At 64.4% G+C, this 42,935-nt stretch carries 31 protein-coding genes and 3 pseudogenes; 19 read left to right on the top strand and 15 right to left on the bottom strand.

Translation table 11 applies throughout. The annotated features are described in order from the left end of the window. Positions 1-545, bottom strand: a pseudogene (locus tag MLGJGCBP_RS45830) (hypothetical protein); the annotation flags it as partial. A gap of 1,447 nt (positions 546-1,992) precedes the next feature. Here MLGJGCBP_RS45830 and MLGJGCBP_RS45825 point away from each other — a divergent pair. Then, positions 1,993-2,487: a helix-turn-helix domain-containing protein gene (locus MLGJGCBP_RS45825; protein ID WP_160098357.1), complete on the top strand. Its 495-nt coding sequence runs from the start codon at positions 1,993-1,995 to the stop codon at positions 2,485-2,487. Between the two features lie 2,539 nt (positions 2,488-5,026). Further along, positions 5,027-5,581 carry a hypothetical protein gene (locus MLGJGCBP_RS45820; RefSeq protein WP_160098359.1) on the top strand — a complete coding sequence of 185 codons (555 nt, stop codon included), beginning with the start codon at positions 5,027-5,029 and terminating at the stop codon, positions 5,579-5,581. Between the two features lie 296 nt (positions 5,582-5,877). Here MLGJGCBP_RS45820 and MLGJGCBP_RS45815 read toward each other — a convergent pair whose 3' ends face one another. From MLGJGCBP_RS45815 to MLGJGCBP_RS45795, 4 genes are all read right to left on the bottom strand, one after another. After that, entirely contained in the window at positions 5,878-6,897 is a 1,020-nt protein-coding gene (locus MLGJGCBP_RS45815; protein ID WP_160098361.1) for a GAF domain-containing protein, read from the bottom strand. Between the two features lie 76 nt (positions 6,898-6,973). After that, a complete protein-coding gene (locus tag MLGJGCBP_RS45810; protein ID WP_160098363.1) occupies positions 6,974-7,792 on the bottom strand; it encodes an SDR family NAD(P)-dependent oxidoreductase in 819 nt (272 codons plus the stop codon). Positions 7,793-8,212: 420 nt separating this feature from the next. Next, complete coding sequence (locus tag MLGJGCBP_RS52655; RefSeq protein ID WP_236581308.1) at positions 8,213-9,196, bottom strand: DUF3024 domain-containing protein; 984 nt, start codon at positions 9,194-9,196, stop codon at positions 8,213-8,215. Between the two features lie 517 nt (positions 9,197-9,713). Continuing rightward, positions 9,714-10,928: an IS110 family transposase gene (locus tag MLGJGCBP_RS45795; RefSeq protein ID WP_160098365.1), complete on the bottom strand. Its 1,215-nt coding sequence runs from the start codon at positions 10,926-10,928 to the stop codon at positions 9,714-9,716. A 611-nt stretch (positions 10,929-11,539) separates the two neighbouring features. On the opposite strand from MLGJGCBP_RS45795, the pseudogene MLGJGCBP_RS45790 reads away from it, so the two are divergent. The 11 genes and pseudogenes from MLGJGCBP_RS45790 (at position 11,540) to MLGJGCBP_RS45740 (ending at position 25,636) form a co-directional block, all read left to right on the top strand. Beyond that, positions 11,540-12,068 (top strand): annotated as a pseudogene (locus MLGJGCBP_RS45790) (pyridoxamine 5'-phosphate oxidase family protein). 241 nt (positions 12,069-12,309) lie between these two features. Continuing rightward, positions 12,310-13,773, top strand: a complete 1,464-nt coding sequence (locus tag MLGJGCBP_RS45785) for a site-specific integrase (RefSeq protein ID WP_160098367.1) — start codon at positions 12,310-12,312, stop codon at positions 13,771-13,773. Next, positions 13,773-15,695: a hypothetical protein gene (locus MLGJGCBP_RS45780; protein WP_160098369.1), complete on the top strand. Its 1,923-nt coding sequence runs from the start codon at positions 13,773-13,775 to the stop codon at positions 15,693-15,695. Before MLGJGCBP_RS45785 ends, MLGJGCBP_RS45780 begins: the two co-directional genes overlap by 1 nt. Then, a complete protein-coding gene (locus MLGJGCBP_RS45775; protein WP_201453173.1) occupies positions 15,692-17,788 on the top strand; it encodes a hypothetical protein in 2,097 nt (698 codons plus the stop codon). Before MLGJGCBP_RS45780 ends, MLGJGCBP_RS45775 begins: the two co-directional genes overlap by 4 nt. Then, on the top strand, positions 17,785-18,234 hold the full coding sequence (locus tag MLGJGCBP_RS45770) for a hypothetical protein (protein WP_201453174.1): 450 nt from the start codon (positions 17,785-17,787) through the stop codon (positions 18,232-18,234). The genes MLGJGCBP_RS45775 and MLGJGCBP_RS45770 overlap by 4 nt, the downstream gene beginning before the upstream one ends. Before the next feature lie 476 nt (positions 18,235-18,710). Continuing rightward, positions 18,711-19,895, top strand: a complete 1,185-nt coding sequence (locus tag MLGJGCBP_RS45765; RefSeq protein WP_160098371.1) for an integrase — start codon at positions 18,711-18,713, stop codon at positions 19,893-19,895. Between the two features lie 130 nt (positions 19,896-20,025). Beyond that, positions 20,026-21,147, top strand: a complete 1,122-nt coding sequence (locus MLGJGCBP_RS45760; RefSeq protein WP_236581309.1) for a hypothetical protein — start codon at positions 20,026-20,028, stop codon at positions 21,145-21,147. Positions 21,148-21,948: 801 nt separating this feature from the next. After that, entirely contained in the window at positions 21,949-22,275 is a 327-nt protein-coding gene (locus MLGJGCBP_RS45755; protein WP_160098373.1) for a hypothetical protein, read from the top strand. 21 nt (positions 22,276-22,296) lie between these two features. Then, on the top strand, positions 22,297-22,452 hold the full coding sequence (locus MLGJGCBP_RS45750; RefSeq protein WP_160098375.1) for a hypothetical protein: 156 nt from the start codon (positions 22,297-22,299) through the stop codon (positions 22,450-22,452). A 1,625-nt stretch (positions 22,453-24,077) separates the two neighbouring features. Then, positions 24,078-25,172, top strand: a complete 1,095-nt coding sequence (locus MLGJGCBP_RS45745; RefSeq protein ID WP_160098377.1) for a ParA family protein — start codon at positions 24,078-24,080, stop codon at positions 25,170-25,172. Beyond that, positions 25,172-25,636 (top strand): hypothetical protein, encoded by a 465-nt coding sequence (locus MLGJGCBP_RS45740; RefSeq protein WP_160098379.1) that lies wholly within the window; start codon positions 25,172-25,174, stop codon positions 25,634-25,636. Before MLGJGCBP_RS45745 ends, MLGJGCBP_RS45740 begins: the two co-directional genes overlap by 1 nt. A 15-nt stretch (positions 25,637-25,651) precedes the next feature. Here MLGJGCBP_RS45740 and MLGJGCBP_RS45735 read toward each other — a convergent pair whose 3' ends face one another. The 5 genes and pseudogenes from MLGJGCBP_RS45735 to MLGJGCBP_RS45715 all read right to left on the bottom strand — a co-directional run bounded on the left by MLGJGCBP_RS45735 (position 25,652) and on the right by MLGJGCBP_RS45715 (position 32,704). Beyond that, a complete protein-coding gene (locus MLGJGCBP_RS45735) occupies positions 25,652-26,734 on the bottom strand; it encodes an IS630 family transposase (protein WP_160098381.1) in 1,083 nt (360 codons plus the stop codon). 517 nt (positions 26,735-27,251) lie between these two features. After that, positions 27,252-27,862, bottom strand: a pseudogene (locus MLGJGCBP_RS54545) (ParB/RepB/Spo0J family partition protein); the annotation flags it as partial. A 63-nt stretch (positions 27,863-27,925) separates the two neighbouring features. Continuing rightward, complete coding sequence (locus MLGJGCBP_RS45725; protein WP_160098383.1) at positions 27,926-28,072, bottom strand: hypothetical protein; 147 nt, start codon at positions 28,070-28,072, stop codon at positions 27,926-27,928. Positions 28,073-28,232: 160 nt separating this feature from the next. Further along, positions 28,233-31,931: a HEAT repeat domain-containing protein gene (locus tag MLGJGCBP_RS45720; protein WP_160098385.1), complete on the bottom strand. Its 3,699-nt coding sequence runs from the start codon at positions 31,929-31,931 to the stop codon at positions 28,233-28,235. 407 nt (positions 31,932-32,338) lie between these two features. Further along, positions 32,339-32,704, bottom strand: a complete 366-nt coding sequence (locus MLGJGCBP_RS45715) for a hypothetical protein (RefSeq protein WP_160098387.1) — start codon at positions 32,702-32,704, stop codon at positions 32,339-32,341. 414 nt (positions 32,705-33,118) lie between these two features. Here MLGJGCBP_RS45715 and MLGJGCBP_RS45710 point away from each other — a divergent pair, with 414 nt between their 5' ends. Beyond that, complete coding sequence (locus MLGJGCBP_RS45710) at positions 33,119-33,697, top strand: helix-turn-helix domain-containing protein (RefSeq protein WP_201453179.1); 579 nt, start codon at positions 33,119-33,121, stop codon at positions 33,695-33,697. 154 nt (positions 33,698-33,851) lie between these two features. On the opposite strand, the gene MLGJGCBP_RS45705 is transcribed toward MLGJGCBP_RS45710, so the two are convergent. Next, a complete protein-coding gene (locus tag MLGJGCBP_RS45705; RefSeq protein WP_160098389.1) occupies positions 33,852-34,559 on the bottom strand; it encodes a competence protein CoiA family protein in 708 nt (235 codons plus the stop codon). A 156-nt stretch (positions 34,560-34,715) separates the two neighbouring features. On the opposite strand from MLGJGCBP_RS45705, the gene MLGJGCBP_RS45700 reads away from it, so the two are divergent. The 3 genes from MLGJGCBP_RS45700 (at position 34,716) to MLGJGCBP_RS45690 (ending at position 36,504) form a co-directional block, all read left to right on the top strand. Next, positions 34,716-35,348 (top strand): hypothetical protein, encoded by a 633-nt coding sequence (locus tag MLGJGCBP_RS45700; protein ID WP_160098391.1) that lies wholly within the window; start codon positions 34,716-34,718, stop codon positions 35,346-35,348. A gap of 6 nt (positions 35,349-35,354) precedes the next feature. Continuing rightward, positions 35,355-35,825, top strand: coding sequence for a hypothetical protein (locus MLGJGCBP_RS45695; RefSeq protein ID WP_160098393.1), 471 nt, complete (start codon positions 35,355-35,357; stop codon positions 35,823-35,825). A 103-nt stretch (positions 35,826-35,928) separates the two neighbouring features. Then, positions 35,929-36,504 (top strand): hypothetical protein, encoded by a 576-nt coding sequence (locus tag MLGJGCBP_RS45690; protein ID WP_160098395.1) that lies wholly within the window; start codon positions 35,929-35,931, stop codon positions 36,502-36,504. On the opposite strand, the gene MLGJGCBP_RS45685 is transcribed toward MLGJGCBP_RS45690, so the two are convergent. Then, positions 36,477-36,797 (bottom strand): GmrSD restriction endonuclease domain-containing protein, encoded by a 321-nt coding sequence (locus MLGJGCBP_RS45685; protein WP_160098397.1) that lies wholly within the window; start codon positions 36,795-36,797, stop codon positions 36,477-36,479. The genes MLGJGCBP_RS45690 and MLGJGCBP_RS45685 overlap by 28 nt on opposite strands. A gap of 275 nt (positions 36,798-37,072) precedes the next feature. Here MLGJGCBP_RS45685 and MLGJGCBP_RS45680 point away from each other — a divergent pair, with 275 nt between their 5' ends. Beyond that, positions 37,073-37,351, top strand: coding sequence for a hypothetical protein (locus tag MLGJGCBP_RS45680; protein ID WP_160098399.1), 279 nt, complete (start codon positions 37,073-37,075; stop codon positions 37,349-37,351). Between the two features lie 72 nt (positions 37,352-37,423). Here the strand turns inward: MLGJGCBP_RS45680 and MLGJGCBP_RS45675 are convergent, their stop codons facing one another. Continuing rightward, positions 37,424-37,741 (bottom strand): hypothetical protein, encoded by a 318-nt coding sequence (locus MLGJGCBP_RS45675; protein ID WP_160098401.1) that lies wholly within the window; start codon positions 37,739-37,741, stop codon positions 37,424-37,426. Between the two features lie 633 nt (positions 37,742-38,374). Then, positions 38,375-39,439, bottom strand: coding sequence for an ATP-dependent DNA ligase (locus MLGJGCBP_RS45670; RefSeq protein WP_160098403.1), 1,065 nt, complete (start codon positions 39,437-39,439; stop codon positions 38,375-38,377). Positions 39,440-39,648: 209 nt separating this feature from the next. On the opposite strand from MLGJGCBP_RS45670, the gene MLGJGCBP_RS45665 reads away from it, so the two are divergent. Continuing rightward, complete coding sequence (locus tag MLGJGCBP_RS45665) at positions 39,649-40,608, top strand: hypothetical protein (RefSeq protein ID WP_236581311.1); 960 nt, start codon at positions 39,649-39,651, stop codon at positions 40,606-40,608. A 933-nt stretch (positions 40,609-41,541) separates the two neighbouring features. Here MLGJGCBP_RS45665 and MLGJGCBP_RS45660 read toward each other — a convergent pair. Beyond that, on the bottom strand, positions 41,542-42,162 hold the full coding sequence (locus MLGJGCBP_RS45660; RefSeq protein ID WP_160098405.1) for an FHA domain-containing protein: 621 nt from the start codon (positions 42,160-42,162) through the stop codon (positions 41,542-41,544). Positions 42,163-42,935: the final 773 nt, after the last annotated feature.

The following is a 42,935-nucleotide window of genomic DNA, read 5'->3' as shown; positions in this document are numbered from 1 at the left end:
AGGCCGACACCCGGGATGAACACCGTCGCCAGCGTCGTGCCGACCCCGATACCGACGACGGTGCCGATGACTGCACCACCCGCCGCACCGAGGACGGCGGCCGGTGCGCCGACCGCCAGCGCGCCGGCTGCACCACCAACCACGACTCCGGTCACCGTGCCCGCCGCGAGCCGGTCGGCCTGCTTCGTCGGCACACCGAGAGAAGTGACGAGGTTTCCGCCATCGGCCTGCAACGCGGACAGTGTGTTGTTGACCTGCTGGGCTTCCCGCTCCGGAATGACATCAGGCCGGGGCAGGAGCGCAGAACCGAGCAGGAGTGTGTTCGGCGGGGCCTGGATCGGAGCGATACCCGGTCGCTGCACCATCGGCGGGCGAGGCGGCGCAGCCGGGGCAGGCGCGGGCACAGTTTGCTCCGGCTGCGCATAGGCCGGCCCGGTGTACTGCGGCTCCACATACACCGGCTGGGTGTACTGCGGCTCCACATACGTCGGCTGCGAGTACCCCTGCTCGAAGTCCTCGTACGAACGCCACTCCGCGTTCTGCACCTGAGGGGAAGGGATGTAACCAGGCAGGTATTCACGCTCAGGAGCAGGTGCGGACGTCCCCGACTGGCTCCCACCACCGGTACCCGGCTGAATCCCACCACCAGTACCCGGCTGCGACGGGGCTGCCTGCGCCACACCCGCACATGCCACGCACAGCGCCACAGGAACCGCGCACCACACCGCTGCCCGCTCCGCCCGCCGACGATGCCGGCCCCCACCTGATCTACTCATCACTACTCGCTTTCTCTCGAAGGAAACGCCGTTGCGGTGCACCTCTGTGCAACCGCAGGTGCCGAAGACGAATCGGAAATATCTGAATAACAACAACTTTGGAAGCTGGGCAGGAGGCTGACTGGCCCTCGACCGGCCGTGAGGCGAACGGTCAGGCTGGCCAGCCAGGGAAGGCCCCGCCGAGACCGAAGAGCAAGGTGATCAGAAGGACGAGTAACATCGCGAAATCCTTAATGGAGAATTGAATTGGGAATCTGTCAGCGAGTTAGACGACGGGCTGAACGCCGACCCAGGGTGACGAATACGGCACCAAGGAGTGGCCCGCGGGACAGGTCGAAAACCCAGGAAGACCGATGCTGTAGCACCTGTAACCAGGCGCCCGACCAGCGCAATGTGCGATGACGCCGAGCGGCCGCCCGCCCTCATTCCACGAGATCGGAACGTGAGGAGCGGACTCGGTGGAATCGGCCTGTAACGAAAACGGGGCAGCAGTACGATTAGTGGTCGGGTGGATGTGGGCACCCAAAGACATCGGAGCCTCCAACTGGGTACAGAAATGGCCCGCGGGGATCCGAGATCCTGCGGCGTGGACGTTTACGCGTTGAAACGCTGTTGGGAGTAGAACCCCAGGTGCGGGCGAGGACGCCAATCATCACCGCATCTGGGGTTTTCTGCGCAGCACTAGTTGGCCCGCGTGCGAGCCACGAGCTGCGAAGTGAGACCACTGAGCGGTGACTTGGGCAGAAGTTCAACCGCACAGTGGAAGTCTTGGGAATTCGGAATTCTGTCCGGAGCGAATAAGTCTGAGCCCGTTCGACTTCAGAAACTCGACGAGCCGAACCGCTGGTCGCGGTGGTGGTGACCTGGTGATTGTGGGCGTCAGAAGCACGCGAAGGTGCGACTCTGCACGAGCCACACCTTGTCTTAGTTGTTTCCGACACGATCGCCCCCGGGAGTCCAAAGGGCACACCAAATAGACGGTGTGCATCACCTTTTGCGCTACAAGCAGACCCGACGTGTACAAGGCCGCAGGACTCCCCGGTGGGGCGCGCGGAAGGATCATAAACCGCGGCAGCTTCTGCGCGCAACCTATTCACGCTTTTCATTCCCGCCCCTACCCCTGAGCTCGGCCGCTCGAAGCGGCGACGATCGTCGCAACAATAACACGCAACTATAGGGCTTGTCAGCGCGTTACTTCACTCCGGGAAGGGCAACAATGGTCGGATACAGAAGTGGCCGGACCCCGGGAGTTGATGAAGTGCCTCGCAGCGGAGTCAGAGGATTCCGGGGTGACAAGCTCCGCGAACAACGTGTGAAGGCACGACTCACACCGGACGATCTCGCGGCCCGAATCGGTACAACCCGTCAGGCCGTCTCGACCTGGGAAACTGGACGGTCAAGGCCGGCACCGGAAATGCTCGGTCTTCTTGCCGAAGCCCTAGACACGTCAATCTCTGTGCTCGTGCCGATTCCGGCTGGCAAACTCAGAATGAGCGACCTTCGAGTGCGGGCAGCGCTGAATCAACGAAACGCAGCCGCCCAGCTCGGAATCGGGGCCACTACGTTGGCCGAGATCGAGAACGGGGCAAAGCCGGTCCGCGATGACCTTGTGCCCAAGATCGCCGAGCTCTATGGGGTCGACAAGCGAATCGTTGCAGAAGCGTGGAAGCGCGGATGTGAACAGCGCGAGACACGCGCGAAGAACCTATAAGTAATCACGCAACTAAAGCACGGATTCGCGCATCTCTGAGATCGTTCGACGGCGTGTCTTCATCGTTATCTGCCCAACTTGTGACAGGTTTGGTGCGGATCCTGATTGGGGTCCGAAGTTGGACGGTCAGGGAAGGAGAAGGGAATGGGAAACCCATACAAGGGAGGCCGGACTCGCGTAACCAGCAGAGTCCCTGACGTGGTGTTCGAGGAGCTCGAACGTAGGCGGATGGCAGCGGGTGTGAATATGAGCCAGTACCTGGCAGATCTTCTCGCAGCCGCTACCGGCCATACCCAGCTCGTTCAGGAGACCAACCAGGAGGTGCTGAAACTTTCCGCGTAAACGCGATGGCGGCCTTAACGCCGCACAACCGAACACACACCACGTAGTGCATCACACCAACTAGCCAAAAAACCCCCGACCGGGCAGGGCCGAGGGCATTGGGTCTTTGAAGTTGGTCGAGAAACGAGTTTGCCGCTCGATTCTCTGTACTGCTTTTCCCCGGAGGGACTGTCTTGCTGGACAGAGCCCAGGGTAGCGCACACCCTGATGCAGGTCTAATAACTCATGCGCGTGTCACCCCGCTAAGTGGTGACACTGACAGCACACAACTGCTCTACGACACTTGCACCCGCATGTGGTCGCCGCGGCGGCGTGTCCGCGTCGACCCGAAACGAGAACATAGCTACGACACCACCATCTCCATTCCCCCGCAGCAGCTGGAATTTCCTTGGGCGATCTATCTCGCCGACTCGGGCCAGCGCTTTCGGCTTCTGGCGTTCGACTTCGATTCGTCCCGTTTTGGCGCCGATCAGGCTCGTAGCGATTCGGACCGCCTCGCCGGACACCTCGACGACCTGGGCGTCCACTACTTGCGTGCGCACTCCGGGCCCCGGGGGGGCCAACACATCTGGCTCCGACTTGGCGAGGACGGGGCTGACCTGGCCGCTGTCGGGAAACTCAACCACGTGCTCGGACGGCACTATGCCACCTTCGACACATCACCCCTGAGCAAACCTCATATGGGAGTTGTGCGGCCTCCAGGCGCACCACACCGCGACGGTGGACGGTCCGTGCCCCACCTGGCCGGTGCAGAGTTGCAGCAGACTCTCGATCGTGTCAGCCGCGGGACGACGCCGGAAGTCGTCAACTGGCTCCTCGCGCAGCATCCCCATGTCGCGCGCGCTACACCACCCGAGGAACAACGACGGCGGCCGCAGCGGATCATTGAGGATGCTGCGGGTCCGAGACTCGACCGACCCCGGCGGCCGCTACCCCACCGAACCGTGGCTTTGCTCGCGACGGTGCCGTCTAAAGGGGCGGACCGCAGTGCCCTCGCTCACACCATCCTTCTTTCTATGGCTCGCGCCGGACACACACTCGACGACGCCCGCGCCGCCGTTGCCACTGCTCCGGGTCTGATTCGGCTTCGTGAGGACGCTGCCCGCGGCCGCGACGACACCGAACGCCAATGGTCCCGCGCCCTTGCCCGGGCCGCTACCTTCACCGTTAGCTTCAGCCAGGCGCCACGGGAACCGATCGACGACGAACTCGACGACATCGAGTATGCCCTTGCATCGGCAACGGCGCACTGGGGGCGACGAGGAGGAGCAAGTGACGAACGGATCCTGCACGCACTGACCGCGCTAGCGCGCGCTGCCCGGACTCGGGTCCTCGACATCGACTGCCGCCGCCTGGGACAGACGTGCGCTCTCGATGCCTCCACGGTCTCGCGCAGGCTTCGTGTGCTGGCACGGGAAGGCTGGGTCACGCTAACCACTCCAAGCGCCGGGACGCGAGCTGCACGGTGGACCCTCAACCAGCCGCCTGATGTGGGCGTAGAGACTACTTCTCATGCAACACAAGGGGAACCCGCCCCCGCTCCTGGGCCCGGACTCACACTCCTCCCCCATCACACCCACGATCTATGGAGTCCGTCGAGGTGCGGTGGGCTCGGTGGGGCAACCGCACGTGTCCACTGGTACTACCGGTCCGGGGTCGAGAGCCTGGACGGATTGGCGGAGAAGACTGGCTACGGCACAGATTTCATCCAGCGGGCACTCACCCGCCTGCACTCGGCGGGGCTGCTCATTGAGAATGCCACCGGTGAGGAGTTGCTGCGGGTGTTCGAGATGGCCGCGCAGACCCTTGGGGTTGCGGGCTTCAACGCGCGACGTGCCTCCCGACATCTGGTAGACCGCGAGCTGTTTACCTGGTGGAACGAAGAGCAAGAGTGGAGAACCACGCGGGGTAAGAAGCGGGGGACGCGTCGGAATACTTCGACCGGAGCGCTTGCGCTCCCCATTTCGGCGCCGGCGAGGGTCCGCTACGGCAGGTTCCCCACCAGATCGAACGGAGGGGCGGACTACTCCAGGGCCCGGGCCATTGTGGCTCAGATCAATTCCACCGGTCGGTCCGCGGCATGACAGCACGATCGACGGCATCGACGAATGTCGCCGCGATAGCTCACATGTGCCGAACTCGTCGCCTCCCGCGCGGCACCCGCTCTCGCGCGGCGATCGCGGCTAGGTTGTCGAGCATGAGGCGCCCAACCACCTCGACACGTACACGCAAGCAACAGTGCCGCGCACCTCGGACTCCGTGCCGCACCGCCACGGACGTCGTCGCCCGATTTGCCCAGGGCGCGAAGACCGTCGTCATCGACGCCCCGCCCGAGCAGATCCTCGAACTCCACGACCTCGAGGGCACCGGCACCCTGCGGATCACCGGCAGTACACCGCACCACCAGACGAAGTCGCGGGCCATCGTCGTCACCGACGCGGCGCAGGTGCAGCTCAAGGGACACACCCGCTGCTTCGCGTACACCATCGCTATCATCGAAGCCTTCGACGACACCGAGGTCGAAGCCCGCAACAAATCCATCGTCTACGCCGTCGACCGAGCCAAAGTCCGCGCCACCGACGAATCCACTATCCACGCCTACGACCAGGTCACCGTCCACGCCGAGGGACACACCACCGTCCACGCCACCGACAACAGCCGAATACTTCTTCACGACAATGCCCACGCCATAGCGCAACGCGGTGTCACCATCCACGGCCCAGCGCGCACCAACACTCGTATCCGCCAATAGTGACTGATAAATCCTTTCCAGTTCCACGCGAACAATGAGACTCGATGGGCTCCGCAGCCGTGTTAGCCCCGCCCGGGCGAGCCGGAAATGACCGGCTCCATCCGAGAACTGATGCCCGTTGCGCCGATGATCGGTACGCATTCTTCTCATCGTGGCACCAGCCGTATGTGCCGCCGCCCCAAACGGGCGATGAAACCGTTGTCGGGCTAGCTAAGCTACCCGAGCGCAGCCTAGCCGCAGGTACGTCGAGAACTCGGCGCCGTGCCGGCAGGTGATCGAGAGCTAGCGAGGAAGAGTCACAGATGTCCCGGCGGCGGCGCCGCCGACACGGTGACGAGTCCACCAGTCGTGTGCTGGTCAAAGACCATCAACGAGACCTCAAGGTGCAATGGCTTCCACTCACCATCGAGCCCGCGAAAGCGAACAACACCAGAGGTGCTACCACGCGCAAGTTCTGCAGATAGACGCCGCGCAACCGCGACGTCATCCGGGTGCATCGCCGGCGTCGGCTCCCCTACCCCACCTTCCCAAGCAATCCCGGGCATCGGGTTGCCTCGCCATTTGATCAGGCTCAGCTTCTTGATATCCACGTAGGCCAGATACTCACCAGGCTTCAACTTGGCCTCCAAGACGCGATGTTCCAGAATGACCGGCGGCGGTGCAGTCGGCACATCGTCCGCCGGACCTATGTCATGTGTAACACCCCTCAGAATCACCACCTTCCGATCGCGGTTCGGATCGGGCCGTTCCTCAACAGCGCGGCACGAGAAATGCGCAGCACGGCGGTCGCCGTCGTCGCGTTTGACCGTCCACACCGCCTGGTGTTCCATCCCCGGGGTCGACTGAACGATCTTGGCTAGTGCTTGCCCCTCGTCGACGCCGGTATCCAACCGATCGAACGCCCCAGCCATTGCAGCCTCAGATCGACGATTCTCGGGTGCTACCCCATACAAGTCGAAAAGATCCTCGCTACCACTGACTTTGAGGTCGGTGAGATTGAAGTACCAGGCTCCAGCCGGATCGCGTTGTGCAACCTTCTCTTCAGCCAATCCGGCCCACAGATAGATGGCGTGAAGTCGGCCCTCGAATGTGCACAAGGGGTCCGCGATAACCCGGCGACGGCCGTCACTGGAAAGCCTGTCAACCTTTGTCGGGTTGGCCATGACCTCAGTGATCGCCGAAGTCGCATCTGCAAATGACCGCCTGCTCTTGATCACTTGCTCCAACGGCACGAAGGGCTTGGGTGTGCGGCCCTGTCCCACAATCGACGGCACCGCGCCCCCGAACGTACTTACCAGTAACCACTTTGTCGCCATCCAAAACCTCCCCGACCGAATGAACGAGGAGATCCTAGCCTGTCCGGATTGAACGCTGTTCAGGTCGAACGTCCAGCTACGCACCAAGCTTCTTCAGGGCGGGCAGGATGGACAGATAGCGCGATCCGAGTGTTCGCGTAACCATGTCGACCGCTCTGGCGTCTGCGCCGATCAAGACGCGCGCAGACCCGCGTTGAACGCCCCGGAGGATCGTCCGAGCGGCGGCACTCGGATCTGTTCTCGCTATACGCCGCTCGAATGAATCAGCGAGTTCGGTCCCGTCTACTCCTGCCGCGTGCCTAGCAGTGCGCGCGATGGTGGTCCGAATTCCACCCGGGTGAACGCATGTCACCTTTACGCGATGTCCCTCGAGGGCCATCTCCTGGCGGAGCGACTCAGTGAAACCCCGTACAGCAAACTTGGCCGCGTTATAGGCGGAATACGACGGAGCGGCCATCAACCCAAAGGCCGAGGAGATGTTGACGATGTGCCCTCGATCTGAACGCATCACGTGTGGAAGGAAGGCCTTCGTTCCGTTGACGACTCCCCAGAAGTCAACGTCGACCACTCGCTCGTAGTCCTCGAAGGTAGTGTCCAGGACGTCGCCGGCAAAAAGTACGCCAGCATTGTTGATCAGAGCGTCAACTCGGTCGAATCGAGAAGCGACATCTGCTGAATGGGCAAGTACCGCAGCTCGATCCGTCACATCGACAACCGACGTATAGATGTCTCCGGGACCGTCTGCGCACAGGTCAGCGGTAGCGAGCAGTAGAGACTCCGACGAGTCTGACAACGCCAGATGTGCGCCAGATTGAACCAGCTGTAGAGCTAGCTCGCGTCCAATTCCCGCCCCGGCTCCTGTTATTGCGACGACACGACCCTCGAAGTAGCCCATCTGTTCCCCTCGTTTCGGGCGGCATCCCTGCCCTTACCCTATCCAATGTCTATGGGTCCATAGTTCTATCGAAACCGTCGTCGCCGCACTGTGATGACTCTCATGCACTTTGGAATGCTTCACGTTGGGAGCCTCATAGCCCAACCAAATGGTCTGGTCGGTGCCTGAATTCGGCTCCGGCCGGGGTCCACCGGCCAAAGAGGCCCCGCCGACAGGACCGAACACAGCGGCAGCATTGGCGGTCGGTACGGTGGTGAACCGCGTCTGGTACCGGATGCCGTCGAACTCGGCATCGAACGCCGCCGCCCAGGCCTGCGGACGTCGTACGGCGTCATGGTGCACAACTCGCGGGTGACCCCGAAGTGTCGCCTCGTGCGGGATTCGATGTGGCACCCGCCCATCGGACGCACCTGGGGTTCGTCAGCCCCAGAACATGCAGGTCGGGTCCCGGTCGAGTTCGGTCAGCAGGGTCTCGAGGTGCGGCGACGGCGGGAGCCGGTCGTAGGTGTGGAAGCGGAGATTGCGGTCCCGCCAGTACAGACTCCAGGTCTTGGTGGCCTTGGTGTAGCGCAGCCGGGCGATCGGCATGCTGGTCCACTCCGTCCCGACGTCATCGCACCAGGGGGCGCGCCGCTCGACGATGGTCAGATGTCGCGCCGCGATCTCGCATTCGAGGCGGACCTCATGCCGGGCGTGCTCGGGAACGCGGGCACCGCACCACCGCTGCACCCGAGCAATATCCAGCTCCGGCAGACCGGGAACCGCCGGTCCCGGCCGCGGCGGCACAGCGCCGGTGCTGTCGCCGGCAGGTACCAGGGCCGACGGTGAGCTGTGCGGGTTCTCGGCGGCCTCACTGAGTACGGTGAACGCGGCGTCGAGGCGCTGTTGGCGGCGCCGGTTCGGTTCATGGTTGGCGTCGGCGGCCACGTACCCGATCAGTTCCTCGAGGCCGGTGTCGGGGACCGGCAGGATGGTGTCGTCGCCGTCGACATACGCGCGGAAGGCGACGCGTTCGCAGTCGGTGTCCAGCAGCATGATGCCGCGCAGGGTCGTAGCCACCTCGTCGGGGATGCGGAGGTGGTGCACCGGGCCGATCTCCGTCGGTTGAGCGCGTCGGAGATCGAACGGTGAGCCCTCCCAGTCGCTGATGCGTCCTGCGTCGCCGCAGGTGTTGCATTCCGAGGCGATGGGGCCCTCGGTAGCGGCGCGGAGAACGAGCATCCGGCCGGTGCAGCGGCGGTTGCCGGGACGTCGCCGGCACGGCAGCGCGCTCACCCAGGCGGTACCGGTGTCACCGGCGGTGGCGGCGCGAACCAGGTCGTACAGTTGCTCGGCGAGACGGCGGGCAGGCCCGGGGACCTCGTCCGGCAGATCGAGGAAATGACGCAGATCGGTGACGAGCACCCTGCAGAAGGTACTCGACTAGGTCTCGACCACCGCGGTCGACTCGTCGCCGTCGGCGATCACCGCCGGCCACCGTAATCGCGAGTCCTTCAGCTGGTAGGGACACCTCACGTGTCAGTCGGTGCAGCCATCCGTCCGTCCGGCACGATCTCCTCGCTGACCAGCCTCGACACCAGAGTTCCCTGTCTCATGAGGCATACCGATTCTGAGAACACCGCTCCGCGGAACCTGCGACTGTCGAGATGCAACGAAGATTGGCAGAACACGCCGCTGCACATTGACCCGGGCATGCCGTCTGCGCTCGTCGTGTAGGCGTGTCACCACCACAAGGGAATTAGCAGCAAATCTAACAAGAACCGAACCAGCATGTGGCCGCATTCAGGGCATCGATGCAGCTCAGACCCGATCAACGACCGATGTCGCCCTTGTTAAACAAGTGGGTCAGCTTGTTAATCTTCGCTGCATCTCGACACCTACAACACAACCCAACCTGTAGACATCCCAGGGCCGTAAGGCGTCAAGCAGCCCGGGTGGTGCGGCGGTGGTCCCAGGCAATGTGTTCGTCGTAGTGGGTGCGGTGGCGGAGGCAGCCGTGGAGGATGCCGACGAGGCGGTTGCCGAGGGCGCGGAGCGCTTGGTGGTGCAGGTCGCCGGCATCACGCCGCTGGTCGTAGAACTCCCGGGCGCCGGGGCTGGACGACAATGCGCAGAACGCCCATTGATCCACGGCATCGTAGAGGCGCCGGTTGCGGACGTGGCGGGCGAGCACCGCGCGTTTCTTGCCGGACGCGACCGTCAACGGGGAGGTCCCGGCGTAGTTTCTGCGAGACTTGGTGGTGGTGTAGCGATCGGGGTCATCCCCGAACTCACCGAGCACCCGGGCGCCGAGCACAACACCAAGTCCTGGCAGGGAGCGGTAGATGTCGGTGTCCGGGTGTGCCTCAAAATGTGTTGCCAGTTCGGCCTCGAGTTCGGTGATCTGCCGGTTCAACTCGACGATGAGACCGACCGCAGCGCGGGTGGTGGCGGCGAACGCGGCAGCGACCGGCGCCGGCGCGGTGAGGTGCTCGACCCGCAGACCGGCCTGGATTTCGCGGGCCCGACCGTCGAGATTGCGTTGCCGACCTGCCTTTTTGAGCGCGGATCGGATCGCCGGCAGGGTCAGGTGCGCGGCCTCGGCGGGAGTCGGGGCACGACCGAGGACGGCCAGGGTGTCGCGGTCGTGCAGGTCGTCGAACACCTCCAGCGCGGCCGGATAATACTCGCGCAGCGCCGAGCGCAGCATGTTGGTCTGCCGGGTGCGGGCCCAGATCAGATTCTGGTGTCCGCGGGCAAGGACCTTGATCGCCTCCACGTCCGGGCTGTCGCCCGCGATCGGGCGGTGGTTGTGTCGGTCCGTGCGCACCAGGTCCGCGAGCAGCTTGGCGTCACCGGGGTCGGACTTCGCGCCCGAGACGTGATGCCGGTCGCGGTAGCGCGCGACCGCGAGCGGGTTGATTGCGTACACCTGATAGCAGGCGGCGGTCAGCGCCTGCACCCACAGGCCGCGGTCGGTTTCGATGCCGACCACGACCTGACCTGGTTCTTCGGCGTGCTCGGTTACCATTTCGTGCAACTGCCGGATGCCGGTCAGTCCCTCGGGGAGCCGCCGAGATGCCAGCCGCCGCCCGGCCTCGTCCATCAGATACACATCGTGATGCTGTTCGGCCCAGTCGTCGCCGATGAAGATCATCGATCACCGCCCCTTCCTTCGGTTCTCGCTCAACCTATTTCGAGCCTAAGGACACCCGGCTTCGACCTAATGGACCAGTGCTCGAACTTGGCACGACATCCCATCAGCGCTACAGGCGACCTCACCAACCGGCCGGGGCACGCTCTACAGTCAGGAATCGACTCTCGCTTCAGGTTCCTGCGGTGCTCACCGACCGGTGGCTCGGTGATCAGCTTCCCCCTCCTGATCCATTACGTGTCGAAGGCTCGCTGATCGACTCCCATTAGGTTCCACGTCTCGGTGTCACTTCTCGGCGCCTCCGACCTGCGGGTTTTCAAGATCGTGTCAGTGCATGATTCTGACGAACTTGTCGGAATCCTCAGCCGGCCGCTATCCCTTAAGGCGATCGTCGATCGGTCAGTGATTGTGACTGGCGAGGGTCAGTGGATCGCACCTGAAGTATTCGAACCGCCGGCCAGCCGACCGCGCATGAGTTCTGGCGCCCCGCAAGACAGACGAAAATAGCTGACACAAGATGTCAGGGTCTTAGTGCAAGCATGGTTCCACCGTTCGGCGCCGATCGTGGACGTGGGCCGGACCTCGGATCGACGCAACCACAGACAAGGACCTCCATGCGCGAAACACCAGAAGAGCTCAAAGAACTGCAGGCCCTCCTCGACGACTCCCTGTCCCGCTCCACCACCCACCTGCGTTCGATCATCAACACCGAGCGCACACTGACCGCAGAGCAGCTCACCCAGGTCATCACCGGCATGTGCACCCTCGCCCTGTCCACCGTCACCGCCAAAGGTGAACCACGGATCAGCGGTGTGGACGGGCACTTCCTGCACGGAAAGTGGCACTTCGGCACGGCGCGCGGCGCGGCCAAGGCCCGCCACCTCGCCGCCCGGCCCGCCGTCAGCGCCGCGCACATGCGCGGGGAAGACCTCGGCGTGTTCACATACGGCACTGTGGAAATCTCAACCCCCACGACGCGGAGCCGGCCGCAGACTGGCCGGACCTACTCGCCTACTTCAAAGGCTTCTACGGTGATGACTCCTTCGACTGGGACAACGACGTGGTTTACTACCGGCTGCATCCGCACTGGCCACCGTCTACGCCAGCGACATCGCAAAGCTCGCTGCGGCGACCCGGTCCTGATCCAGCACCGACCGCATCGGAACCAGTCCGCATGTCCCCGGCCGTGGGGACGCATCCAGTGGTCCCGAGTGACACGAAACCTGGAAAGTGACACGCGAGTGACATGAAATTTGGAAAGTGACACCGCTTCTTTTCAGGGTTGAAATCTGTCTCATCGGCCTCCTGTCTGTGTTGTGCCGAGTGATCGCTGTGTCGTAGCGCTCGTGTATCTATGTCCTCCGTCGTCTCGGAGGAGGATCGGGTGTTCCTGTCGTTCGTGGATCCGTCGTTGCTTCGGACGCACCTGGACGGCCACGGTGTGGACTCGGCCGACGTGGTTCGGCTGCTCGAGTATCGAGCGATCCCGGCCGGGACACCGGTGTTCCTCGACGAGCTGACGATGCGGCCGGTCGAGCCTTTGTGCTCGTGGTTCCGACATCTGGTCTACGAGGAGAAGGACGCCAAGACGTTGCGCGAGTATGCCTACATCGTGCGGCGGTTCGTCCACTTCCTACGGTCCCGCGACCGGGGCCTGCTCGAAGCGACCGAATCCGACTTCAGGGCGTACCGCGTTCTGCGCACACAGGTGCAGGACAAGCCAGTCGGCGATGCGACGTGGGGGAAGGAGGCCCAGTTGCTCAACCAGCTCTACCGATGGCTGGTCGAGCATGGCCACCTGCGTCACCGACCGCTGCGGATATCCCACAGGGGACGCAATCCGCTGGCGCCCCGACTGCGGCGGGGCATGGACATTCGCCACATGACCTTGGCGCAATACCGTTACTTCCGCGACGTCGGCCTGGGCGGGCAGCTGCCGGATTCACAGGCCAGCACTGTGTTCCGTGGTCGAGCGCCGCTCCGTGGTCGGGCCGCCGCCGACTTGGCGTTGTGCACTGGGATGCGTCCGGCGGAGTGGTCGACGGTGTTGCTGCCCGAACTCGGTGTCGGTCGGCGTCGACCGGGCGAATCTGTGGAGTTCCCGGTGCAGGCCTGCGCGAAGTATGGCAAGTACCGCGAGATCTACGTGCCGACCGGAGCGTTGGACGCGGTGGACACCTTTCTGCTGGTGGAGCGTCCGGAACTGGTCGCCGCCTCGTCGAAATCCTTGGCGCGTCGACGCCGGGAGTTGTTCGTCGTCGACCACATCGATCACGAGGCCGGGACGCTGCGCGGTGTCCTGGACGGTCGGCGCCGGACGTTCGTGATGTCTGCGATGGGGCCGGACCTGCGGCGAATCAGCATGCGGGAGAATGAATATGGTGTCGAGCCGCTGGCGGTGTTCGTCGGCCACGGCGGTCAGATGCTCGGGCCTTCATCCTGGTATCGGATCCGCTGCGACGCGTGGGCGCGGATGCGCGTTCATGCCGATGCTCCCGGTGCACCGTTGCTGCCTCGGCGGCGGTGGAGATGGCACGACACCAGGCATACGTTTGCGTTGCAGCTGTTGTCCTATCTGGAACAGCAGATGGACGGCGACGAACCGGACGCGGTGGCGCGGCGTCGACGCCACATGTCTTACCTGGGCGGTCATATCAAGCACAACCCGTTGTTGATCGTCAGCCGGAGACTTGGACATTCGAGCCCCGCCACGACGTACGCCTATCTGGAATACAGCGACGATCCGATGAACGCGGTGGACGCCGCGTTCTCCGAGTGGACGGTGCAGGAAGGCGACACCTACGCCGATATCGCCCGTCACGTGCTGGTCGAGGGGGGTGAGCGCTGATGCCTCGCCGGGGCGACCACCAACACGACTTCGCTGCGGTCGCCGAGCCGGAGGCTCCGGTCGACCGGATCGGTATCCGTTTGGTGCGGGCACTGGACCGGACCGGCATACCGCGGGAGGTCACGTTCAGCCCCCACGAGTTTCGGTGCGCCGGGTTGGCCGGGGAGCTGGCCGACGAGTGGGTCGACTACGCCGAGATCAGCAGGATCTCGGGCGCGTCGGCCGCCGTCGGCCGGCAAGCGATACGCAATTTCTGCACGAAGGTCGACTTCCTGCTCGCCGAGGACGCGCACGAGGCCAGCTTGGCCAAACAGCACCCCGATATCGCGGCCGTGTTGGCCGAGTGGGAACGAACCCTTCCCACCGACTACCGGGCGGGCTCGACGACGCCGTCCACCCTGGCGGCGATGGTGCGGGCACTGATCGCCCGACGCGCACAACACGATCAGCGACCGGTGGCCCCGCATCTGCGTCGTCTGGTCGACGGCGAGGTCGGAGTGGCTGCGGGCAGCACGCAGGAAGTCGACGAGTTCTCCCGCAAGGACAAACGCGCCGTCGTTCGGGCGGCGTGGGCCTGGGCGAATCAACTGGACTCCCGCCTTTCCGACGGATGGGCGTCGGCCGCCCAGGGCCGCCACCCGGCCGAGCACGGCTGGACCGACGTCGCCAATCTGCTCTGGGGCCTGTCCCGTCAACAGGTCAGCCCACTCGACATCCGCGACAACCTTCCGGTGATCCATCGGTGGCCGCCCGAGTTGCGGGCCTGCATCGAACATCCCGACCAACCGGTCTACGCGGCGCGGGCGAAGGGGATGCTCGTGCGATGGCTGGTGCGCCAGCTCTATCCCGGTCACCTCGACCTGCACGCCTATCGGGTGCTGCTTATGGCGGCCACCGGGCACACATCCGAGGAGGTCACCGCGTTGACTGATGAGGATGTCGAGTTCCTGCCCTCGGGCGTTCGATTGACTCTGACCAAGCAGCGGGCTCAGAAGGTGCGGCACCGCACCTTCGGCACCGAGACTCTTCCGGAAACGACGGTTCGCGAGCCTGTCGACTTCACCGACCGGCCCCACCGAGAAGTCGGCGCGATCATCCGGCGTCTCATGCGCGTCACCGAGCAGCTCCGGCTACGAGCACCGGACGCCGGACGTCTGTTCCTGGCAGCCTCGGTCGCGGCCGACTACGAGCTGCGCATCGCGCGATGGGACTACAACCTTCCCCGGTCCCGGTTTGTGAACTGGCTGGCCGCCGCGGACGTGACGGTCGACGGGGCGCCCGACATTCGTCGACTGCGTAAATCCACGAAGGTGGAGAAGGCGATCGCCTTCGGTGGCCGCATCGCCGACACGGCCAACGATCACCACGAGGAGGTGTTCCGGGGCCACTACGCGCAGGGCACGACCCTGCGCGTGATGTCGGGCCAGGTGATCGCCACCGCCCAGGACCACTGGTTCACCAAGGCGTTGGAGGGACCGACCGTGCTGACCACCTCCACCGACGTGCTGGACGCCCCGGATCAGGCGCAGACCTTGGGCCTGAGCCCGCGGCAAGCCGAGGACATCCGACGGGGCGCACTGGACATGGGACTGACCCAGTGCGCGGACCCCCACAACTCGCCCTACGGCCGGTCGGGAGAGTTGTGCCCGGTGGCACCGCTGCGTTGTCTGGAATGCCGCAACGCCTGGGTGCTGCCCAGCGACCTGCCTCAGCTTCTGCTGTTCGCCGACCACCTCGACCGGCTCCGGATGCGACTGTCTCCGCAGCACTTCGGTGAATTGTGGGGACAGAGTCACACCAATCTCCTCGCCGTCCTGGCCGAGCGCACGGATGAGGAGAAAGCTTTGGCCCGTAAGCACATCGATGCCGGTGAGGCCGGTCTGCATCTGCCACTGGCCGCGAACGTGGAGTTCGACAGTTGAGCATCCAACGACCGAGCGCCCAGTCCAGCGCGGCCTTCGACGCCCACGAACCCGTCATTCAGTCCCACCCGCTGCTAGCCGACGCGCGGGTGCCGCAGTTCGGCGAGACCCGGGAATGGAACCTCAACGGCGTCATCAGCCGACCGGCCCGGCTCTATGCGGCCGCCTGGACGCTGGTGTTCTCCCAAGAATTAGCGGAGCCGCCGTGGAATCTGCTGGCGCGTGAACTGAGCATGGTCATGCTCAACCCGCGCCACCCGGCGGTCACCACGGCGGGGCTTTCCCTGAAACCCACACCGGCGAACCCGTCCACGGTGATCAGCGAGTTGAGCCACCTCCGGCGGCTGGCCAGATGGGCCGAGGCGAACGGGCTGCCGCCGGAACTGGCCTCCTGGCAAGACAACGACCTGCGGCGCCTTGTCAGCGACCTGCGCGAGCAGCTGTCCGGCAGCAGCGTCCGGCACTACATCGGCACATTGAAAATGCTGCACCAATACGGTCCCGCCCTCACCGGCGAAGGACTCCGAACGGACCCTTGGGCAGGCAAAAGTGCCCGTGATGCATCGCAAACTCCCGTGGCCGCGGTCGTGTCCACTCCCGCGATTCCGCCGGAGCAATGGTTTCCGTTGATCCGTGCCGCCTGGACCTACGTTCACACTTTCGCTCCCGACATCCTGCGAGCGCACCAGCGTTACCAGGAGCTCGTCGGCAACGCGACGAAGAAGATAACCGGCGATCAAGATGCGCGACTGACCACATGGCTGGCCGACCCCGCCAACCCGATCCCTGTTCATGCCGGACCCTACGACGCCGGCCAGGATCGCGGTGAGGTGAACTGGTCGTTGCTGACCTTGATGCTTGGCTGGGATCACTCTTGTGGCGCAACTATTTTCGGCCGAAACCGGACCACCGGCCGGCAGCGAATCGCCAGAGTCGAGGACGCTGTCTCAAGCGGCCACCGGACCACGACCGGCGTCATCGACGACCTCGCCCAGGTCCAGCGCGGCGACGGCACGAGCACCCCCTGGCATCGAGGGCTCGCCCCTCGCGCCATTGGACTGGAACGTCGCATGCTGCGTAACGCCTGCTACGTGCTGGTCGTGGGTTTGTCCATGATGCGTGACTCGGAGATCCACGAAATCGCTCCCGGCTCGATCGTCGAGTACTACGGAACACCGGCCATCAAGTCCACCAAGGGCAAACACGACCCCGATCTGCCGATCAAGCACTGGTGGATCACCGCACCGGTCGCCGAAGCCGTGGTTGTTGCCGAGCGGCTGTCCGAACGGCACGACCGGCTCTTCCCGCCCATGGTCCGCAAATCTGCCGATGTCTCTCGCAGCCACCAGATGCTGGAGGCATTCGCAGCCCACGTCAACACCACCCGCGCCGGGACCGGATTGCAGGAGATCCCGCCGGGCAAGACGCGACCGCACATGTTCAGGCGGACGATGGCGATGCTGACGGACCACTTCCCCGGCAGCGAGATCGCCCTGGGCATCCAGCTCAAACACATCGCGTCCAGGGCGCTGGCCAATCGCTCGACCCAGGGCTACGCCAACGCGGACAGCTCCTGGGCCGAGCATTTGGAGTCGGCTATCGAAGCGGCCAGGTTCCGACGAGTGGAGGACCTCTACCGAGCCCACAAGGCCGGGGAACCGATCGGCTACGGTCCCGGCGCCGAACGGATGACGCAAGCCTTCAGCGGCATTCAACAGACGGTGCAAGCTCGAGGTGGCGACGCGATCGTCGAACGAGCCATGTTGCGCAAAGCCCGGCTCTCCATCCGGTTCGGCGTTCTCAACCACTGCGTTATGGACGAGAACAACCCTGTCGGCGCGGCGTGTCTCGAAAACGCCGTCGTTCCCGAAGGCCACAAAGGCCCGCTACAAGACCGGTGCCGTCCGGATCGATGCGCCAACAGTGTCATCGGCCCCGAACACGCGCCGATCTGGGCCTCGGAGCGCCAAACCCTGCTCACCCTCATCGACACACCGGGGCTGTCGGCCTGCCGCAAAGCCGTGCTGCAGCGCGAGTTGGGCGATGTCGATGCTGTCATCCGCAAGACCCACACGGACAAGGAACAAGCGTGACCACCATCCCCGAGGCCGCAGAGGAGGCCAAGCCCGAGGAGGGAGTGTCGGCCGGCACCGCCAAACGCCTGCGCGAGGCCATGGATCGGCTGATGGCCGGGCGGCCGCAGCGCACCGACGGACGGTTGATCAAGGACAACCTCTGGAAAGAGGCCGACGTCAGCCGTGCCACCATGAACCGGGCCACCCAGATCATGTCCGAATGGGACGCCCGCGTCGCCGCCTGCGACGGATTCACGCCGGGCGAGGCCCGTAAGAACGACGAACTCGCCGCCTTGCGCGCCGCCCTCGCCGACAAGACACGCGAATGCACCCAACTGTCCCATCGACTGGACGCCGCAGCTAGCGCGATCGCCGCCCTGCATCACGACAACACACTGCTCCGTCAAGAACTCGACCACCGCGGTCACCTCGTCGCCCTCGACGCTCACCGCAGCGGCGCCTGACGCCGAGTCCTTCAGCAGGTAAGCGACGTCTCACGAGCCTGTCGGGGCAGCGATCCGACCGCCGGCACGAATCCCTCATTGACCAGTCTCGGCGCCGGAATCCGAATGTCTCATGAGACATACGGATTCTGGAGAACACCGCGTCGCGGAACCTACACAACCTGGGATTTGGGGATCCGGTTTGGTCGCCGCGCCGAGTCACTTCCCCCAAGTGTTGGGTGATAGCTGCTAAAAGATGTTAGCGCCGTTGTATGAGAGAAGGGCCAGGTCAGGGGATTTGATGCCACCAGCCACGTCGCACCGGGCCACCATCGGCCGTCACGTGACGCAACCGCCGCCGAACGAGTGGTCTCCCTGATCTCGGTCGAGGACCGTGCCGCACGGTCGTCCCGGCTGCCGACGCTGTCGCCGGCACCACGCCGGGCCTGCCCCACTCCCCGGACCCCGAAGACCGAGAAGACCTGGAGTCGCCCCTCATGACCGAGACCCCGCCCGTGACCGGCCCCTCCCCCGCCCGGTCGGCCGGTGCGCCCGCCCCGATGGTGGCGGTGCGCCCCGGCCCGCCGGTCCTGAGCGCCGACGCCGAACGGCGCATCCTGGCGGCACTGGAGCAGCGGCACGCGCCGAGCACCGTCCGCAACTATCGGCAGGACTGGGCCAAGTTCGCCGCCTGGTGCGCCCTCCGCGGGCACCGCGACCTGCCCGCGCACCCGCACGCCGTCGCGGACTACCTCACCGAACACGCCGACGCCCGCACCCAGACCGGTGACCGGGCCTACTCCACCGCCACCCTCACCCGATGGGTCGCCTCCATCAACTACTGGCACCGCGCCTGCGCCCAGCCCGCCCCCGGCGAGTCCCAAATCATCAAGGACACCCTCTCCGGCCTGCGCCGCAGCTACGCCCGCAGCGGCGACCGCCCCACCAAGCGCGCCGCACCACTCCTCGTCGCCGACCTCGAGCGGATCCTGTCCGCCAGCCGTGACGACGCCACCACCTGGGTCACCCGAGCCCGCGAGCGGCGCGACAGCGCACTCCTGCTCCTGGGCTTCGCCGGCGCGTGCCGGCGCTCCGAACTCTCCGCGCTGGTCATCGCCGACGTGACCGCGCACCGACACGACGGACTGCACCTGCGGATCCGTACGTCGAAGACCGACCAGACCGGCGACGGCCAGGTCAAAGGCGTGCCCTACACCGTTCGCCATCTGACCTGCCCACCCTGCGCCTACCGCCGGTGGCTCGACGTGATCGCCGCGTTCGACCGCACCGGTCGCCCCGGCGTGATCCGGCTCCTCCACGACCAGGACGAGTTCGACGACCACGCCTGCCGCACCGCGGCCCCGACCGCGCCCGACCCCGCCGCGGCGGTGTTCCGGGCGATCCGCGCCAACGGCAACATCAGCGACACTCCCCTATCCGGACCCGCCATCCACGCCGCGATCCGCCGCCGCGCCCAACTCGCCGGCTACCCCGACGACGTCGTCACCCAGATCGGCGGCCACTCCCTGCGCGCCGGGTTCGTCACCCAGGGCTTCCTCAACCGCGCCCACCCGCACGAGATCATGCGCCAGACCGGCCACGTCAACCCGGCCACCCTCGAGATCTACGCCCGCGAACACGCACCACTGCAGAACAACGCCGTCACCCGAATCGGCCTGTAAGACCCTGCGGTGACGACACTGCGAAGACACACGGAGAACCGACACCACGCGGGAAAACCGAGGAGCCGATCGCGCCGTGCCACCGAAGTGGCGGGATCGGGGGTCGGTGCGGCCCCTACGCTGAACAGCCGTGACAACCACCGGGACGAACAGGCACGGCACACCGGACATCTCCGCCCTGTTCGCGGCAGCGGGCCCCGGTTCCGCCTACCGATACGACTGGGCCCTCTTCGCGGACTGGTGCGAAGCCCTCGACACCGCACCCTTGCCGGCGGACCCGGTCGCGCTCGCCCGGTTCCTGGATGCTCATCCGGCCCGGCGAACCACCCAACGTCGCCGCATCGCCGCCATCAACTGGGTCCACACGGCAGGTGGGCATCATCCGCCCGGGTCGTCACGAGCCATCCGGGACATCCTCTCGACCCGAGCCCGCCGCCGCGGCCAGCGCTCCCAACTCGCCCGCGCCGTGGTGTCCGCCCTCCCCACCACCGGCTGGCCTGGCGGTCTCTTCGGACGCCGAGACGCACTCCTGCTGGTGCTGTCCTGCACCATCGACCTGACCCCCACCGCGGTGGGACGGCTGCAACGCAGCGACCTCACCTACGACGGGAACACCCTCCTGATCGGCGCCGGTCACGACCGGCAACTACACCCGACCCCCGAAGATCCGCGCGGCTGCCCCGTTGCGGTGTACCTGAGATGGGCGCGGCTGCAGGCGTTTTTCGACCGATACCCCTCGAACAGAGCCCTGGCCCGCAGCCTGATCGAGGCGCGACCCGTCACCGACGACAGCGTGGTGTCCTATCGGACACTGCCGGCGCTGAGAGAAGACCGGGACGGCCCGCTGCTCCCGAGCTTCGATCAGTGGGGCCACTTCGCCGCCCCACGTCGAGACAGCCGGGGCCTGTCCGGCAAGTCCGTCGCCGCGATCGTCACCGCGCACCTTGCCGGGATCGCAGCGTCCCGGCGCGCACGACCGGTGCTGCTCGACAACTGGGGCTCAGTTGTCGAGGAAGTCGATGCCGAACTGCACGCCGCGAAACCCGACCCTGTGGGCGACGACGACTACGTAGAGCTGACAGCGGAGGAACTCGCAGCCCGCTACGACGCCGGAATCGCCCACAAACACACCGACGCCCAGAACCTGCGGGACCTGACAGACACCTTCGACGACATCGACCGGAGAACCGACGAAATCCTCCGCCGAACCGAGGAGTTGCTTGCGCAGATGGGCGACCCCGCGACCGACTGATCGGCCGGGCCGCCGGTGAGGCGTTGCTTCGGCGCGAATGCTGCCGCGGGCGTGTCGGTGCGGGGGCCAGTGCGCGGCTGGCGGGGTGAACCGTACTGGCCGCGAACCAGTATTGGCGGACCACGAAGTTGCCCGCGAACGAGGTGGCGAAGTTCAGAACGTTGTGGCGCTGGAACGGCGGTTTCCTGGCTTGCGCAACGGGCTCGGCGGCGTTGGACGTTGTGGAGTTATGGTTCCGGCCGCTGTGGCGGCAGCCGAAGCAGTAACCACCCCAGGGCTCGGTGACACGCCGCAGGTGCCGCGGACGTGGTTCACCGGTGGTCAACCCACGTTCGACGTACGCTGAGATCGTTCACGTCGCCCTCCGTGGTGGTAGCGGGATCCGATCGAGGAATCCGACCCTGTCCGCGTAGTCGGATGGTGGTCGCGGGGCTGTCGTCCAGGTGCCTCTGGTGGTCGTCTGGGCGCGGCGTGACGACGGGGCCGGCACCTTTCGAGGTGTCGGCCCCATACGCGTTCTTGGCATGGGTGTTCCGCGGACTCGCGGCTCAGGGGCGCTGGGTGTATCGCCCAGGCAACTCCCCCAATCGTGAAGCTGTCCGTGGATTCCTTCCGCGGTGGCCGCGGTGACTCCCGAACCGCCGGCTGTCTCCCCGGGATACCGCTGTCCGATCGTCGCCGAGCTGGTCGCTGCTCTCAGCGTTCCGGCGTTGGTGCCGCACCTGTTGCTCGCCAGCGAAGGCGCCGGCGCCGGCGCCCTCGCGACTTTCAGCAACTCCGACGAGGTGCCCGCCCACACAGATGACTGCGGACATCGGAGCCGACGGAGGTGTCGGCCAGGGCGCCGATGAGCGATCGCCGCGAGCCGCCAACCGCGGCCGGTTCCAAGCCGTTCAGCAGGCCGCTGATCGTCGGGTGCGCGCGAACGCGTCGCCGGTACTCCGGACACCGATTTCACCGCGCGCCTCTGAGCGTCCCGAATGCCGTTTGGCGTCCAATCCCCTCACGGAAGCCGGTTTCGGCGCTCTGCGGGGCAACGGGGCGGCAAAAAGGGTGCTCCCGATCCGACTCCTCCCCACGTTTTTCACCGGCTGGGCCAAATCTGCCTTCTTCGACGCCGCCGCCTGAGCGCCGTTCTGCGATCGCCGAATGACTCGGCCCGGACCCGACATCGCCGGCGGCCGGTTGTGCGTCGCAGCGGCCCGCACAGCCGCCAATGCGCGCCGCTCGAATCCGGATGCCGGCGCGGCGCTCGGCACCCGAGCCCAGACGTCGCTGCCCACACAAATTGTGCAATACCCGTGAGATACACAGTCCCCGCAATACCCGTCTCTCGCGTGGAATCCGCTCCCCTGCTGGCGAATCTGGCGGGATATGCACCACTCCCCCAACGCCTGTTCAAATCGGGATTCCTGCAATGCCCGTGAAATACGGGTAACCCGTATATAACTGGGTCAACGTCAGATGTGGGACATACGCTCTACCTGTTGCTGCCGCGAAACCCTATGACTATGGGACTTACTCACCTTGCGTGATCCACTGGTGCAGTGCGGAAACCATGAGACACGGATATCCCGCGATACAAGCGTGCGGCGCGAACAGCGTGATATTCGGGTATCACCCATAACCCGCAGAAGGAACCAAGCACGGGACCTCTGGGTATCGCGCGATGCACGCGCTTGGCGTGAATCCCGGAGATCCTGTGTCATACCCATCTCGCAGAAGTGGCGCTGAACGCTGGAACTCAGGGTATTGCCCATCACCCGCGACACCTGAGAGGTCCGGGTGTCTCCCATCTTCTGCATACAGGGCGTCGCGCATGGACAACGCGGACGACGGGATACGCGGATGCCCCGCATGACCCTCCGGCCGCGCCGAACACGCGCCTTGTGCCACTCCCCCACTTCCCGTGGATCGCGCCATCGACGGGAAAACCGCATCACCCGGAAGACCCGCCTGGCCCATGAATGCCCCTGATTGCGTGACACCCCCATCCCGTGCCACTCCCCCATCCCCCGCGACACGCACATCTGCCCATCTCCCGGATGGCACACATCCCCTGGATTACCCGTGAGATACGTGAATCACGTGTCTCACGCATATTCGACCAAATGTGGACCTCCTGCATTCGACGCGACTCCCGCCCACACCATGAGTCGGGCTAGTCCTGCATAACGCCCGTTCAACGGATGGAACGCCAAACCCGCTTCATGGGCGATACCTGTGTAATCAGTTCACGGTGCATTTCATGTCACTGATTGGACATGTGCATAACCACCCCACGACGGGTCATCCGGGTACCACGCATCTGACGGAACACCCGGCGAAGACATGAAGCATAGGATCAACAGGTTCCGCGGTATCCACGCTTACGGTGGGCCAGACGCTTCATACGCGAATAGATGGAGAAGTGGGATTCCTGCTAGCCACCCGACAAACGCGAGATACAGGAGTCACGTTTGTGGGGGACAGATGGGATACGCGGGTATCACCGATATCACGGGCTTCATGTCAAAGACACCAAATGGGGGAGTCCTGTGGGTTTGGGGAGTTCAGCACTTGGCGTGATAAGCGGAATTCCCGCGCGACACGCGAAACGTGGGGAACAGGGGAGTTGCATGAATCGCAGCCAACCCGAGAGTCCTGTGACCAGCGCGAATTGACCGGAATGGGGGAGGAGTGGGTATCACGCTGCTCATACAGACTGCGTCAATCCCGGGAATTATTGAACCCACGCGTTACCCTTTGTGCGCACGTATCCCAGGAGTCACAGGTGTAACGCGCTACCACCAGCACCTGTGAACCCCGGATGTCGTGGAGAACCTGGGTTTTACGGTTCTCGCACCACAAAACAACCACCAGAACGGATCCGCGATGCAGCATTCACCGATGTCGCAGCCCGTCGGCCGCGCAAGTGGGGGAGGGGCACGATGACCACCCTCACCCGCGAGCAGGCCGACGCCGCGCTCGACAAGACCTGCTCGACGACCTCCCAGAAGGGAGGCGTCGCCAAGACGACCACCACAGCCCAGTACGCCATGTTCCTCGCGAACCTCGGATTCAAGGTCCTGGTCGCCGACGCCGACACCAGCCGCGGCATGACCACCCTCACCGGGACCGCGCCGACCGCAGAGCACCCGTACTCGGTTGCCGACCTCATCAAAGGTGACGTTGACCCGAGCCTGTGCGTGCACACCGCGGCGGATGCATGGCAGCCTGACACGACCCGATCCTGGAAGCTCGGCGGCGCACTCATCGCCGGCGGAAGGATCGACGTCATCCCGTCACCAGGTGGGACGCTCCAGGCGATCTCCGACGAAAAGCCGGCAGCCTCACACCTCCGGATGTGGAAGGGCCTGCACGAATCCGGTCTGTCCGACGACTACGACATTGTCCTGATCGACTGCCCGCCGTCCTCGGGCGCCACCACCGAGCTGTCGATCCTCTCGTCCGGGTGGGCGATCTTCCCGGCGCACCCCGAGATGCTCGGTACGGTCGGCTTCGCGGACGGTGTGAGGGCTGTCCGGCAGTTCGCGGAGGCGTGGCGGCACCCGCTGGCCTCGGCTGGCGTGGTGTTCACCAAGGTCAACCGCACCAGCGAACACAAGACAGGCATGCAGGAGACCGTCGACTGGGTCTCGACGATCTGGGCCGACTCCGGATTCCCGGAGGACGACCCCAGAGCGGAGTTCGCCTCCGGTGTGTGGACACCGGCGATCACCGAAGCTGCATTCGTGGCGGCAGCGAACTCCCGGGGAGAATCCGTCGCGAGTGTGCTGCCCGGCCTGTACACCGTGGTGGGGGAGCCGAAGGTCGGAACGGAGAACCAATTCCGCTTGATCTCCGCCTACATGCGGCACTCGCTGAACCTGATGGCGTTGCTGGTGCCGACGCGCTACGAGGACGTCATCGCGAAGCTGGAAGCTGAGCCGATGCCCCCGGTGATGCGGGAGGTCCTGTTCGAATCGCCCCTGAAGTTCAATCCCGAGGCCGCGATGGTCTCTACCCCTGAGGGAGTCCACTGATGGCTTTGCAGAGTGCCCGCCCGAGCCGTTTCGGTGACACAGCGCCACCGTCGCCCGCGACCGTCGCGGCCGCCACCCAGACCGCGCCCGCAGAGGAAACCACGGCCTCACCCCTGACATCAGTGCCCACTCCGGAGGCGACGCCCGAAGCGCCTGCCGCACCGGCGAAGAAGCCGGCCGCGAAGAAGGCACCTAAGCCCGCCGCGACGGAGTCGACCGACAAGCTGCGCAAGAGCGTCGAATGGTCCAGCGATGTCGAGGCTCTGTTCCAGGACGGTTGCGACGACTGGTACGGCGACCGGAACAAGAGGGAGCGTAAGCGCCGACTCGGTCGCCGCCCATCGGACAACGGAATGGTCATTGCCCTGGTCAAACTGGGCCTCGAGGCGATCGCCGACAACGAGAAGTACAACGATCGGCTCGAAGAGCTGCTGCCGTCGGACGGCCGCCGCCGCACCAGCTAGTGGTGTGTCTCTGATTTAGCTGATCTTTTCGAGTGCGACGCGGCCGCGGGCGACCTTGGCGAGGATGGATTCGGCGGTCGCGGTCCATTCGTAGGGTCGGAGGTTTTCGTTGTGGGCGTCGAGGTATTCCTCGATCGAGGCGATGAGGTGCGGTACGGAGTGAAAGACCCCGCGTCGCAGAGCTTTATCGGTCAGCTCTCGGAACCAACGTTCGACGAGGTTGAGCCATGAGGAGGAGGTGGGAGTGAAGTGCAGGTGGAACCGTGGATGCTTGTCGAGCCAGGCCCGGACCTTCTCGTGTTTGTGGGTGGCGTAGTTGTCCAGGATCAGGTGGATTTCCAAGTCCTTGGGCACCTCACGGTCGATGGTGCGCAGAAATCGCAGGAACTCCTGATGGCGGTGGCGCGGCAGGCACTGGCCGATCACCTTGCCGGTAAGGACGTCGAGCGCGGCGAACAAGGTGGTGGTGCCGTGACGCTTGTAGTCATGGGTCATCGTCTCGCCGCGGCCCTTGATCATCGGGAGCGAGGCCTGCGTCCGGTCGAGGGCCTGCACCGACGACTTCTCGTCCGCACACAACACGATCGCCCGCTCGGGCGGGTTCAGATACAGACCGACGACGTCGACGAGCTTGTCCTCGAATCGCGGATCATTCGACAGCTTGAACGTCTCGACCCGGTGCGGCTTGAGTCCACGAGCGGACCACACGCGCTGGACCGTGTCCTTCGAGACTCCGACATGCTCGGCCATCGTCCGGCAACTCCAATGAGTCTCGCCTTTCGGGCGGTAGTTCTGCGTCAGGTCCACGATCTCGTCGATCTTCTCCTGCGGGATCGAGGGCTTGCGACCTCGACCCTTGCGCACCTCGCCCAACCGCGCCATGCCATCCTCGGCAAACCGTGTCCGCCAGTTCGCCACCGATCCCGGCGATACCGACAACGCCTGCGCGATAGCCGTGTTGGCCACACCGTCGGATGCCATCAACAGCGCCTTGGCCCGCACCACCTCCCGGTGCGCACCCGTCTGGGACCGCGCCAACGACTCGAGCACAACACGCTGCCCATCGGAAATCTGCAAAGCGGGTACCGGATTCCTCATGCACGGATTCTATCGAATCAATCCATATTTATTTGCGAGACACACCACTAGCACCGGCGGCGCAACGATCACGTATCCCCGGGAAGACCCTGTGTCTCCCGGGGATACTGCTGTCCGGGGAAGTTTGCACGACGCCGCAAGATTGCCCAGACGACCTACATCGTTCGCTATCCGGCGCGCTATACCGGACTTTTCAACCGCACATCTAAAACGAACGGTTCTGGGCGAATGACCAGCCGTAGGTTCGTCGTGGAGCGCCGTTATCCGGTGTACCGGTATGTCCATGGCCAAAACGGACCCTGGTGACCGCAGAATGGCGCTCAGCCCGTTTTGCCTTGTCGGCCGGACTCGGTAACAGCCCATGATGCGAATGACCGCGACCGTCAACCACTGTTCACTCTCTTGAGTGGGTAGGACGTATGGCAGTCGACGAAAGGGTGCAGTCGTCGTTGGAAGCGTTAGGCCGCACGACCTAACGCTTCCAGCAGAGGATTTCGGCACCGGTAGGTCGCCCGAGTCAGTGTCGATTGGTGAGTGCCTGGATGAGTGTTCGCAGTCCGTCGGCGTCGAGGTAGTCGACCAGGGCGTCAGCGAGCGTAGTCGGGTCAGCCTCCAGGCGGCGGAAGGCACGCTTGACCTTCGCTGCGGTAACGGGAGGTCTTGCCGGCAATTGGTTTCGGATTCAGGTGCGGGATCGGGATCGGGCTTCGTGTGTTCCCGCTGTTGTTCGGCGACCCAGGCTTGGACATGGGCCTCGGGTGGTACCTGTGCGAGAGAGCGGGCGGTGCGGACGGCGAGTTCGCCGTTACGGAGGGCGGTTTGGAGTTCGGGGGTGAGTTGTAGCAGGGCCCGTCGCTGGGAGATCCAGCCCTTGGACTTCGCGAGTTTCATGGCGGCCTTCTCGACGGTTCCGCACTCGCCGATCAGGAGTTCGACGGCCTTGGCTTCTTCGATGACGTCGAAGTCGCGGCGGCCGACGTTCTCGATGACCGCCGCGGCGAGCAGGGTCTCCCGGTCCTTGGCGACTTCGTCTTTGACGATGATGTCGAGGTTGGGGCGGCCGAAGTTTTCGGCGGCGGCCAGGCGACGGCAGCCGTTGATCACCACCCATCGGGCGAGCCCGATCTTGGCAGGAGGATCGGTGACCACGGCGCTCTCCTGCGCGAGGGGTGCACTGTCCATCCGGTGTGTTCAGATGCCCTCGACGCTGAGGCAATATGACGCGTCCTCTTCCATTGCCGCTTCGTCGATCACGACACCGTCATCGCCGCGCACTTTCCACAGGAATGGGGAGAAGATCGACGTGTAGTCCTCGGGCACCGTCTCGCCGGTGCGCACCTGTCTGTCGTACCCGGTGCATTTCTATGTCGGCAGCTACCAATCGCTCGACGCCGAAGGGACCACCCGCATTTGAAGCATCCGGTCGGCTGACCCCGGCTCGGTGCCGCGGACCTGACCCGCGCCGCATTGTAATGCAATGTCGCGCCCCACGAAGACCTCACATGCCGTGGTGGCGCGTCCGCCGAGTTTGAACTGGATCGTCGTCAGCGACCTGCGTAAGTAAGATTAGGGCCTGGATCAGCGGCGACCTCAGGTCCCTGTGGACCGGCTCGGAGCGAAAGTAGACGAAGACAGGGCCAATCACAATCGGATCGATGTCACCGCCTTGAACATATTCGACCAGCCATTCGGCGAATTCGTAGCCACCGATATGCGCGAGCGCCTCTATTGCCGACTTGCGGAGGTTCGAGTCGGTGTTGGGGTCGGTGAGAATGCGACGCAGGGTTGTGATCGCCTCTGGTCCGCCGATTTTGCCGAGCGCCTCTGCTGCCGACTTGCGGAGGTTCGAGTCGGTGTTGGGGTCGGTGAGAATGCGACGCAGGGTTGTGATCGCCTCTGGTCCGCCGATTTTGCCGAGCGCCTCTGCTGCCGACTTGCGGAGGTTCGAGTCGGTGTTGGGGTCGGTGAGAATGCGACGCAGGGGTGTGATCGCCTCTGGTCCGCCGATTTTGCCGAGCGCCTCTGCTGCCGACCGGCGGACAATCGGGTGGGTGTTGGGGTCGGTGAGAATGCGACGCAGGGTTGTGATCGCCTCTGGTCCGCCGATTTTGCCGAGCAGATAGGCTGCCCGCCAGCGGAGGTCCGAGTCGGTGTCGGTGAGTGTCTGACGTAGAACGTCGATCGCCTCCGGATCGCCGATTTCGCCGAGCTCCGATGCAGCTACCCGGCGGATAATCAGGTCGGTGTTGGGGTCGGTGAGCGTCTGGCGTAGAACGTCGATCGCCTCTGGTCCGCCGATTGTGCCGAGCGCCAATGCGGCCGTACCGCGGAGGTCCAGATGGGTGTTGCGGTCGGTGAGTGTCTGGCGTAGAACGTCGATCGCCTCTGGTCCGCCGATTCCGCCGAGTGACGCTGTAGCCACCCTGCGGACGCTCAGGTCGGTGTCACGGTCGGTGAGTGTCTGGCGTAGAACGTCGATCGTGTCCGGTCCGCCGATTCTGCCGAGAGCCCCCGCGGCCGTCTCACGGAGGTCCGCGCTGGCTTTGGGGTCGGTGAGTGTCTGGCGTAGAACGTCGATCGTGTCCGGTCCGTCGTCAATTAGGCAGAGCAGGTCTGCGGCCCGCCAGTGGACCTGCGGGCTGGCTTTGGGGTCGGTGAGTGTCTGGCGTAGAACGTCGATAATGTCCGGTCCGCCGATTCTGGCGTGAGCCCCCGCGGCCGTCTCACGGAGGCTAAGGTCGGTGTCGGGGTGGATGAGCGTCTGGCGCAGAATGTCGATCCCATCTGGTCTGAAACGGTGGAGCGCGTCCGCAGCCCGCCAGTAGTCGTCCAGATCTGTGTCCTGGTTGAGTGTCTGGGACAGGACGTCGATCACGGCCCGAGTGCCCACATACCTGAGCGCCCCTACGGTGGACATCTGAAGACGTGGATCGGGGTGGATGAGCATCCGGCATAGGACTTCGATCGCGTCCGATCCTCCGATGCGGCCGAGCGCGTCCGCTGCCCACCAACGGACATCCAGATCGGCGTCCTGGTTGAGTGTTTGGGACAGAACTTCAATCGCGGCCCGACCTCCCACATATCCGAGCGCCAGTGCGGCAGTCTTGCGTACCTCTCGGTGTGCGGTGGGATGCCGAAGGAGGGTCGACGATTCTGCGAGTAGTGAGCCAATACTGCGAGAGACCTTCCCCCGCAAGTCATCGTCGAACTCGGCGACCGCAGCTGCCGCAGTCGACAAGGCGATGTGAAGTGGATCCGGTCTTCGATCGACGAGTTTGGACATGACCCCTGCGGGTGCAAGGCAGGCGACGAGAATCCATACCTCGCGCCAGGAGGGTTCGAGGTAAAGACGAGCGTCGAGGCAATCATCGATGAGGTTTTGATGGATAGCAAGGTGTTCGGCGACGAGGTATTCGGCGAAGGTGCGGTGCACGAACAAGAAGGGCGGGTTTCGGCCCTCCCGGGTGTCTCCGTCGGGTACAAGCACTCCGGCGTCATTCGAGAGGATCGTGATTGCGGCGGCAGTTGAGATGTTTGCCGGCAGCTGGATCGACGCGAGGTGCGCCTGCAGGGTTGTGTCTGGAATGCGGTCGAGCCACCCGTCCGGACTGTCGGCAATCTTGAATGCCAGCGGCCGAAGGATGTCCAGGAGTAGCCGCTCACGCTCGTGGGGATCACTAGGAAGCGATGCAGTTACGGCGCCCGTGAACGCCCGGTGCTCCCGGCGAAGGAATCGGCGCAGAATTCGACTGTAGATTTCTGCGCGTGTCCGCGGGAGCCGCTCTTCCGGATCGGACGCGAGATGACATAGAAGCGCGAGCAGAAGGGGAATCTGTGCCATCGTGGCTAGTGCCGCGGTTTGGAGTCGCTGTTTCAGTTCATGTTCTCGGTCGACGTGGAGGTGCCAGGACGCGATATACGCTTGCGGGTCGGTGAAGGGGAGCAGTTCGACCTCAGTCCACGTCTGTGGGTCGAGCAGTCCGCTGCTGTAACCCGCGATTCGGGAAGTGACGATGGTGCGCGCGACGGAATTCGTCTGATCGTCGATCATCCTGATGACCGCGTCCCGGGCGTCAGCGGGGGTTTCGTCGAGGGCGTCCAGCAAGTACGTTGTCGGTCCGCTGCGGCAGTGTTCTTGGAGCCAGCGCCGCAAACCGGCGGTCATGGCGGTGTCAAGCTGGGCGAGCACCGCGGTGGCGGCCTCCGGGAGATCGCCACCGACGGCGGCGGCGATGGCGTCACATCGGACGGAGAGTGGTATATCGATTCCGTCAGGATCAACCTGGGGATCGGCGAGCTTGAGCGCCGCGGCGTCGGCTAGGCGTATTGCGTGCATCTGCGTGACCCAGGACTTGCCCGCACCGGGATCACCGAGAACTACAACTTGATTACTGTTGTCGGTGACGTTCGCGTATGTCGCGGTGTGGGCGTCTGAGGTTGTAAAACGTCCTGCCGCTGGCGCATAGACATCATCGGTCTCAAGAGTTCTCCTCCGGAGTCCGACGCGTGTCGTTGCCTCTACATCGAGGCGAGTGGGGTCGGGGTGGTTCCTGAGGTAAGGCAGTCTGGAGAGGTTCTTGCGATGTCTGGCGGCTTCACGAGTACACCACTGTGTGAGCTGGCCCCGCACGTCGCGTGAACTGAGCGGGGGAATGTTGGATTCAGACAGCTGGGCGGCATGTCTCGCGAGTACCGCGAGCTGCGCTTGGCCAGTGAGCCTGCTCGATGGACCGGAACCGGTGTAAATAATAGCGTCGATGATGCAGGTGGGCAGGATGTCAGCGAAGTGATCGAGGTCGATTTGGTGGTCGGCTTCGAACTTCGGGGGATCGTTTCCGGACAGCGTGAGAGCGTCGTGGAGCAACCCCTTGATCTCTGCGGAGTCCGCGTGAGCCATCGCGCATCGCGACACGACTGCGATGATGTTCTTGTTCGATTCGAAGGGCTCGAAGAAGGTGCGGCCGTGTTCTGACCACCACATCAGCTGTTCGTCGGGGTCGGTCATTCGGGCTCGTTCGGCGGCCACGGCGAGCCCACTGACGAACGCACCCTCAAGTTCTTTCTGTGCTGCCCTGGCGAAAATCGCCTCATTGACAAGTTTGGTGGCGGCGGTGGTGGCCGCTTTGACTGTGGCTTTCTGGGCGAGCTTCTCGACATCAACTGACCTGATGATTTCACTAAGGTAGTCGAGTGACATCAGGCCCCCTGTGCCAGAGACGCTGTCGGATGAGCTGAAGATTACTCGGACCTCCAAAAAGAATCTCTGGTTCTGGGTGTCGTGGCGTACTGACGGACGAGGGCCTGGCGGATCGGTGATCCTGTCACACCAACTCGGCAACACAGCTGTGATGATCGGTCATCTAATGCAATACCGGCGTTCTACTGGTAACCCTGCCGATCCAGAACCCCGGCGATCGTAAACCCGCAGCCTTCTGGTCCGACCTTCGCTAGGGCTTCGACCGGGCGGAACGTCGGCGAGGGCGAGCACATCACGGTCTCGGTGACCAGCACAGTGCGAGTCGGCCGCTGTCATGCTCTGAAGTTTCGCGAACCCCGGATTGTGTCGGACAGCATTCATCCTCAACGGGGCGGGCGCCGGGTGACTCATCCTGTGTGATGAAACTGGCTGGTGACCTGCGCGGCTTCTTCCGCGGTCGGGGCGGCGGGGGCGCAGCTGCGCAGTTGCAATTGGGTGTTGGCGGTGCCTGGCCCGCACAGCTGGCCGGTGGCCAGCGCTCGCTCGATGCGGCACCGGACGGCGCATTCGTGGGCCGGGTCGACGGCGAACACGACCCGGATCTGGACCTCCATGCCGTCACGGTTCGCGTGGGTGTGGTGGGGGGCCAGCGAGCAGGGCCGCTGACGACCCCAGTGCGTGCATAACGCGGACGTGACCGCGGCGCCGGGGGCGTCGATATCGGCCTCGGGTGTCATGACGAGAATGGCTTGGTGCGCGAACACGCTCCGCATGTTCCGTAGTGTCCTCCCGGAAAGCTGTCCGGGACAGTGGGGACGGGGAAGTTCGGTCAGAAAATAGGACCGTGCCAGGCGATTGCGTGTTCCTCAACCCGCCTGGTGCTGACCGCCCTGTTGTTGAGCGTCGCTTCGAATGACGACCACTGGGCCCGTGATCGTCACTCCCTATGCGGATGAGTGGCCGGGTCGAGGGCCGTTCGTCTGCATCACCAACGTGCCGACGATGGCGGTGCCCGAGATGACGTCGATGACGCGGGATCGTTGGTCGGCAGAGTGACGGTGCGGTCGTTCATTGGCATCGATGGGTGACGGCGGCGGTGAAAGCCCCTCCGTTCAACACCAGGTGGCCCCTGGCGCGGCGGGCGTGTGCTAGTCAAGACTGAACAGCTATGAGTGGAGCCGCCGCCTGTGATCGTGATCCTGTCCGCCGAGGGCGCCGCCGAGCACCTGGCCTCGGGTGCGATGGCGTGCCCGGCATGCGGCGGCGGACTGCGCAAATGGGGATTCGGCCGTACCCGTACGGTGCGCGGGCTCGGCGCCGACAGGGTGACCGTGCGACCCGCCCGTGTTCGTTGCGCCGGCTGCAGCAAGACTCAGGTGCTGTTGCCGACCGCCCTGCAGGTGCGCCGTGCCGACACCACCGAAGTGATCGGAACGGCATTGGTGCACAAGGCCAATGGGCTCGGGTACCGGCGCATCGCGGAACGTCTGGACCGGCCTGTATCGACAGTGCGCCGGTGGTTGCGTCGAGTCCCGCCCGAGCACCTGCACTGGATGTACACCCAAGGCTGTGAGCGCCTCGCCACGTACGCGGCCGACGCGTTCAGTCGCATCCGCAACACCCGCAATCCGCTGCATCACACACTGACAATGCTGGCCGCCGCGGCGTTCCACGCCCGTGAACGGTTCGGGTTCGAGGACCCGCCATGGACTCTGATGGGGATGTACACCCGTGGACGTCTCCTCGCACCACCCCGCGGCGGCTGAAAACCGGTTCCGCGGGGTATCCGCATGCCCGCATCCAGCCGTCAATATGCAGACCGCGCCTTCAACGTGACGACGACGCCGTCACCATGCCGACGAAAACCTCGAAAACAGTCCGAAGCCGTCTGCATTTACAGCGACGCGATCATCTGCATCTTCAGTGACGGGCAACATTCGGTACGGCAGGGAGTGGCACGGGGTTCAACGCAGCCGGCGGTGCCGAGCGTGCGGATCCGACGACGATGACACGGTCGCCCCAGTAGACGGGCGTCGACCAGTCGTAGCGGCGGAAGGTGCCGCCGCGGTAGGGAACGAACAGGACGCCGTGCGGTGCGATCCCCGCGAGTTGCCTCCGCCATCGTTCCAAGGGGGTCCCGGTTACCCAGCGGCTGATCGTTCGCAGCTTGCTGCGTTGCCGTGACGGTGTCACCGTCATGGCGCTGCGTCCGGAACCCGGCCACAGTGAGACAGCCGGCACTCTGCGAGGGCGAGATCCTGGGCGGTGAAGTTCGACTCCGTCGAATGCGAGAAGTGACGGCATGGACCGCCTGCTTTCGTTCGAGAACAGCGGATCGAGTTCGATGAACAGAGTCCACTGCCCACCGTCGGGATCGAGATGCAGGTAGAGAGGCACACCGCCGTCGGCTAACGGATCTCCGGGATAGCCGTAGTTGCTAGATCCCGGATGGTATTCCTCGCAGAGAGAAGTGCCTTCGCCCGGGTTGTGCGCAAAGTGGGCGATCTTCTCCATGCCACTCCGCAGGTGCACCTGCCCGCAACAACACGGGCACAGGTATCCGGGACGTCGTGCCGCATCGACTGCGGCGATGAGGCCCTCATGGGTCAGGTCGATTGCATAACGCACTTCGGTAGATGCGCCTTTCTCGGACAGTCCCGCATACCTTTGCGAATAGTATTGTCCGGCCGCAACGCCGAAGGACGTGTGGTGGTTCGCATTCCCTCTCAGGCCTGCGGCGATGCAGTCAGTAACCCTGTCGCACCACGGGACGATGATCTGTTCATGACCCCTGAAAGCCAGGACGTGGCCATGGTCCTGAAACTCGTGGACGAGGCGGGACTCGAACCGAACGAGGACGAACGCAAGTGGGACCACATGGGTGCGCTCATCACCGACGCCGCCCTTCAGCCGCGTACTCGCTACACGACCACCGTCCGGCCCCGTGCCCGCAGGGTCTACGACGAGTGGCCTGATGCGAGAACAACCGCGGGTTTTCGGGCACGCCTGGACTCAGAGGATCTGCCGACGTACCTCAGATGGCGAAGCAGCTCGCCGAAGATCACGAAGATCTACGACCTGGTCTCCGTGATGGAAGACCTCGGCATCGACACCGTCGACGAGCTCTCCGCCCGCTTCCGCGAGCCCGTCCAGGAGCAGGAGACCCGGAGAGCGCTGCGATGCGTCAAACACGTCGGACCGAAGACACTGGACTACATCGCGATCCTGACCGGATCAAACAAACACATAGCAGTAGATCAACACATCGCCGCCTTCGTGCGCGGCGCCGGCTCACGGGTCAAGTCATACGACCAGGTTGCAGCGGTCGTGCGCGCGGCCGCGGCCGAGCTGAGCTGCAGCCCCGGCGCACTCGATGCCGCGATCTGGAACTACATGAGCGCACAGTCAGGCAGGTGAGCGAGCGTGCTGACCGATCCGGATACATCGCTGCCCGAGCTCAGAGTTGATCAACGTCTGTTCATTTGCTCCGGGACCTCATGGTGGGAGGCGCTCGAGGACATCAGGACTCCACGCGAGCAACAAGTTTTCCAAGGCTGGGATGTCGACCGCCACTACAGAAAAGGCGATTGGATCCTGACCTACCTCAGTACCCGGCCCCGGGTGTTTCTGTGTTGGGAGCAGGCGACCCAAGACGCCACCCCCACGGGCAAAATCTGGGTCGACCACGACACGTCCGTACTCTTCTCCAACCTGATCGTCGTCGACCACATCGAGACGCGAACGGGGCTCACGATCTCATCGAAGCGCTGGTTCGAAGGTACTGAGGCTCAAACTATCCGACACGAATTGACGAAGGAACTGGGGTATCCCAGGAGTTGGCATGGCCTCGACGACATCGCAGGAACCGGCGACGGCTCCGTACTAAACTACTGACCGGGTCTCGGGTCTGTCATTCGTTCGATATACATGTGTCGGTTGCGTTTTCGGAAGACGCACATATCGACAGGTCAGTTGACGAAGTCGGAGTGGATCTGCAATGGAGTACGCACCGATTGTCACATATAGTCCTGGAATGCGAAGGAGCTACCGCTTTGCCGTCGTGTTGATGAGCGCTGTAACCCTCGGGGCCTGCGGTTCGTCCGGTGATGAGTCCGAACTTGTCCAGGGCACCGAGGTGGTGCCTTTGACGGACAGCGCAGCCCCTGTCCCGGAGGAGTCCCGAATTCTCAAGCCGGGCGACAGCACCGGTATCAGCCTCGGCAGCACACGGGGAACAATCACTCTTCAATCAGTGGAAACCGGCCTGAGATGCGGAGCCGACGGAACCCATTATCAAGCGTTGGAGTTCACCGTCGATCTCGATCCAGGCACCAGTTACATGACAGCAGGGTCGCTGGAACTGACCGAAATCCTCCCGGATGGAACACAGGCGACTTCGGCCTCGAACGTGGCAACCTATGACTGTCTGGCTGAGAACCAGCCCCAACTTGAGTCCATCCGCCACGGGTCAACGCAACGGGGATGGATTGTTGCAAAAACCCAACAGCCGCAGGGATCTTTCTACTTCCACACCGATTCGCAGAACTATATGGACACCATCATCGAATTCTGACCTAGCGGGGAGTCGCGGGCGTGACGGAATGCCGTCGAGCTCGTTGCCGGGGTCCAGCACCCTAGCACTGGAGGTTCCGAGCGAACTCGTCTCACCTCTACGAGGTCTCTGAGGGCCGAGAAGAGCAAGGTGAGCGTAGATAGGCGCTGCTGACCATCGATCACGTCAAAAGATGCGTCGTCCTGCTCGACAAGGACAGGCGAGCCGAGGAAGTACGGCTCACTATCACCGCGATCGAGTGTCTCCTTCCCGAGACGGCCGATGGTATTCGGGAATCTTGAACTCGAAGTCACTTGAGAAAATGATCCTCAGCGGGTGCTTCTGCGCCGTCAGTTTCTGCATCAGTCGTCTCCCTCCTCGTCATCAAGTCGTCCATTGTTCGCGGTATACGCCCGCCGACCGGCGGGACTGTGCACGGGACGATCGAGAGCAGTGGAAGTCGAATGCGCCATGCGCAACGCAGGCTTCTGGACCCTGTTCCGGGCGTGTCAACGTGGCGGTAACCAGTGGCTACGACGTCCGTCATGCTTATGCTCCGGATCTGCAGCCGAGTGGAAGGTGAGGACGAATGGCTGAGAGGAAGAGCACGGAGAAGCCTGAGCTCCCCGCGGTGGCCGTGGCCGCCCGGGTCCAGGTACGCCGGCGGACGAAACCGGCGGTGACCGGTGAAGTCGTCGCGGACTACGCCGAACTGACCGATACGGACGAACGCGGGCACGACTGGGCGCCAGTACACCGGTGGGCTGTCGCCCTCGACGATGGCCGCCTGGTCTTCGCCGATACCGCTGACCTCACCGTCGATCCCGGCACACGGAAATCCGGGCCGGGGGCAAGCCCAAATGGCTGAGGGCCAGCCGAGGGCGGTGTCTTTCGGTGTCGATGTTGAGCTGGAACGCGTTCTCTGGTTGCGTTGGTCAGGTCATTTCACAGTCACGCTCCCGCTGAAGAAGAACGGTGCCTGGTTACCGAAGCAGAAGACGGTCACGTTCGACGCTTTCGTGAAGCCGCTCAGCTTGCCTACACCTGCGGCGAAGGCGCCCGTCTTGAAATTGAACCCCGAGTCGAATCCGAAGCAGGTCCAGCTTTCCCCGGCCGGCACGGTGACAGTGACTTCACCTGAACCGGTTGCTCCGACGCTCAGTGCCGGCACCGCAGTTGCGGTACCCGTCCCGAGCGCGATCGCGGGAGCAATGACGGCCGACGCGATGGCCGTGCGCACTGCGATCTTCCTCTTCATCGTGCTCACCTCATCCTTGAGAGTCCCGACTCCTGTAGCGAACGGGAGGGTGGTGAACAGGCGGTCGCCGTCACGAACCCGTTCGGCTCATTCACGAGATCACCGATCCCGCTTACCTACGTATCGCACGGAGGAGCGCCTTACGTTTCATAAATGCTGGAATTGAACTCGATCTCCATTTGAACGAAAGTCCATTTCATTTCAATTGGACGACTGATCAAAAGAAGAAAATGTGTATCTGATCAGAAGAAGTGAATTCCGGCGTGATTGAGGGTAGGGAGAGGGCTTTATTCGGCAGGGAAGATAGCTTCGACTGCTTCCTTTTCGGTGTCGTCGCGCGACGGGCGACATCAGTGACTCCGCGGCACGTAGCCAGTCGTTGCCGAGCGGACGGGAGGGGGTGGCACCCTCGGGTCTTCCTGTTTCCGGGGCCACCCGCGGAACCCGGGTGAGGGTCGGTCACCGGGGGCTCGCGGATGACGAGCGGCTCTCGGGTCGGGAGGGGGAGCCGGCGCGAGAGTCTGCACTGTGTGCGAGGCCGTCGACCCCGCGCGCAGTGTTCCTGAGGGATACCCGCGAGAAATCGCTTCACTCCTAGGCTCCGCTGGTGTCGGCGGTACCTGCTGGTAAGGCTCACCAGCTGCGGGATCGTGTCGCGGTGTGCCCGGGTGTGCAGGTTATCAGCGCCGATTCGCGGCGGTCCTTGCGTGGAGGCGCGGGAGGCTGGCCGGGGCGCATCGTCGCTGCCGGTGCTGGTCTGCACCCCAGCCGTCCTGCGGGGTGCGACAGCGCGGTCCAGTGATCGGGTTGGAACGTGTGCGATCCGGGCAAGCGTCGCGTGGGGCACCGAGCAGGTTGTCGCCTGCCCCCGGACGCGGTGACCGCAGCGGGACAGCTCGAGGACGGACATGGGAGGTAGGGATGGGTAGACCACTGAACGGCCGCGGCGCCAATGATGATCCGCGGGGCGTGGAGCCCGAGGCCGCTCAGGCCGCTACTGACGTGCCCGACCTGCTTGAGCCGTCCGTCGGCGGTGGAGGCGCCGAGAACCAGTGCGGCCACCGACCGGCTGCTGCCGACGAACCCGATCGCGAGCACGGTTCCCCTTGTCCGGATCGCGGTCTTGATCCACGATCGATTCCGTTGTCCCGGAAGGTAAAGCGAGTTCGAGCGCTTTGCGACGATTCCCTCCATCTGGGCCGAGCGGGCCGCGTTCAGCATGACGCGACCCGTCTGGGATTCCCAGTGCGGGGGCACGGTGATCGGTAGGCCGCCGATCTTCCCGATGATCGATCCCAGTTCGGCCAGCTCCGCCCGCCGGTCCAGGTAAGGCGCTCGCAGAAGTTCTACGCCGTTTCGGACCAGTGCGTCAAAAGGTAGGTACGTCACAGGGATCCGCCGTTGCAGCGGTTTCGTCGCATGGGCCACGCAGAGTCTGCGCTGCAAGAGTCCCGAAGGCCGGCCGCGGTCCATGGCCACGATCCCCCCGTCGAGGACGATGCGCCCGCCGGCGCCGAAGGTCGTCGACAGGGCCTCGGCGACCTCCGGGTAGGAGGCGGTCACGATGTTGAGATTGCGGGTCCACAGCTCCGGCTCGCGGCCGCCGCCGCCGGAGGCCAGCAACTGGCACCCGTCGTACGTCATTTCGAAGCTCCACGGACGGTCATCGTCCGGGGGCGTGCCGGCCGTCGCGAGCATCGGCGCGATCAGCCTGTGATTGTGCCCTGACCTGCGCCATCGTCCTGAGAGGTGGCGTCGAGGTGGGTGGAGCAGATGGGGAACCGACACGGGACCATTCACGGTCTCAGTGCGCCCCTTAAGTATCTTTCGTACGCTTAGGTAACGAAAGAGACGTAACTGAACTAAACTAAAGACACGAAAGCGACTAAACCCGTAGAATCGGTACGGTGACGACCAACGACATCGAAGCCCGGGGCGACCGCCGGGGGATGTGCGAGTTCCCCGGTGGGTGCAGCCGACCCAAGCTTGACGATCCGAAGACGGGACGGCCGTCGAAGTACTGCGGACAGGCCGATCCCGGTGGCCCGGTGCACAACAAGGGCAACGCGTGGAAGGAGCGCCGACGCCTCGCGACCGTCGGTACGGGGCAGGCCGGGCCACCGGGGGCCGCAGGAGATGAGGGTGGGGTGACGGCACCGGTGTCGATGGCACGGGCCACCCTCGGTGTGCAGCTCGAGGGGCTGCCCCACCGTCTCGCGGAGCTCCGCGGTTTCCTCGCGACCATGACCGAGACGATCGCCTCGGTGACCGATGTCGAGGCGGCCGCCGCCGAGGTCGATCAGGCCCACGCCGAGGCGCTCGCGAAAGTATCCGAAGCGGAACGGTTGCGGGGCGAGGAGGAACGGCGCCGCCGTGACGCCGAGGCCCGGGCGCGGGAACATCAGCAGGCGCGGGAGGAGGCCGACGCGGCCGCGGAGGACGCGTACGCGGAACTGGCGCGGACCCAGACCAAGGCCGCTGCCGCCGTGGAGAACGCGGCGAACCGTGAACGTGAGGCACGTGCGGAACTCGAGCGCATCCAGGCCGACGCCGACGAGAGGATCGCTTCCGCCGAGGCCCAGGCTCAGCTCGCCCAGACCCGCGCCGAGACGCAGACCGCTGCAGCGCAAGCCGCCGTGCAGGAAAGCCGCGAGGACGTGGACCGTCTTCGCGGGGAACTCGCCGACCTGCGCACCGAGTCCCGCGCGGACCGCGATCAGGTGCGCGCCGATCACGCCGCACAACTGGCCGAGGTCCGGCAATCGGCCGCCGACCGTGTCGACGCGCTGACCACCGCCCTGCGCGCCGCCGAGCAGACGATCGAGGAACTACGGCGGCAACCAGGTGGCCGTGGCGCCGGCACCTGAACCAACGCCGCACCGCTGCACAGTCAGCGGGGGATACGACGACGCCCCGGAAAAGAGTCGGGAAAACCCGTCGCTGACCTCGGGCATTCCTGGCACGAAACTTGAGTATTGGCTCCGGCAATCCGGGCTGCCCGTCAGAAGGATCATCCGGGGTGATGCGTGTCCACCCTGGTGAGGATGGTTTCGCCGGGTATCAGGGATGAGAATTGTGTACACAGAGCGGGAGATACCCCGCAAATAGTTATCACAACAAGTCCACCACAGCGCTCGGCACTCAGGCCGGTACATGAACTAGTAAGTGACACAATGAATAACAGATTTTTGCGCGCGGCGTCCGTTGCATCGACCGCGATCGTGCCCCTGATTGCCTTCGGGTCCGGCATCGCGTCAGCCACTCCACCGGCAGCCATCAGCAGCGGCGTAACGGTCGCATACGTCTCTGATGTAGCTCAGCCCGAACCCATCCCTGGAGCAACAGGTCAGCGGTGCTCAGGAAATCGGGTCGGAGTCGACGTGAACACCGGCGAGGACATCGTCTGCGTCTACTCCCGCGACTACTACCCGGACGGAGAGTGGGTCATCGCCGACATCGTCGGTGTCCACAACATTGGCGAACCATGCGACCCCTCGACCGACAGGGCCTCACAAACGCCGGAAGGCATTCCGATCTTGTGTGTACAGGGCCAGGGGTGGACGCCTGGGCCATAGGCCGAGCAGGTGCAGTCGGTTCTCGTTGATCAGCACCTCCAGCGAGAACCCCGAATCCCCACCTCGGAGAGCGTACCCAGTTATAGCGCCTGTTTTCGGCGCGTACTACCGCAACCTCAGCATTTAGTGGTGCTGCGGCGCGGCTCCCGGTGCACCGATTGGTGACGGCCCCGGACGGAGCGGGGAGAGCCGGAGAGCCGGAAGGTCGAGGGATTTTTCTCGGATTCACAGATCGCTGGTGGTGATGATGCCACTGTGTCGGGCGCGGGCGACGAGTTGCATGCGCTTCTGGTTGTTCGGCAGATCCTCGAGACCGAACTTCGAGAAGAGAACGCGGAGATGGCATTTGATCGTGTCGACCGTCAAGAAGAGGTGGTCGGCGATCTCCTGGTTCGAGGCGGGATGGGCATAGGCTGCGTCGTTCTTGTAGGGCCGGCACAGCTCCACCAGGACCGCGAATTGCGCCGGGGTCAGAGCGGCGCGGGTGGGCAGGGCGTCGGCGGTGCCGGTCATCTCCCCGCTGGCCGCAATGAAGGTGCGGAAGGTCAGTGACGAGGATCCGATTCGGATGACGTCACCGGCGTGGAGTCGTCGGCGCCCACTGAGGCGGTCGCCGTTGACGAAGGTGCCGTTGCGGGAAAGTCCGTCGTCGGTCACCGTCCAGTAGGATCCGATCCATTCGATGGTGGCGTGCAGCCGCGACACGTTCGGATCCGAGGGCAACGCGATATCGGCCTTCTCCGAGCGGCCCACGGTGATCCGTGGTGCGTCCACGGACAGCACGAATTCGCGGGTGCCGTATCCGCCATCGAGATAGCAGAGAGTCGGTTCGCTCAGTGCGTTCATAGCCGTCCTCCCCGCAATTTCGGGCACACGACTTTCGGTCGGAGGCTTCGCCCTGTTGCCAGTCTAATTCCGCAGGTCGGCGCGGCACCATGGTCGGCGGTGCGGTTCCCACCCGAACCGGCGTGCCGATTTCCGACGAGGGGTGATAAGGGTCCACCCGGCGGGTGATGATTCGTCCGCGGCCAGCGCATCACACTGAAGGTCGACCACTTCGACCCGAGAAGATGCCATGCCGCGAACCCGTCACCACACCCGCCACGTCCGCCAGGAACTCGGTGCGCGTCGGGTATTGCCCCAGCGCGCAGCACCGGCGCAGACTGAAAGTACCGAACGCGCACCCGAGGGGGTGGGGCAGATGCCCCGACCTACCCGCTGGCGGCGGGCGGTCATGGTGATGTCCACCCTTGTGGTCGTGTGCGCTCTCGGGTTTTTCGGGTTTCTCTCGGGGCCCCCGCTTGCGGTCGCGGTGCCACACTCGGTGGCCGCCGATGTTGTGCGGCAACAACCCGTCGCGCCGTGGCCGACGATGCCCCAGCTTCCTGTCCCAGGGTTGGGGGAGAGTCTCGACCCGGCACCGTACCCTGCTGCCGACCATCAACAGCCGATCTGTGTCCCCGGAGGGGTGAGCTGTTCCGATCCGGGGATTCTGGAGGTACCGCCTGCGCCTGAGGGGTGCCCTCCGATCTGCGACGACCCGATTCTGGAGGTACCGCCTGCGCCTGAGGGGTGCCCTCCGATCTGCGACGACCCGATTCTGGAGGTACCGCCTGCGC

It is taken from the genome of Rhodococcus sp. T7, assembly GCF_009872365.1.
Classification (GTDB): domain Bacteria; phylum Actinomycetota; class Actinomycetes; order Mycobacteriales; family Mycobacteriaceae; genus Rhodococcus_F.
The sequence above is the reverse complement of the archived record's forward strand: the minus strand, read 5'-3'. Positions and strand labels throughout refer to the sequence as shown.

Coding starts and splice junctions, on each gene's coding strand:
- MLGJGCBP_RS45825 (WP_160098357.1), top strand. CDS start 1,993: ATGGTCGGATACAGAAGTGGCCGGACCCCGGGAGTTGATGAAGTGCCT.
- MLGJGCBP_RS45820 (WP_160098359.1), top strand. CDS start 5,027: ATGAGGCGCCCAACCACCTCGACACGTACACGCAAGCAACAGTGCCGC.
- MLGJGCBP_RS45815 (WP_160098361.1), bottom strand. CDS start 6,897: ATGGCGACAAAGTGGTTACTGGTAAGTACGTTCGGGGGCGCGGTGCCG.
- MLGJGCBP_RS45810 (WP_160098363.1), bottom strand. CDS start 7,792: ATGGGCTACTTCGAGGGTCGTGTCGTCGCAATAACAGGAGCCGGGGCG.
- MLGJGCBP_RS45795 (WP_160098365.1), bottom strand. CDS start 10,928: ATGATCTTCATCGGCGACGACTGGGCCGAACAGCATCACGATGTGTAT.
- MLGJGCBP_RS45780 (WP_160098369.1), top strand. CDS start 13,773: ATGCCTCGCCGGGGCGACCACCAACACGACTTCGCTGCGGTCGCCGAG.
- MLGJGCBP_RS45765 (WP_160098371.1), top strand. CDS start 18,711: ATGACCGAGACCCCGCCCGTGACCGGCCCCTCCCCCGCCCGGTCGGCC.
- MLGJGCBP_RS45755 (WP_160098373.1), top strand. CDS start 21,949: ATGACTGCGGACATCGGAGCCGACGGAGGTGTCGGCCAGGGCGCCGAT.
- MLGJGCBP_RS45750 (WP_160098375.1), top strand. CDS start 22,297: ATGACTCGGCCCGGACCCGACATCGCCGGCGGCCGGTTGTGCGTCGCA.
- MLGJGCBP_RS45745 (WP_160098377.1), top strand. CDS start 24,078: ATGACCACCCTCACCCGCGAGCAGGCCGACGCCGCGCTCGACAAGACC.
- MLGJGCBP_RS45740 (WP_160098379.1), top strand. CDS start 25,172: ATGGCTTTGCAGAGTGCCCGCCCGAGCCGTTTCGGTGACACAGCGCCA.
- MLGJGCBP_RS45735 (WP_160098381.1), bottom strand. CDS start 26,734: ATGAGGAATCCGGTACCCGCTTTGCAGATTTCCGATGGGCAGCGTGTT.
- MLGJGCBP_RS45720 (WP_160098385.1), bottom strand. CDS start 31,931: ATGTCACTCGACTACCTTAGTGAAATCATCAGGTCAGTTGATGTCGAG.
- MLGJGCBP_RS45715 (WP_160098387.1), bottom strand. CDS start 32,704: ATGCGGAGCGTGTTCGCGCACCAAGCCATTCTCGTCATGACACCCGAG.
- MLGJGCBP_RS45700 (WP_160098391.1), top strand. CDS start 34,716: ATGACCCCTGAAAGCCAGGACGTGGCCATGGTCCTGAAACTCGTGGAC.
- MLGJGCBP_RS45690 (WP_160098395.1), top strand. CDS start 35,929: ATGGAGTACGCACCGATTGTCACATATAGTCCTGGAATGCGAAGGAGC.
- MLGJGCBP_RS45680 (WP_160098399.1), top strand. CDS start 37,073: ATGGCTGAGAGGAAGAGCACGGAGAAGCCTGAGCTCCCCGCGGTGGCC.
- MLGJGCBP_RS45675 (WP_160098401.1), bottom strand. CDS start 37,741: ATGAAGAGGAAGATCGCAGTGCGCACGGCCATCGCGTCGGCCGTCATT.
- MLGJGCBP_RS45670 (WP_160098403.1), bottom strand. CDS start 39,439: ATGCTCGCGACGGCCGGCACGCCCCCGGACGATGACCGTCCGTGGAGC.
- MLGJGCBP_RS45660 (WP_160098405.1), bottom strand. CDS start 42,162: ATGAACGCACTGAGCGAACCGACTCTCTGCTATCTCGATGGCGGATAC.